Here is a 55,904-nt window from a genome sequence, read left to right as displayed (position 1 = left end):
CCCAGATCCCAACGCACAGGTCAGCGCGATCACCTACTACAACGCGCTGTTCGAAGGCTTCAAGGAATACTCCGACGAGTTCGCCAAAGTACCCACCGGCGACCTCGCAGCGGTCAAGAAGTTCATCGACACTCACGAAATCAGCGGCTTGAAAGCCTTGGATGACAAGACATTACAGCTGACACTGACTCAACCGGCCAGTGACATCCTCGATATCCTCACCCTCAACTTCGTCACCCCGCTGCCTGAAGAGGTCGTGTCGAAGTACTTCGCCGACAGCCTGGAGTTCCGTAAGAACTATGTCTCCAGCGGTCCCTATTACATCGAGTCCCTGGACCCCGGCAAACAACTGACATTGGCGAAGGTCCCCAACTACGATTCCGGCGGGGATCCGCGAAAGGCGTACGCCGACAAGATCGTCTTCGACACCACGGTCAGTTCCGCCGACGCCGTCTCCCAGCAGTTGCAGACGGGCACCGCCGATATCGGGCTGTACGTCCGGGCCTTCCCGGCCAACGTCATCGCGCAGTACAAGAAGGCGAACCCGGAGCAGCTGCATACCTCTGCCAGCGGTTCGGCGATCTTCATCAGCTGGAACAACTCCGCGGAACCGAAGACACCTGCCCAGACGGCCTTCAAGGATCTCCGGGTACGGCAGGCATTCAACTACTCCCTCAACCGGGCCGACGTCGTGCGCGGCCTCGGCGGACCGGATTCGGCGATTCCCAGCACCGAGATCCTGACGTCGACCATCGTCGGCCACACCGGGAAGAATCCGTACCCCACACCGGAGGACAAAGGTGATCCCGACAAGGCGAAGTCACTGCTGGCAGAGGCGGGCAAGCCGGGCCTGACCGTCAATGTCGCCTACCGCAACACGCCGGAGTTCGAGAAGATCGCCACCTCCGTGCAGACTTCAGCAGCGCGGGCGGGCATCAACGTCAAGCTGACGCCCGTCGCCGGCGACAGCTGGGGCGCGTTCGATGCCTTCCTCAGCGACAAATCGAAACTCGACCAGTGGGATCTGGCCATCACGAACTGGACTCCGGACTGGCAGGGCAACAGCGCAAGGATGACGCTCGGGGGCTGGTTGGACTCCGACTTCGCACCGGGCGGAACCTGGAACGGCGTCACCTACCGCAATCCCAAACTCAACGAAGCCGTCAACCGGGCGTTCGCTGCGCAGGACCCGACAAGCGACTGGCAGGACGCCAACTCGATCGCGACGCAGGACCTGGCCTGGTTCCCACTGATCGAGCGGGTCAAGACAGTGCCGACCTCCAGCCGGGTGACCAACTGGACCTGGCAGTCGCTCGGGAACAACGCTGACATCACCAATATCGCGGTCAACGGGTAGCGCAGCCACCCATCCCGACTATCAAGAGGCCTGGCTGTTCGCGACTTTTGCGACCAGCCAGGCCTCGCCGTCGCCCTCGCCCGCCGCGATCACCTCGAGATCGGCGAACGAGGCGGTCAGCTCTCCGGGCCGCGCGCGGAACGGACCCGGTACGCCGCCGACCTCGCTGAGCACGCTGATGGCGAGCAGCCCGCCGGGGGCCAAGCGGTCGACGAGTGCGCGGTCGAGTCTGGCATCGCGGAACCGATGGCAGAGGATGACGTCGAGGGGCGGGCCCGCGGGCAGGCCGTCGTCGAGGTCGACCACGTCGAATCGACACCGGTCGGCAACACCGAGTTGCAGCGCCCAGGCGCGGGCCGTCGCGATCGCCACCGGTGACACATCGACTCCGAGGACGTCGAGACCGTGCTGCGCCAGCCAGATCGACCCTGCACCCTGCCCGCAGGCGATGTCGAGCGCGGCGCCGGCCACCGGGAATTCGGCGACGTGGGAGGCGAAGACGGGCGGCGGACCGCTCTCGGGGCCCGACGGCGACGCGGCGTACCTGGCATCCCAGCGCACCCGGTCCTGCTCGCTCACCCGCGATACCTTACGAAGTGGGCCGGACCGGGAATAGTGGCGCCACCCGCGGAGGTTTGCCTTCTCATGCGAGCCATCGTCTACGACCCGCAGGCCCCGGCAAAGCTTCGATTCGACGACGTGACCGAGCCGGCGGTCGCCGACTCGCAGGCGCTGATCGACGTGTACGCCATCGCGTTGAATTTCGGGGAACTGCACTTCATCGAACAGATGCGCCGACCCGGTGAAGTACCTGGTTGGGATACCGCGGGCGTCGTGACCCGAGCCGCCTCGGACGGATCAGGTCCCCCGGAAGGCACTCGCGTGGTCGGATTCAGCGGCGAGGCCGGCTGGGCCGAACGCCGAGCCGTAACGACGCACAATCTCGCGGAGCTTCCGGAGTTCGTGGAGTTCGACGAGGCGGCGGCGCTGCCCGTGGCCGGGGTGACGGCGCTGCAGGCGCTGCGGGCCCTCGGCCCCGTGGTGGGCCGACGCGTACTCATCACGGGCGCGTCCGGCGGTGTCGGCCGTTTCGCGGTCCAGTTGGCGGCGCGGGCAGGTGCGCACGTGATCGCCGCGGTGGGCAACCCGTCCCGCGGTGAGGGCCTCACCGAATTGGGCGCGGACGAGGTGGTCGTCGGTTTGGACCCGGTGACCGAACCGGTGTTCGGGGTGCTGGACAACGTCGGTGGAAAGTTGCTCGCTCAGGCCTTCAGCCTGGTCGACGACGGTGGCTCGGTGCAGTCCATCGGCATGGCCTCCAACGAGCCCACCACCATCAACTTTGAGCAGGAACGCCGCCGCGGCAACCGGAAACGCTTGGAGCCGTTCACTGTTCGCGCGCCGTTTCAGGCCGACCTGCAGTACCTGCTGACGCTGCTGGCCGACGGCGAGCTCGACCCGCAGATCGGCTTGCGCGACTCGTGGGACAACATCTCGGCGGCCGCCCAGGCCCTGCTGGGCCGACGGGTCCCCGGCAAGGCGGTGCTGCGGGTGCAGGTCTGAGTCAGTTGCCCTGCCCGCCGCGGCCCAGAGAGGCCAGGTCGGACACCGGGTCGGTGCCGTTGACGAACCAGTCACCGAGGATCCGCGCTTTGTAGACCACCGGGTTGTGGGATGCGAGCGTGCGCGCGTTGCGCCAGTGCCTATCCAGGCCGAGCTGTTCGGAAACCCCTGAGGCGCCGAGCGCGTCGAACACCCGCGTGGTGGCCCGCTGCGCGGCGGCGACGATGACCAGTTGGGCCTGGGTGACGGCCACTTCGGCGTCGATCAACAGGTCCCGGGCATGGTCGTCACTGCCGGCCAACCGACCGGCGACGATCCGGTCCAACGAGCGCGCGCTCTGCCCCAGGGCGGCCTCGGCGGCGAACGCCTCGGCCGACAGTTCACCGATCACCTGCAACAGCTGCGGATCCGCAGCAGGCAACTCCGCCAGGCCCTGCGGGTAGTTGCGGCTGCGTCGTTTGAGAGCAGCCGTGCCGTCGCGCAGTACCGCGCGCGTGATTCCGGTGAGTACCGCAAGCATCGCGATCTGATAGAAGTGCGCCTGGTAGGTGAACCGCTCGGCGGCGGGAAAGACATTGCCACGCTCGGCGCGGGCCCCGTCGTACCGCGCCGACCCGCTGGCGGTGGTGCGCTGGCCGAACCCGCGCCAGTCGTCGACGAGCGTGACCCCCGGGTCGTCGGCGCGGACGAGTGCCGTCCACAGTTGCCCGTCGTCACCGCGGCCGAGGACGTCGAGCCAGTCCGCGTACAAGCTGCCCGTCGCATAGTATTTCGCGCCGTTGACCACCCAGTGCCCGTTTTCCGGGGTGACCGTGGTGAGCAGGTTCGCCAACGTCACATTGTTGGCCTCGGTCCAACCGCCGCCGACGAATTCACCTGCCAGGAAACGCTTGAGCCAGGCCCCGTTGTCCTCGGACACCGGCGCGTTGAGCCGATCCTCGACGAATGCGAGGTGGTTGCGCCAGATGTGCGCGACGTTGGCGTCGGCCTCTCCCAGTTCGGCGAGCAGCAGGAACGTCTGCTCCAGTGACGCGCCGAAACCGCCCTGCTCGGCCGGGATTCGCAGCGTGCCGAACCCTGCCTCGCCGAGCCAGCGCACCTGCTCATGGGGAAATTCCCGGTTGGCCTCGCGCTGCGGGTTGCCTTCGGCGATCCGGTCGAAGATCGGTCGGAACACCGATCTGAGCTCGGCGTCGTACCCTGTCGGGCGTTTGAGATACGTTGTGGCTCTGGTCATCATGCCCTCCCCTTGGCATCGATTCGATAGGCGTAGGAATCCTGCACCGCCACGTAGCCCAACCTGCGATACAACAGGTGGGCCTTGCTGGCGTTGTTGATGTCGGTGCCGAGCGACGCCGCGGTCAAGCCGCGTCGCAGTGCCGCCAGCCAGATCTTGCGCAGCAGCAGCTCACCGGTGCCCCGCAGCCGCCGCTCCCGCCGCACCCCGATGTAATCGGTGTGGGCGCTGCGCTCTTCGTCGGCGCCGACCCCGACGGTGTAGGTCGACCCGAGCACGTAACCGACCACCTCACCACCGTCGTCGACCGCGGCGATGCTGAAATCAGGTGCGAAAGAGCGGCTTTCGAGATGGTGCTGCCAGCGCTGCGGTGTCTTCGACATGTTGCCGAAATGCTCACTGAAGGTGTCGTACTGCAGCTGCCTGACCTGCTCGGCGAAACCCCCGTCGATCACCTCCGGCCACGACAGTACGGTCAAGCCCTCGATGTGCGCCGCATCGAGTTCTGCGGGGTCTTCGTCGAGCAGGGACTTGCGGGTGCTGATGAACTGCCGCTCCACCCGGGCGCCCCGCTCGGCCAGCGCGGCGATCGCCGCGGGCTGGTCGGCGCCGATGAAGGTCCGCAGATACGCGTCAGCCACGGCGACCCGGTGGAAGCGATCGACGATGTCGGCGACAACGCCGTCGACCGCTTCTCGCGCCACGCCCGGATGGAAGACGAAGTCGCCGAGTACTTCTGGTTCCACCCCGTCGGGCCGGTGCAGCACCGCGTATCCCAGTACCGCGCCGGTCTCGCTCCGCAAGACCAGCGCAGCGCCCGGGTACGCGCCGTCGAGTTGTTCTGCCACGTCGCGGGAATCGGCAGCGAACTTGCGTCCGGCCAACCCGGGTGTGGTGGCAAGGAAGTCGGCGATCAGCGGCAGGTCCGCCGAGGTGATCTCGGCGGCCGACACGCTCTGCGGCGGGCGGTGGTCGGTGATCGTCACGGTGCCACCGGATCCTGCTGCCGATCGGAGTCGTCGTCACCGCGCTGCTCCTGCAGCACTCCGAGGATGCCTTCATCGGTGAGCCGCTGCTGTTCGGCCTCCGAGAGGGTTTGAATGGTGCCGACCCGCTGGGCCACCTCGGGCCTGGTCTTCTTGAGGTACCAGTACCAGGCCAGACCGGCCAGCAGGATGGCGCCGAACACGAAAGGCAGGATGTTGAACGGGAACTCGGGCACCGGGTAGAAGTTGCTGAAGATCACGTAGCCGATGCCGACGGTCGCGGCCACCGAAACCCCGAGCCGCAGCGGTGTCAAGGCGTTGATCTTGCGCAGCCAGATCGGGGTGGCGATCACCACCAGCAGGTAACTGATCAGGAAGCCCCAGTTGGCGACGTAACCGCCGTAAACATCGAACACCAGCCGGCCCGCCGAACTGAACGTCGCGACCGCCGAGAAGATCAGCGCCAGGATACCGACGAACACCACCCCGGTCCACGGTGTCTTGTGCGACGGGTGCACCTTCGCGAACACCTTCGGCAGCGCACCTTCGTGGGCGAACGTGAACAGCGATCGTGCCGCGGCGGTCGTGACGGCCGTGACGAACACGATGAAGGCCACCGATACCGTCGCGCTCACAACCTGATTCACCCACCCCACGCCGACGGTGCCGGCGAGTTGCGGCAGCACCGCCTTGTCGCCGTCGATCTCACCGAAATGCAGGATCTGCGGATAGGTCGCGAAGATGTAGAGCACACCGAGCAGCAGCACGACCCTCAGCAGCGAACGCGCGATGCTGCGGTGCGCGTCCTTGGCCTCGGCGCCCAGCGAGGCGACGCTCTCGAACCCGGCATAGGAGCCAACCGCGGTGACGGCGGCGATGAAGGTTGCACTCGAGCCCAGGTGCGACGGGTTGAACTGATCCCAGTCCACGTGGAAGCCGTAACCGATGTAGGACGCGACGATGATCACCAGAATGGAGGCGATCGCGAGAAGTTCAAATGCCAGTTCGTATTTCGCGGCCAGCGACACGCCGCGGTAGGGCAGGTACACCGCGACGGCGACCACCGCGACCACCAGCAACAGCCGGAACCACGCGGCTTGCGACCCGAGCCCGATGGATTCGAGGAACGCGTCGAGGTAGAGCACACCGCCGAGCGTGCCCGTGGTGGCGAATCCGATGTAACCGAACAGCAGGCTGAACCCGGCCGCGTAGGCGAAACCCGGACCGAGACCGTTACCGGTATAGGTGCCCAGCGACCCTGACGAGACGGTTCGCTTGGCCTGGAAGCTGATCGTCGTGGCGACCAGGATGACGATCACCAGACCGACGACCGCCGCCCACGCCGCGCCCTTGCCTGCCGCGACGAACAAGGAGAACGGCACGGTGGCGAGTGCCACACTGGGCGCCGCCGCGGCCAAGCCCTGCGCGAAGACGCCCCAGGCCCCGAGTGCTTCGGATTCCAGCCCGGTCGATTCGGCGGCCGTCAGACTCCGGCCCCCGACGGTGACGGATGGCTCATCTTCGACTGTGGTCATGCTGCATACCTTTCTGCCGTAACTGACAGGGGCACAATGAATTAGATGGTCATGACGATGCCGCAACATCGGCGGCGGCGTCAGTTATCGAATCGGCGGGATTCTTTTGCCAGCCGGAAACCGGCGCCGGGATGGTCCGGCGGCAGCACCGCGGAGTCACCGCCGAACAGCCGCTGCCGCAGGGTGGTTGGACTGTCCGTAGTCCTGGCCCGGCCACGCCGACGCAGCTCGGGTATCAGATATTCGGCGACGTCGGCGAAACTGCCCGGAGTGACGTGGTAGGCGATGTTGAACCCGTCGACCCCGGTGCGCTCGGCGTAGGCCTCCAGTTCGTCGGCCACCGTGGCGGCCGCCCCGACGAACAGCTGCCCGCCGAAACCTCCGAGTCCCCCGACATAGTCGCGCAAGGTGATTCGACTGTCCCCCACCGCGGCGAGAATCGAGCGGCTGGCGTCGGTGTCGAACTGTTCGATGGGCCGGTCGACGCCGTAGGTGGACCAGTCGACGCCGCTGAGCGCCGAGAGCAGCACCAGTCCGGCATCCAGATCGTGGTAGCGGGACAGTTCGTCGGCCTTGGCCCTTGCCGCAGAATCGGTGGTGTCGGTGACGATTTCGATGGAGGTCAAGAACTTGATCGCATCGGGATTGCGGCCGTGGGCCACCGCGCGCCTGCGGACGTCGTCGATGTTGGCGCGCAGCACCTCGGGCCGCGGATCGCTGGCGAACACCAACTCGGCGTTGCGCGCTGCGAATTCCCGTCCGGCGGGGGACGTTCCGGCCTGGAACAACACCGGGGTCCGTTGCGGCGACGGCTCGACCAGATGCGCACCGGGAACGGTGAAATACCTGCCCTCGTGACCGATGCCGTGCACCTTCGCCGCATCGGTGTAGACGCCGGCTTCCCGGTCGCGGACCACTGCGCCGTCCTCCCAGGATCCTTCCCACAGCTTGTAGGTGACCTCTAGGAATTCCTGGGCCATGGCGTAACGCTCGTCGTGTGGGATCTGCCGGTCGCGGCCGATGATGTTGCGCGCGGCACTGTCCAGTAGCGACGTGACGATGTTCCAGCCGATGCGGCCACCGGTGAGATGATCGAGCGTGCTGAACTTGCGCGCCAGCAGATACGGGCTCTCGTAGGTGGTGGACACCGTGATACCGAAGCCGAGATGGGTTGTCGCGGCGGCCATCGCCGAGACCGCCAGCAGCGGATCGGTCACCGGCGTCTGCACCGCACGGGTCAGCGCCGCGGCCGCGTCGCCGCCGAACACATCGAGCTGGCCGACCGCGTCCGCGACGAACAGGGCGTCGAATCCGCCGGTATCGAGAAGTTTCGCCAGCTCCACCCAGTACCGGATGTCGGTGTAGTGGGAGGTCTGATCCTGTGGGTGGCGCCACAACCCGAAGTTGCCGTGCGACACCGTCGACATCGTGAAGGCGGCCAGCACGAACGGATCTCGCGAGGTCATCGGGCGGGCACCTCCAGGCCGAGATGCGAGCGCAACGTCGTCCCGGTGTATTCGTGGCGGAACAGGCCGCGTTTGCGCAGCACCGGTACCACCTGTTCGACGAACAACTTGGTCTGTCCGGGCAATCCGGTGTCACGCAGGACGAAGCCGTCGGCGGCCGCCGTACTGAACCACTCCTCGATCTCGTCGGCGATGCGTTCAGGGGTGCCGACGACCGAGGCGCCCCAACCGTTCACGGTGCGATACAGGAACTCTCGCACGGTGGGGTTGCCGTCGGCGGCGAGCGCGCGGTAACCGGCCAGCGCGGTCTGATGCGTCTCGGTGTGCTTCGGGAACGCCGACGCAGGCACGGGGCCGTCGAGGTCCGCGCCGGTGACGTCGACGTCGACCTCCAGCAACCACCCCGCCTGATACTCCGGGCTGAAGTACTGGTATTCCTCGCGTTCGGCGCGCTTGGCTTCGTCCTCGGTGGACCCGACCACGTACCGCAGCGACGGTGTGATCAGGGGCGGCCGCGCCCGGCCCACGCTCGCGGCGTGGATCTGGCGGTAGAACTCCTGCGCACGGGCCCGGTTGCCGTGGCTGGTGAATATGACCTCGGCATGGCGGGCCGCGAAGGCGCGCCCGGTCTCCGACGAGCCGGCCTGGAACAGCACAGGCTGGCCCTGCGCCGACCGGGAAGCGCCGAGCGGACCGGTGACGTCGAAGTACCGTCCGTGGTGGTTGGCGGGACGAATCCTGGTGACGTCGTGGAAGATCCCGGCTTCGCGGTCTTCGACGACGGTGTCCTCGCCCCACCCGTCCCACAGCTTGCGCACCACGTCGAGGGCCTCTTCGGCGATGCGATACCGCTCGTCGTGGTCGACGACGCCGTTGGCGCTGAAGTTGTCGGCGGCGGCCTGCGCGAAGCTGGTGACCAGGTTCCAGCCGGCTCGGCCACCACTGAGGTGATCGAGTGAGAGCAGTTGGCGGGCAAGGTGATACGGATGTTGCAAGGTTGCCGACCCGGTGACGACCAGGCCGATGTGCTCGGTCACCGAGGACAGCGCCGCCGTCGCGGTCAGCGGTTCGAAGTCCTCCGGCGTTTTGTAGGCCCACGTCGCGGGCGGTCCGTAGTTGAGTCCGTCGGCGAAGAACAGCGCGTCGAAAGTTCCCGCCTCGGCGGTTCGGGCGTGCTCGATCAGGCGCCGCCGTACCCCGGCGGTGCTGTTGTCGATGCCGGGATGCCGCCAGGGGCCTGCGGAGCGGGTGTTGCCGAAAGCGAGCAGATGTAGTTCTTTGGGCACTGAGCCGACGCTACGGTCGCCGCCGCTCCGGTTACAGAGTTGCGCTCAGCCAGAAGCCAACTGACATTCCATGCGCGAGCAGTCGCAAAGGTCCGCGAAAACCGGCGTGTCGCGGACTTACGTGTCTGCTCGCGCGTGTCTCCTCGCGCGTGTCTCCTCGCGGGAAGAAGGTCAGGTGAGTTCCTCGACGCGGTCCATCATCGCGCGCGCGATGTCGATGGCGACGCTGTCGACATTCGACGGCTTGCCCGATGTGACCGCATCGCTGTAGAACGCGACCTCGATCTCGACGAGGCAGTTGGCCCGCACGCCGATGGCGCGGGCCACCGGGCTGGTCGACTGGTCTGTGGTGTGGCCGAATTCGACGGTGGCCGCGATCACCGAACCGGTCTCCCGCACGTCGGTGATCGCGTCGGTGTAGTAGCCACCGCGAACCGACTCCCTCACGAGCGTCACCGTCTGGCCCTGACAGTCTTTCCACTGCTTGGCGAACCCGGCGAACAGTGCATTGGCATCGGCCACGCTACCGAGGGCAACCACACCGACGTCGACGGCCAGCACCGCACCGTCGGACTGGTCGCCTTTCCACTGTGTGCTGGCAGCGCCTGTGACGTCAGCGGATTCGTAGGTGCTGCGCTGCATGGGACTCGAGACCGTGACGCAGTCGTGCGGTGTCGCATCCTGTTCGGTGGCCAAACCGTTGGGCAGGTCGTCGAGACCACCCGAGATCGGCGGTACGTAGGTGTCCTCGGCGAGGGTTTCACCGACGAGCTTCTCCACTTGTCCGATGTCGGGCAGTGCCTTTTCGACGGATTGACCGCTCAGCGGGCGCGGCGCCAAACCGTGGGCAGCCGCCACATTGCCGTCGACGACCTTGGTACACCCCGCCGTCAGTAAGACGGCGGACACCAGCAATCCGAGCGCGCCAACCGTTCTCATCGCCTACTCCCACCGACAGCAATCATCTCGACCCTACTACGGCAGCGCCCCGATTCACCGGGCGATGACGTCACCGATGAACGCCTTGCAGGTCTCCTGCATCGCTTCCAAGGACATGCTCTGCGAGCCGAGGAGCACCTGCACCGCGAGCCCGTCGAGCATGCCGATGAGCATGTTGGCCAGCACAACTGGGTCACCCGATCGGGCCAGTTCCTGGTGTTGCGCCGACCGGATCACCCCGGCCACCACGTCACGCCACTGACCGTAGAGCCGGTCGTTGATCTCCTGCAGCACCGGGTCGCGGCTGCCTTCTGCCCACAGCGCCAGCCACACCTTCCAGGCCCGCCGAGAACGTTCGTCGGTGGGCAGGTAGGACTGCACGAGATCGTGCAGGATGGCCAGACTGTCCTTCTCCGAGCTCAGCAATTCCTGCCGACGCGCCAGCGAATCGGCGAGGTTGAACTCGAACGCCGCGGTGATGACGTCGCGCTTGGTCTCGAAGTAGTAGTGGACAGTGCCGGAGCTGACGCCGGCCTCCTTGGCCACGTCCGACAGCCGCAGCGCCGGGATGCCTATCTGCGCGATCACCTCGCAGGCCGCAGACAAGATCTGCGGCCGCCGCTCGGCCTCAACGCTGGGACGTGGCATCGGCTCTCCGGATCAGCTCGGCATTGCTGGGCCGATCGTACAAGTCCGATAACTGTACGTTCAATCAACAATGCCCGGCCGGGTCAGCCGAGGTTGCGGGAGATCACCAGCTTCATGATGTCCGAGGTGCCCTCCTCGATCTCCTCCAGTTTGACGTCACGCATCCACTGCTCCACCGGGTACTCACGCGAATATCCCCAGCCGCCAAGGGTTTGGACCGCCGCGTGGGTCACGAACATGGCCGTCTCGGACGCCGTGAGCTTGGCCATCGCTGCCAGCCCACGCGCCGGCGCGCCGCTGTCGATCACCCGGGCGGCGTGCAGCACCAGCAGGCGGGCCGATTCGATGCGGGTCGCCATCTCGGCGAGCCGGAACGCCACCGCCTGGTGTTCGATGATCGCCACCCCGAACTGCTTTCGCGTCTTGGCGTAGTCCAGCGCGTACTCGTAGGCAGCCCGCGCCGCACCGACGGCGGCCGCACCGAGCACCACCCGCGAGATGTCGAAAGTGCCCATCAGGCCGTAGAAGCCCTGTCCCTCTTCGCCGAGTCGGTCCTGCTCGGGGACGAACACGTCGTCGAGGAAGATCTCGCGGCACACGATGGCGCGCTGCCCCATCTTCTTCATCGGTTCGCCGAAGGTCATTCCGGGGGCGTCGCGGTGGACCAGGAATGCGGTCACGCCGCCCGACCGCTTGGTGGGGTCGGTCTTGGCGAAGATGACGTAGAACTCGGCGGCGCCGGCGTTGGAGATCCACGCCTTCTGACCGTTGATGCGGTAGCCGCCCTCGACTCGGGTCGCGGTGGTGACGATCGACGCGGCGTCCGAGCCGGATTCCGGCTCGGTGGTGGCCAGCGAGGTCATCGGCGATTTCGGCCCGGTCAGCGGGGTCAGCCAGCGCTTCTTCTGATCCTCGGTACCCAGCACCATGATCGGATCGGAGAAGAAGCCGTTCGAGCACACGAGGTTGCCGATACCGGGATCGCCCCAGCACAGTTCTTCCTGCACCAGGCACTGCGTGAAGACATCGGTGAAGCCGCCGCCGCCGAACTCCTCGGGAATCATGAAGTCGGTGATGCCGACCTCGGCGGCCTTGTGGAAGATGTCGACCGGCGTGACGGTGTCGGCCTCGTCGACCTCGCGGCCGCGGGGCCGGATCTCCTTGGCGGCGAAGTCGCGGCACAGCTCGACGATCTGGCGCTGCTCATCGCTGAGCGGCCAGGCCGGGATATTGGTGGTCTGCATGTCTGGTCTCCTCTTCGGTGGTGAAAGTTGTTGGGCTCGTGCGGTTTCAGGTACGAGCAAGCGGGTCGGTGTAGATCGCCTTGCCCAGCCACTGGGCGCCGTCGGCGACCAGCACATCGCCGGTGACGAACGCGGCGCGGTCGCTGAGCAGGAATGCGGCGGACTCGGCGATCTCCTCGGGGCTCGCGAACCTGCCTGCGGGCACGCTGGCCAGCACGTCGGCACGGGCCTCGGCGGTGGGCCACAACGCCGCTCCAGCGCCCTGGGTTTCGGTGGGGCCGGGGGCGATGCAGTTCACCCGGACGTTGCGGGCTCCCCATTCCACCGCAAGGGTGCGGGTCATGGCGACCACGCCGCCCTTGGCCGCGGCGCTGTGCACCGTGCCCGGGTGGCCGTGCCAGGCATAGCTGGCGATGACGTTGAGGATGGTGCCCCCGCCCTGGGCCAGCATGTGCCGTCCGACCGCGTGCGTGCAGTAGAAGGTGCCGTTGAGGACGATGTCGGTGACCGCTTTCCAGCCGTTGGGCGAGAGGTCCTCCGACGGCACGACGAAGTTGCCTGCCGCGTTGTTGACCAACGCGTCGATGCGGCCGTGCCGGGTGACGACGTCGTCGACGGCGTCCGCGACGGCGACGTGATCACGCACGTCGCACACGACCGCTTCGGCGGTCACGCCATGGGCCTCGGCCAGGCGCACGGTCTCCTCGAGGGCTTCTTTGCGGCGCCCCAGCACCGCGACGGTGCCGCCGGCCGCGGCCCACCGCACCGCGATGGCCTGACCGATCCCGCTGCCACCGCCGGTCACCAGTGCGACCCGGCCGGTGAATTCGGTCGAAGTGTCCGGTGTTGTCACGTGTCGTCTCCCAATTCCGTTGATTCGCAATGTTCTTGCCCTGCCACGGGGATCACCAGCGCGTCCACCGCGATGGCCCCGTGCGGTGTGGCCCGCACCGGGTTGAGCTCGACCTCGGCGATGTCGCGGCGGTGGGCGATCAATTCGGAGACCGCCACCACGAGATCGGCCAGGCCGTCGATGTCGACCGGGGGCCGTCCGCGCCAGCCCCGCAGCAGCGGGGCCATGCGCAAGTCGTCGAGCATGTGCCGGGCGGCCGCGTGTGACACCGGCGCACGTTCGACGCGGACGTCCTGATGCACCTCGGTTTCCGTGCCGCCCGCACCGACGACCACGAAGGCGCCGAGTTGCGGGTCACGCCGCGCGCTGACCAGAACCTCCACGGCGCCGTCGCGCACGTCCTGCTCTTCGACGACATAATCGCCGTCACCGAGCCGGCCGTGCATGTCCTCGAACGCCGCGTGCAGCTCGGCAGCGTCGGCGAGACCGATTCGGACGCCACCGACTTCGCTCTTGTGCTCCAGCCATCCGGCCTTGAGCACGTACGGCGCTTGCAGCGCGCCCAGCGTCGCCAGGTCGGCACCGGTGTTGACCACCGCACCAGCGGGGAAGGCAACTCCCTTCTGCGCCAGCAGTTCCCGCGCCGCCCAGTAGCCGGGGTTCACCGCGGTGTCGGGTGTCGCCTCCGTTGCGGCCGAGTCGACGGCGGGGCGTGCGCACAGTTCGGCGGCGTGGGCCAACGCGCCCGCTGCGGCCTCGATCGAGCCGAACGCAGGTACCCCACAACTCCAGAGTGCTTGCGCCGTCGTCGATTCCGGGCCCATGGTGTGCACCACGACGGGGATGCCGGTGGCATCGACGAGCCTACCGAGCCGCTGGGCGACCGCGACCTCGGCGGCCGCCAGCGCCGGGATGTCCTGCGAGTAGCACCCGAAATATCCGGTCATCACCACGGCGTCGATGCCGGGCGTCGCCGCGACCTGCTCGACAACCGTTGCGTAGCTCTCGATGTCCTTCTCCCCCGCCCCGGCGAGGTCGACCGGATTGGCGCATGCCGCACCCGCGGGCAGCATCCCGGCGAGGGACTCGCGCAGCGATTCGGGGAACGGCGCGACCGTGAGCCCCCGCTCCGAGGCCACGTCCGCGGCGATCGCACTCTGCCCGCCGCTGTCCCCGACGATCGCGATGCGCCGCCCGTTGGGCACGGGCGCGGCCAGCAGCGTGCGCGCGGCGTCGATGACCTCTGCAGGCGTCTTGACCCGCACCACACCCGCGGCGCGGCATGCCGCGTCGACCAGGTCGAGCGACGACGTCAGCGATCCGGTGTGCGAGCGCGCCATCCGGGAGCTCGCGGCGCTGGAGCCCACGGTCAGCAGCACCGTCGGCTTGCCCGTCGCGCGCAGCGCGGCGAGGGTGTCGAACAGGGCCTCTCCATCGGTGAAGCTCTCCAGGTAGACGACCACCACCCGGGTGGCGTCGTGACCGGCCAGGTCGGCGAGCAATTCGACTGCGGTGACATCTGATTGGTTGCCGATCGACACGAACCGGGACACCCCCAGGCCGTGGCGCAGCCCCATCGCGGCGAGTTCGGAACCGAGCTGCCCGCTCTGCGAGACGATGGCCAGCGGCCCGGGCGTGAGGCTGCCCCACATCAGCTGCAGGTCGCTGCTGGCGTCGTAGATTCCGAGGCTGTTGGTGCCGATCAGCCGGGCTCCGTGGGCGGCGATCCGCGCCGCCAGGGCCCGCTCGTCGGCGACGCCTGCGGTGATCCCGAGGAAACCGCGCGCGCCGCGCTGCAGGCCTTCGTCGACCACGGTGTCGATGTGGGCGGCCGGAACGCACAGCGCGACCAGATCGGGAGCCTCCGGGAGATCGAGCAGGCTCGCCGCGCACGGTTGGCCGAGCACCTGCGGTGTCCGGCTGTTGACCAGGTGCACCGCGCGACGACCGGCACCCGTCAGGGCACCCGAGGCCAGCCAATAGCCCCACTTCGCGGGGTCCTCGGAGGCACCGACAACGGCGACCGAGCGCGGGTCGCTGAACACGCTGAGGTCTGCGCCGGCGCGGCCGAGCACAGAAGTTTGCGCCACGTGATTGTTCCTATCTGTGGTGACGGTGAAGACGATTACGGCGTTGCGGCAGCGATGATCTCGTCAGCAGCACGCTGCCCGGACGCGATCGCGCCGTCGATGTAGCCGTTCCAGACGCTCGCCGTTTCCGAACCCGCCCAATGGATCCGCCCGCACGGGGCGCGCCATCCCGTGGCACCGTGTTCGACCCACACTCCGGGCGCGGGATTGGCCGCATACCCGCCGTGCGCCCAGGGATCTTCGGGCCAGCTTTTCTCGGTGTACTGCACGGGGTTTGCCGCCTCGTCCCCGAAGATGGCACCTAGCGTGGCGAGGATGTCGGCACGGCGCTCGGCCGGTGGCAACGCTGCCCAGCGACGCTGGCGGTCACCGTAGGTGAACGACACCAGCACCCCGGCCTCGCCTGCCTCGGGCGAGTTGTCGAACACGACGCCGACGTTGCGGTCGCCGTACACCGTGGCCTGCCCGGACAGTCCGCGCTCGCGCCAGAACGGCCGGTCGTAGACGGTGTGGATCTTGGAGACCTCGCCCATCGGACTGCGTTCCATCCAGCGGTTGCGCGACGGCGGCAGAGTCGGCGTGAACCGGATCCGGACCGCCGCCCCCGGGGACGCCGCCACCACCACGTGCGAGGCGTACACCGGCCCGCGGTCGGTGTCGATGCGCACGCCGTCCGCGCTGTGCTCGACGTGCGTGACCGGTGTGTTGAGCCGGACCTTCTCGCCCAAATGCTCGGCCATGGCCAAGGCCACCGACTGTGCGCCGCCAACGAAGCGTCGCTCCTGTGCGCATCCGGAGGTCTCCATGAGCTGGTCGAATCCACCGGCGGACGCGACGTAGAAGAGCAGGTGGAACAGGGAGATGTCCCTTGGCTCCACGGTCCAGACGCCCTGCACCGCCAGTGCGAGACGCCGGCGCGCGTCGGCATCGGCAACTGTGCGATCGAAGTACGACTGCACGGTTTCGCTGTCCCACTCGGCGATCCGCTCGGTGGCACTCGGGTTGTCGAGGTCGACCGAGACGGCGAGCTTGTCGATGGCCTCGGTCGCCTCGACGTACTGCTCGACGCCGGGTCCGTCGACCGGCCCGGCACCCCGGAAGGGGCGGCAGCTGCCGTCGGCCCACAGTTCGAGGTGATCACCGGTGTCGTAGGTCGGGAAGGTCGCGCACCCGAACCGTTCGGCCGCGGCGAGCAGCCGGTGCTGGGTGGGCCCCACCCACTGCCCGCCGTGGTCGACCACCACGCCGCCGCCGAGCCGCTGGGAGTGCACGCGGCCTCCGACGCGGTCCGACGCTTCCAGGACCAGCACGTCGGTGCCGTTGTCCGCCAACGACAATGCTGCGGCAAGTCCGGCATAGCCGGCCCCGATCACCACGGTGTGGACGGAGTCCCCGGACAGCGAGGTTGTTGTCATAGGTTCGATTCTTATTGTTAATTGGCCCGCCAGTCAAGAATCAATGTGAGTCCGTCAACCGGGTTGACAAGTTGTGAGCGTCGCCACAGACTCTCTTAAACTGGCCCGCCAATCAGAAATGGAGCCCGGTGGACGAGACGACATTCGACCAAGAACTCGAGGAACGCCTGAGCATGCTGGAGTCCCCCGACGGCACCGCCATGCAGGTGTCCGACCTACCGACGACCGATCTGCTGGTCGCCATCGCCGCCCTCGCCCTGGCCACCGTCGCGCTCCTGTGGTGGGCGTACTGATGTCCGACGCACTGCGCCAGAGCGGCGCCGAGGGCAGCCTGGATGCCACGCTGACCGATCTCCCCCTGCGTCCGGCCGAACGGATCTGGGGCTTCTGGCAGCACTCCGCAGTCAACGTGGGTCTCGCGGTGGCCACCTGGGCGTTCCTGCAGGGCGCCGCAGTCGCCTACTACGTGGGTGTCACACAGGCCATCGCGTCGATCGTCATCGGCTACGGCATCAGCGTCCTGCTCGTCGCCCTGGCCCCCTGCATGCCCTCGGTCAAGTACGGCATCGAACAGTTCGTCGGCCTGCGCAGCATCTTCGGCGAGAACGGCGCCCGGATCGTGATGGTCTCGGTGTCCACCGTGCTCGCCGCGGCCTGGTCGGCCGTGCTGGCCATCATGTTCGGCCACGGCCTGGTCACCGTCGTCAACCAGATTGCCGGAACACACCTTTCGGAATCCGGCGCGGCCGCCAGCCTGCTGGGCCTGGTCGCCATCGTGGTGTCCTGGATCGTGTTGGCGCGCGGCCCCGTGTCGGTCGAGGCGGTGTGCCGCTTCATCGCACCGCTGCTGGTGCTCATCATCGTCGGCGTCATCGTGATCGTGTTCTCCGGCCACAGCTGGTCTGATCTCACCGCACTGGTCCCGCTCGGCGGTGCCGGCGACGACCCGCATCTGAGCTTCATGCTGGCCGTCGAACTGAACCTGGCAGGCGGCTTCGCCTGGTGGCCGAACCTCGGCAATCTGGCTCGGCTGACCCGCAGCTCGCGAGCCGCCTTCTGGCCCAACTGGATCGGTGTCTTCGGCGCCTCGGTGTGCGCCGCGGTGGTCGGCGTCCTGGCCGCCCTGTCGCTGCAGATCGAGGATCCGACCCAGTGGATGATCCCGCTCGCAGGCGCTGGTCTCGGCGTGGTGGCGTTGGTCATCATCTGCCTGGCCAACATCACCGCGATCCTGTCGCAGGGCTACGCGTCGATGGTCGCCCTCAAGGGCGGCGGCGGAGCGTTCTTCCGCAAGGCGGCATGGCCTCTCATGCTCGCAGTGATCCTCGGCCCGGCCGCCGTTCTGGTGTTCTTCCCGTCGGCCGTGTACGACAATTACGGGCGGTTCGTGTCCTGGGGTGCCATCGTGTTGGCGCCGTTGTGCGCGGTCCAGATCGTCGACTACTTCGTCCTGCGGCGTCGCCACCTCAACGTCCGCGACCTGTTCCGACCCGTCGGCGAATCCGCATACAGCTACTGGAACGGGTTCAACATCGCGGCGTTCGTCGCCGTCGCCGCAGGCGCGGTCACCTACGCACTGCTGCTCAACCCGGTGACCTACGAACCGACCGGCGTGTTCCGGTACACCACGGCCTCGCTGCCCGCCTTCGCGGTCGCCGGGCTGGTGCACTACCTGCTGACCCGGCTGGTGGTGCAACGCACGGGAGCCGGTGGCTACCCGCGCTGAGCGCCGACTTCGACGGGCGCGCCGGGGCTACTTCTTCGCCTTGTCCCCGGCTGCGTCCGTCGACAGCGCAGCGACGAAGGCTTCCTGCGGAACCTCCACGCGCCCAATGGTCTTCATGCGCTTCTTGCCCTCTTTCTGCTTCTCCAGCAGCTTGCGCTTACGGGTGATGTCACCGCCGTAGCACTTGGAGAGCACGTCCTTGCGGATCGCCCGAATGTTCTCGCGGGCAATGATTCTCGAGCCGATCGCGGCCTGCACCGGGACCTCGAACTGCTGGCGCGGGATGAGCTCCTTGAGCTTGGTGGTCATCTTGTTGCCGTAGGCCGCCGCCGAATCCTTGTGCACGATGGCGCTGAACGCGTCGACGGCTTCGCCCTGCAGCAGGATGTCGACCTTGACCAGATCGGCCTGCTGCTCGCCGGCCTCTTCGTAGTCGAGGCTGGCATAGCCACGGGTCCGCGACTTCAGCGAGTCGAAGAAGTCGAAGATGATCTCGCCGAGCGGCATCGTGTAACGCAGTTCGACGCGTTCGGGTGACAGGTAGTCCATGCCGCCGAGTTCACCGCGGCGCGACTGGCACAGCTCCATGATGGTGCCGATGAACTCGCTGGGCGCGATCACCGTCGTCTTCACCACCGGCTCGTACACCTCGCGGACCTTGCCCTCGGGCCAGTCCGACGGGTTGGTCACCACGATCTCCGATCCATCGTCCTTGATGACGCGGTACACGACGTTGGGTGAGGTGGAGATCAGGTCGAGATCGAACTCGCGCTCCAGGCGCTCGCGGGTGATCTCCATGTGCAACAACCCGAGGAAGCCGCAGCGGAACCCGAAGCCGAGCGCCACCGAGGTCTCCGGCTCGTAGGTCAGCGCTGCGTCGTTGAGCTGCAGCTTGTCCAGTGCATCGCGCAGGTCCGGATAGTCCGAACCATCCACCGGGTACAGGCCCGAATAGACCATCGGCTTCGGTTCGCGGTACCCGGTCAGTGCTTCCTTGGCGCCGCCCCTGGCCGTGGTCACGGTATCGCCGACCTTGGACTGCCGGACGTCCTTCACCCCGGTGATGAGGTAGCCGACCTCCCCAACCCCGAGGCCCGCACTGGCCTTGGGTTCGGGCGAGACGATGCCGACCTCGAGCAGTTCGTGGGTGGCCCCGGTGGACATCATCGCGATCTTCTCGCGCGGGACGATCTTGCCGTCGACCACGCGGACATAGGTCACCACGCCGCGGTAGATGTCATAGACCGAGTCGAAGATCATCGCGCGCGTCGGCGCGTCGGCGTCACCGGTCGGCGCAGGCACCTGCCGCACCACCTCGTCGAGCAACTCCGCCACGCCCTCACCGGTCTTGCCGGAGACACGGAGCACATCGGACGGCTCGCAGCCGATGATGTGGGCGAGCTCACCGGCATAGCGCTCGGGATCCGCGGCGGGCAGATCGATCTTGTTGAGCACCGGGATGATGGTCAGGTCGCGGTCGAGCGCCAGGTACAGGTTGGCCAGCGTCTGCGCTTCGATGCCCTGTGCGGCGTCCACCAGCAGCACCGCGCCCTCGCAGGCCTCAAGCGCACGGGACACCTCGTAGGTGAAGTCGACGTGGCCGGGCGTATCGATGAGGTGCAACACGTGATCCTCGCCGTTGACCTGCCACGGCAGCCGCACGTTCTGAGCCTTGATGGTGATGCCGCGTTCGCGCTCGATGTCCATGCGGTCGAGGTACTGCGCACGCATCGACCGGTCATCGACGACGCCGGTGAGCTGCAGCATCCGGTCGGCCAACGTCGACTTGCCGTGGTCGATGTGGGCGATGATGCAGAAGTTCCGAATCTGCGCCGGCGCAGTGAACGTCTTGTCGGCGAAACTGCTGATGGGAATCTCCTGGTGAGCGTGGGTGTCGAGCACGTGCTGTGCCCATCCAGGGTATCGAGCACCCACCCCCGCGACACAATCGCGGCCGCCGATCCTGCCCTATGCTCGACACCATGGCGTCGCAGTGGAAGGCGTTTCAGCGCTTTGCGGAGAACCTCGTGTTCAACGAGGCGCCGAAATTCATCCGCCAGCTGCAGAATCCCGAGACCGTGCCGCGCACGGTCCAACAGGGGATCCAGCAGGGCATCAAGCTCGGCCTCGAGGTGCTCGCCGGCAGCCAGGCTGACCGCGCCCCGGCCATCACCGCGGGCCGGCCGGTCTCACAGCACACCGTTCCGACCGCTCATCGGGCCCGCCGGCTCATCTACGCACCCGATCTCGACGGTCGGGCCGATCCCGGCGAGATCGTCTGGACCTGGGTGGTCTACGAAGACGACCCGACCAGAGGCAAAGACCGCCCGGTCCTGGTCGTGGGCCGCGATCAGCGGACCCTGCTCGGCCTGATGCTGTCCAGCCAGGAACACCACCGCAACGAACCCCACTGGGTCGGCATCGGTACCGGCAGCTGGGACTACGACGGCCGGGCCAGCTGGGTCCGGTTGGATCGCGTGCTCGACGTGCCCGAAGAGAGCATCCGCCGCGAAGGCGCGATCCTCGACCGTGACCGGTTCGAGGTGGTCGCCGCCCGCCTGCGCGCCGAGTACTCCTGGAGCTGACCCAGGCTCTACCGTGGCTGCCGCCACCCAGGCTCTACCGTGGCTGCCGCCACATCGGGGTCAGGGAGGGGCCACCGTCAGGTAACCGGATCTCGCCGGTGACCTCGAATCCGAACCGCAGGTAGTACGGAATGTTGTCCGGATTGCTCGACTCCAGATAGGCCGGCGCATGCTCGGCGTCGACGCGATCCAGCCGCGACCGCATCAACGCATGACCCAAACCGCCGCCGCGGACGGTGGGGTCACTCCCGATCACTGCGAGGTACCAATGCGGCTCCTCGGGATGGTGTTCCTTCATCAGTGCCTCGATCTGCTGACCACGGGTGCCCCGCCGCCCGAACGCCCGCAGAAACGCCGGCATCATCAGCAGCTGCTGGCGCCAGGAATGTCGCCACTGACCCGGCGCATCCCACAGCGCCGCAGCCCCGATCCGTCCGTTGCGGGCGGCCACCTCGCTGCCGCCGCCGGCCAGGAAGTGGTGACGCGTCATGGTCGCGAACAGCGGTACCAGCCCCCGCCGCCGACGCGAATCCTCGGGCAGCAGCCACTTCATCACCGGGTCGTCGTGGAACGCGCGCGCCAGCACGGCAGCGAGCTGCCTGACGTCGGGCTTGTGCACGGGGCGGACATCGACGGCGACCACCTGCCCACGATCGCATATTCGATGAGCCGCCAGATGAGAAGGAGGAGTAGACGCGTAGGGAACGGGTAGTTCTAGGTCAGCTTTGTCCATCGTCGGACTTGAGAACCAAGCCCAGGATGCGACGATGCGTACCGATCACAAGGGGTTGCCATGACCTACACCGGTCCTAAACTCACCCGCATCTCAACTTGTGCACCCGCGCTCGGCGTGCGGCTGTGCAGTTATCCGCGTCCCCCGGCGGTGGTCATCGAAGTCGGCGGTGAGATCGATGCCCGCAGCGTCCGTCACGTCAGCCACTACCTGATCCGATTCGTGCACGTCGGCCGTCCGTTGGTCCTCGATTGCAGCGGTGTGGGCTTCATCAACTTCGCCGGTTTCAGGGCAATACTCCGTTTCGCGACGGAGTGCCGTCAAAGCGGGCGGGACTGGGTCTTGGTGGCAAGTGATGCCGTGAAGCTGCTGTTGCCCACCGCAACCGGGTTCGGACTGCCGGTCGCGGAGACGTTGGACGAGGCAGTGCTGCGGCTCGCGGAAACGCCTGATGCCACGTGGCGGCTTCGGTCGGTCACCACTCTGGAATGCAAGAAATTGGCAGGCGACTAGACGCCGCCGCACCGCCGAGGTCTCGGATGCGCAATGCCGGACAACCGATTCCGTTCTCCCGCGGCCGCCACCCAGGTGCGGCACGGACTCCAAGATGCGCCAGCCAACCGCGGTGAAAGTGAGATTAAGCAGCCGTGATTCGGGGAATACAAGGGTGTTTGGCGAGGATGGGTGAGGAGCTGTCCATCATGACTGGGATCGCTGTCATTGCGGAGAGCCGTCCGCAGTTTGCGCCGTCCTTGCGGTCACTGTGATCGGAAGGACACGCAAGATGATCAATTTGGTTTCCACGCTCGATAGCCAGATATTCAGTGCCTATCAGCAGGTCAAGAAGGCGCGAGCCGAGGCCGACTATGCCGCGATGATCCGATGGATGTCGCGCGTCGACCATCTTCTCGACCGGCGAGCCGCCACGTAGCAGCTCCGGGCCGGATGCGGGTCGAGGTCGTCGACCGCGCTGAGCGCCAACCGATTCCCGGTGACTGCTGGGAAATGGCGACGACGTGAGCCGTTATCAAATGCTGGCGCGGCCTGTCACGTAATGACCTGTGCCCCAGTCACTTGGCTGCGAGCCGCGCTGCATCGATGCGAATCCGGGTGCGCGGTAAGCAAACCTGACTCGGCACTTTCGATCAATTCGATTTCTACCCTGTGGCGCGCCCAGCGTTGCGCGTACATTGCGGGCTGTCGGAAGGTCTCCGGCCATCCCCCGCGCAGCGCTGCGCCGACGTGTCCGCATCAACCCAGAGAGCGTCCGTGATAGAGATCGAGAGCCTCACCAAACGTTTCGGGGACCGTACTGTCCTCGACGACATCTCGTTGTCGGTCGGCAGCGGTGAGATTCTGGCGGTCGTCGGGCCCAGTGGCGCAGGCAAGAGCACGTTGTCGCGCTGTGTGAGCTTTCTCGAGCGCCCGAGCAGCGGCACCGTGCGAGTCGACGGCAAGGACTTCGCGCGACTCGACGGGGCCGAACTGATCGCCGCCCGCCGCGACATCGGCGTCATCTTCCAGAGCGCGCCCCTGCTGCGGCGTCGCAGCGTCGCACAGAATGTCGCGTTGCCGCTGGAGTACCTGCGCGCCACCGACGATTCCATCGACCGGCGGGTCGGTGAGTTGCTCGACCGGGTGGGACTCGCGGATCGCAGCGGGTATTTTCCCGCGCAGCTCTCCGGAGGCCAGAAGCAGCGCGTCGGCATCGCCCGCGCGCTGGCGCTGCGACCGTCGGTGCTGTTGTCCGACGAGGCCACCGCGGGGCTCGACCCGACCACCACGAAGTCAATCCTCGCCCTGCTCAGCCACCTTCGCGACGAGTTCGGTCTGTCCGTCATCCTCATCACCCACGAGATGGAAGTGGTGCGCGAGATCGCCGACTCGGTGGCCCGCATCGACGGCGGCCGCATCGTCGAACACGGCTCGGTCACCGACATCATCCTGAATCCGGATTCGGCCCTGGCCCGCGAGTTGCTCCCCGAGCGCCCCGCCATGACCGCGGACGGCCCGGCCGACATCTGGGAAGTCTCCTACGCCTCGCGCCAAGTCCCGCTGGACTGGCTCACCGCCGTCCACAGCGTCCCCGGGGTCTCGGGTCTGCGGGTCGACGTGCTGTCCGCGAGCGTCGAGGCCATCCGCGGTATCGCGGTCGGGCGGGCGGTGCTGGCCATCTCCCCGTCGGCCCCAACGGGTTTCGTCGACCATCTGAGAGACCGCGGGTTGCACGTCCGCGCGGCCCGGCTCAGCTCCGACCGGGAGGCGGCGTGACCCCGTCGGCCACCGTCCTCGCCCAGGAGGACTTCAGCACTCCGTGGCAACACGTCCCCGATCTGCTGTTGCCGGCATACGGAGAGACGTGGCTGATGGTCGGCATCACGATGGTCCTGGTCGTCATCATCGGCACCCCACTCGGTGTCACCCTGCACAACACGTCCCCGCTGGGGCTGTATCCCAACCCGCGGGTGTTCACCACGCTCAACACGATCGTCAACGTCGGGCGGTCGCTGCCGTTCTTGATCCTGATGGCAGCGATCATCCCGGTGACGCGGTTCATCGTCGGTACGACTATCGGAATCCCGGCCGCCATCGTGCCGATGACCACCGCGGGTGTGCCGTTCTTCGCGCGACTGGTGCAGAACGCCTTGCGCGAGGTGCGGTCCGACGTCACCGACATGGGCCAGGCGTCCGGGGGCACCACCCTTCAAATCATCCGGACCGTCCAGCTCTCCGAGGCGCTGCCCGCCCTCGCAGGGGCTCTGACAGTCAACGTCATCGCCATGATCGAGTACTCGGCCATCGCCGGATCGATCGGCGCCGGAGGCGTTGGCAACCTGGCAATCACCTACGGCTACAACAGGTTCGACGACAACATCATGATCGCGACCGCGGTCACGCTGATCATCACGATCCAGGTCGTCCAGTTCGTCGGCGACCGCGTCGTCAAGGCACTCACACGCTGAAAACCCGCTACCCGAAGGAACGTCCGTGACCGAGCAGCAGACCACGTCGCCCACCGTCGGCGATATCGACATCGAGATCAAGAAGAAGCAGCGATGGCCCTGGATCGCGGCGGCAATCGGCGTCGTCATCGTCGTCGTGGGCGGCATCTTCTTCGCCAACAGCACCAACCAGGACAAGCCGTTCGGCACGACGCTCGACGTCGCGACGTGGAGCACCGACATCGCCGCGGAGAACCTGCTGGCCTACATCGCCCAGAACGTCGCGCCAGACCACGGGATCACCATCAAACCGGTGCGCATCGACAACCTCATCGAGATCAACCGTGCCGTCGATGCGGGTACGGTGGCAGGTAACTTCTTCGAACACCAGCCGTTCCTCAACGACGCCATCGCCGCCAACGGATTCCAATTGACTTTGGCCGCACCAACATTCACCTGGGACCAGGCGACGTACTCGAACAAGTACCGCAGCTGGGCGCAGCTGCCCGCGGGCGCCAAGATCGCGCTGCGCGACGACCCGGCCGGTCAGGCGATCGCTCTGCTCGACCTGGCCGAGGCCGGCCAGATCACCCTCAAGCCGGGCAAGGAGACCCTTGCGGGACTGCCGCAGCTGGGCGATATCGCGGCCAATCCCAAGAACTACCAGTTCGTTCAGGTTCCGATCGGCCAGCTGGCACGCAGCCTCGCCGATGTCGACGCCATCGTGGTCCACATCTCCGACGTGTACGCCGCGGGCCTGACAGAGAACCAGATCCTGGCCCGGCATCCGGCTCCGAAAGGCAGCGAAGGCGGATTGGTGGTCAGCAACAAGCATCTCAATGATCCCAACGTCCAGAAGCTCATCCAGACGTTCAAGGATCCCAAGGTCGCCGAATTCCTCAAGACCACCGACAACACCCTGATCCGCGACACGTTGGGACCGATCTCATGAGCCCGAGCAAGCGGCCGCTGTATTTCTCGGCGTTCGTGATGAACACCGCATCCCATGTGCTGCACGGTCTTTGGCGGGCGCCGGAGGCGCAGAACCACAAGTTCAACTCGCTTCGGCACTGGACGTCGCTGGCCACTGCGGTGGACCGCGCCGGCTACGATCTGCTGTTCTTCGCCGATGTGTTCGGGCTGCGGGCACGGTGGAACGGCAACTGGCGCAAGTCCGTCGAGGCCGGTATCCAGATCCCGGTCAACGATCCGTCGGTGCTCGCCTCGGCGCTGGCCGCCGCGACCGATCACCTCGGCATCGTGTTCACCAGCTCGATCATCCAGGACCACCCGTTCGACTTCGCGCGACGCATGTCGTCGTTGGACCACTACACCGACGGCCGGCTCGGCTGGAACATCGTGACGAGCTTCAACGAGAACATGTTTCGCAGCTTCGGCCATGACGGCACCCTCGCCCACGACGAGCGCTACGAGTGGGCCTACGAATACGTCGACGTGACCTACAAGTTGTGGGAAGGATCCTGGGACGAGGACGCGCTCGTGCAGGACAAGGACCGCGGCGTGCACTCCGACCCTGCCAAGATCCACAAGATCAACCACGTCGGCAAGCGGTATCGGGTGGAGGGTCCGCACTTCTCGTCGCCGTCACCGCAGCGCACACCGGTTCTGTTCCAGGCAGGTTCGTCACCGGCCGGACAGCTGTTCTCGGCCCGCAACGCCGAGGGTGTGTACATCAGCAGCCCGAATCCAGAAGCCGCGCACCAACTGACCGCCGAAACTCGTGCTCTGGCAGTCGAAAACGGACGCGTTCCGCACGACATCACGTTCGCCCAGGGCCTGTCGTTCGTGATCGGCGACACCCACGCCGACGCGGTCCGGCGCAACGATGAACTCAAGCGTTACCTGGACCTGGAAGGAATTGCCCTGCACGCGTTGGGCGATGCCGGAATCGACGCGGGCAGCCTGCCGCTGGACACCCCGATCAGCCAACTCGGCGAGTTCACCGGGATCAAGAGTTTCACCCGGTGGGCGACGGAAGCATCGGGCAATGCCGAGCCGACGATCCGGGACATGGCCTGGGTTCTGGAAGGTGCCAACCGCGTCGTCGGCACCGCCGACGAGATCGCCGACCGCCTCGAGGAATGGCGTGAGGCCGGCGTCGACGGCATCAACGTCTATCACGCCACGGTCCCCCAGTCGTTCCAGGAGGTGGCCGACCGGCTGTTCCCGACGCTGCGCGAGCGGGGGCTGATCGCCACCGACAAGTCCGGCACGCTGCGCCACAAGCTGTTGGGACGCGGCGACCGGCTGCCCGACCGCCATCCGGCCGCGGCCTACCGAGGCGCCTTCGCCGACAACGATCTTCTGGACGGTGTCGGCGAACGCGTCAGCGCTCCTGCGTGATGTAGGCCTGCAGCTGCTGTTGCTCGGCTTCGAGCTCTTCCATCCGGGTCTTGACGACGTCACCGATGCTGACGATGCCGGCCAGCCGGCCACCGTCGAGCACCGGCACGTGCCGCACGCGGTTCTGGGTCATCAGCACGCTGAGGTGGTCGACCGTGTCGCGCGGGGTGCACGTGGCGAGCACCGTCGTCATGATCTCCGAGACCGGCTGCGCCAACAGGCTGCTGCCGCGTTCGTGGAGTTTGCGCACCACGTCGCGCTCGGACACGATGCCTGCCAGCCCTTCGGGACCGACCACCACCATCGCGCCGATGTTCATCTCGTGCAGCCCGGCCAGCAGCTGAGACACCGTGGCTTCCGGAGATATCGTCGCCACGGCGGCGCCCTTGTTGCTGAGCACATCCGCGATCCGCATCGTCCGCCTCCGATCGTGATCCACCTCACACCAGGCTAGGTCGGCGACGGTCCATGCGAAAGGGGCTCGCCCAAGGCGCATGACCGGGTATACCTGGGCGCATGATCGAGGTCACTCTGCTCGGCACCGGCAGCCCCATCCCCGACCCGGACCGGGCCGGGCCTGCCACGCTGATCCGTGCCGGTGGCCAGACGTTTCTCATCGACTGTGGCCGCGGCGTGCAACAACGGTTGGCCGCAGTGGGTTCCGGCGCCAACGCGCTCAGCGCGTTGCTGCTCACGCACCTGCACAGCGATCACATCGCCGACCTGGGCGACGTCATCATCACCCGGTGGGTGACCACCTTCACCGAGCAGATTCCGCTGCAGATCATCGGGCCGCCGGGGACCAAACGAGTGGTCGAGGCGATGCTCGAAGCCTTCGGCCCCGACATCGGGTACCGGATCGCCCATCACGCCGATCTCACCGCACCGCCACCGGTCGAGGTGCACGAATACACCGAGGGGCTGGTATGGGACCGCGACGGCGTGCGAACCCTGGTGGGCCCCACCGACCACCGGCCCGTGGAGCCGACCATCGGGTTTCGCATCGAGCATCACGGCGCTTCTGTCGTGGTCGCCGGTGACACGGTGCCGTGTCCGGGGCTCGATGCCCTCGCCGCAGGCGCCGGTGCCCTGGTGCACACGGTGATCCGCAAGGATCTCGTCGAGCAGCTGCCCATGCAGCGGATCCGCGACATCTGTGACTACCACTCTTCGGTCGAGGAGGCCGCAGCCACCGCCGCGCGCGCCGGGGTCGGCATCCTCATCCTCACCCACTACGTGCCGGGGATCGCTGCGGGCCAGGAAGACGAGTGGCGTGCCAGGGCCGCAACGGAATTCGACCGGCAGATCGAGCTGGGCAACGATCTGCACCGGGTCGAAGTTCATCCCGGGGTGTGCGCCAGGTCGCGCAGCTGATCGGCCGCACCGGCGGCGACGTCGAGATCGGTGTCGGCCCAGGGACGTCCGCGCGTGATGAGCACGACGTGATCGATACCGAGGTCACCGAGCGCCAGACAGCGCCGTACCAGTCCGGCGACCGACTCCCCCGGTTCCAGCGCCGTGGTCACCGTGCGCTGGACCGCATCGGCGGGGCGCCCCACCTCAGCGCAATGACGGTCCAACACCCCGAGTTGACGACGGATGGCGCGCCCGCCGTCCGGGATGTCGAACAGGTTGCAGGCGTCTGCGTACTGCGCGACGAGGCGTAGCGTGCGGCGCTCGCCCGTGCCGCCGATCAGCACCGGAGGATGCGGCACGGTCACCGGCCGAGGGTTGCCGATGGGCTGCTGGGCCGTCAAGTGCGCACCTCGGAAGGCGGTCTGATCGCCCCGCCACATGCGTTCGGCCAACTGCAGCAGTTCGGTCATCCGCGCGAACCGCTCGGCGGTGTCAGGCAAGAACAGTCCCATCGCGGTGGCTTCGGCAGCGTTGTAGCCCGCACCGAGACCGAGCCAGGCCCGCCCGTTCGAGAGCACGTCGAGCGTCGTCACCGCTTTGACGAGCACGGCGGGCGCGCGGAAGGTCGCCGCTGTCACCATGGTGCCCAACCGAACCCGATGCGTCGCCGCCGCCAGGTAACCCAGCACGGTGTAGGCCTCGAGCATCGGCTCGTCAGTCTGACAGGACGGATCGGCCTGCAGCAGATGGTCGGCCACCCACAGCGTGTCGACCGCGGTGTCGTCGAGGCGTGCGGCCAGTGACATCAGCCGGGCGTGGATCGGTTCCGGCCACGAGTAGTTCGTGACGCTGACACTGAGCTTCATGCGCGCCTCCGATCGGTCCGACGCTTCGGCAAGAGCGCACCGACGACGATCAGCCAGACGAATCCGGTGAATCGGGCGATCGGCAACACCGCAGCGGTTTCGGGCCAGATGAGAACCAGCGTCGCGAGTTCGGCGAGCACGGCGATCACGAGACCGGCCCAGGCCAGCGTCCGCGGCACCAGCCCCAGCAGCAGGCTGGGCACCGCGATGCCTGCGACCAGCAGGCCGAGTGCGACGATGTGCCCCACCCCGCCGGTGAGGAACACCAGGTAGTACAGCGCGCGGATCAACCCGTCGTCGACCACCACCTCGGGCCGGGACATGGCCCAGCAGATCAGGCCGGAGAGCCCGAGTGATCCGGCCGCGAGAATCCCACCGGCCAGGGCGATGGTCGCACCGGGCGCCGTGACACCGAGTTGACGTAGCCGGGTGCTCACGGTGGCGGCGTAGATCGCCAGCGGCACCGAGGCCGCGAATGTGCCCACCGCACAAGCCCGCACGGCCCCATGGTGCTCGTGAACGTATCGAAGGATGTCGGCGGCGGCACCGTACGGCAACGGCATCACACCCCCGATTGCGACGCCGACGATGACCCCGGCCAGCAGCAGTCCCAGCGAAACCGCTGCCAGCGGGGCCAGCGGAGGCCCGCCCTGCCTGCCGGTCGGGGCGGACCGAGTTCGATCAGCCGGTGAATCATTCATAGTTTGAACGATATGCCCACGGCGCAGCGGCGGCAAGCGCCGCCGACTGACCTGCTGAATGTTTTCAGTTGTGAATCATTTGCCGGTGATACCGTTTCAGCATGGAAAGTGGCCCGGACACTGCGGCATTCCTGCTGGCGCAACTCGGCCACCGGGCAGCGACCCTGTTCGCCGAGCAGATGGCGAGCGTCGAGCTCACCCCGCCGCACGCGGGCATCCTGCGCGCCATCGGCGCGCAACCCGGCCTCAGCCAGCAGTCACTGAGCACCCAGCTCGGCCTGTTACCCAGCCGGGTGGTCAGCTATGTCGACGATCTGGAGGACCGCGGCTACGTCGAACGGCGCCGCAACCCCGACGACCGCAGGTTGCACGCGCTGTACCTCAGCACCGCAGGCAAGAAGATCCTGCGGCGCATCGGAGAGCTGGCGCGCCGCCACGACGAGCGGATGACCGCGGGTCTCGATGCCGCACAACGAGCGACGCTGCGGGAACTGCTGCAGACGCTCGCCGATCAGCATGAGCTGACGCCGCACGTGCATCCGGGCTTCCGCAACCTGGGCGGCGCAGGCTCGGTCAAGCCAGCCGAGTGATCTCCACGACCACGTCCAAGTCTGTGGATCCCTCGCCGGAGTAGATGCCCTTGAGCGGTGTGACGTCGGAGTAGTTGCGGCCCACACCGACGCTCACGTACCGCTCGTTGATCTCGGCATCGTTGGTCGGGTCATAGTGCCACCACCCGCCCGTCCAGGCCTGGATCCAGGCGTGGCTCTGTCCGTCGATGGTGTCGCCGACCGCAGCCCGGCTGTCGGGATGTAGATACCCCGACACATAGCGCGAGGGAATTCCCATGGAGCGCAACATGATCAGCGAAAGATGCGCGAAATCCTGACAGACGCCCTTGCCTTCTCGCAGGGCGTCGAGACCTGATGAATGCACGCCGGTGGTGCCGGGGACATAGTCGAGTTCACTGCGAACCCATTGCGCGGCGGCGATGACCGCGTCGTGGGGTTCGTACTCCTTGGCGATCCGCTCGCCCACCCGCTGGATCCGCTTGCTCATGGGCGTGTAACGCGTGGGGCTGAGCACCTCGTCGAACCGGTCGATCACTGCTTCGGACGCGAGGTCATCCCAGCTGACGACGTCCTCCGGCCGCTCGCCGATCTCGGTTTCGACCACCGACGACGACGTCACCTCCAGTTCGGTGTGCGGCGCGTGCAGGTCGAACGCCGTCACCGCGGTGCCCCAGTAATCCACATAGCGGTACGACCGTGTGGCCGGCACGGTCTCGACCCGGTTGAGGATCACGTTCTGCCGGGAATCCGACCGGGGTGTCAGCCGGGCCTCGTTGAAGGACGCGGTCACCGGCGACTTGTATGCGTAGCCGGTCGAGTGCACCACCCGCATGCGCCACATCATGTTCTCCTCTTCAGACGAGCGCTCATCAGTCAGACTTCGCCTTCCTCGATCACCAGCGCGCCGCCCCGGCCCGCGTCGGTCCAGCCCACCCACGGCGCGGAATGGAAGTACTGCAGCGCCAACGCTTCTCCGACGTCCCGGCAGGTTCTCTGCAGCCCCGCCAGCCGCACCTCCAGCGACTCCAGCAGCGCACCGGGTTGCAGGAACTCCAGCTCGCTGCGCGCCCGGCCCAGCAACCGCTGGGCCTCGGCCGTCGCCCCCACCCGGCTGTGCGGACTGTTCTGCAACTCGTCGAGACTGTGCTCGGCCAGCCGCAGCGAATAAAATATCGACCGCGGAAACAGCCTGTCCAGCAACATGAATTCGACCACCCGACCGGCGTCGAGGGCGCCACGGTAGGTGCGAAGGTAGGTGTCGTGCGCGCCGGCGGAGCGCAGCAGCGTGACCCATGCCGGCGACGATCCACTGTCCCCGACGCGCGAGAGCAGCAGTCGCACGATCATGTCGACGCGTTCGATCGCGCGGCCCAGCACCATGAACCGGTAGCCGTCGTCGCGGCTCAGCGTCGAATCCGCCAGTCCGGCGAACATCGCCGCGCGGCCCTCGACGTAGGACAGAAACTGGTGCGGGCCGAGTCGTCTGGCTACCCGCTCCCGTTCGGCCAACCCGTTGTAGGTGGTGTTGAGGCACTCCCAGATCTCGGTCGAGGTGACCTCGCGGGCGCCGCGGGCGTTCTCCCGGGCCGCGGAAATGGCTCCGACGATCGAGGTCCCGCCGTAGGTGTCTCGGCTGAACGCCACGACGTCGGTCAGCGACCACATGTCGAGTCGCTCGGCGGGCGGCTCGATTCCGAGGACGCGCAACAGTGTCCGCGAGGCCTGGTCCGGGTCGACACTGGAATCCTCCAGCAGCTGATGGACCGTGACGTCGAGGATCCGCGCGGTATCGTCGGCCCGCTCCACGTACCGCCCGATCCAGTACAGGGATTCGGCATTTCGCGCCAGCATTTCAGCCCCCTACTGCTGCTGTTGGGACGACGAACCAACCGGTGCGCCATCGCTTTTCGGATCGTTCGCGGCTCTGGGCAGTGACCGGACCACCTCGGCGGCCGCGAGTTCGCGGTCGGCTGCCGACGTGCGCGACGCGAGCACCCAGGTGTCCTTCGATCCGCCGCCCTGGCTGGAGTTGACCACCAGTGAGCCCTCGGGCAGCGCCACCCGGGTGAGCCCGCCCGGCAGTACCCATACGTCGTTGCCGTCGTTGACCGCGAACGGCCGCAGGTCCACGTGCCGCGGCGCCAACTTGCTGCCGACCTGAGTCGGCACGGTGGACAGCTGCATGACCGGCTGCGCGATCCAGCCCCTGGGATTACTGCGGATCTTCTTGGTGATCGTCGCGAGTTCCTTGGCCGACGCGTCCGGCCCGAACACGATGCCGTAACCGCCCGAACCCTCGACCGGCTTGATGACCAGCTCGTCCACCCGGTCGAGCACCTCCTCACGTTCGTCGTCGAGCCAGCACCGGTAGCTGTCGACATTGGCGAGAAGGGGTTTTTCGCCCAGGTAGTACTCGATGATCGTGGGCACGTAGGTATAGACGAGTTTGTCGTCGCCGACGCCGTTGCCGACCGCGCTGGAGATCACGACGTTGCCGGCGCGGGCGGCGTTGAGGATGCCGGCGACACCGAGCATCGAGTCCGGCTTGAACTGCATGGGGTCGAGATATTCGTCATCGATGCGGCGGTAGATCACGTCGACCTGCCGCTCCCCTTCGGTGGTGCGCATGTAGACGACGTTGTCGCGACAGAACAGGTCGCGGCCCTCGACCAGTTCGGCACCCATCTGCCGAGCCAGCAGCGAGTGTTCGAAGTACGCCGAGTTGTACACACCGGGGGTGAGCACGGCGACCGTGGGGTCGGCGACGTTGGTCGGTGCGGCATTGCGCAGCGCGCGCAGCAGGTGGGACGCGTAATCACCCACGGCCCGCACCCGGTTGGTGGCGAACAGTTTCGGAAAGACCCGCGCCATGGCGCGCCGGTTCTCCATCACATAGGACACGCCCGACGGCGACCGCAGATTGTCCTCGAGCACCCGGAAGTCGCCCTTGTCGTCGCGGATCAGATCGATACCTGCGACGTGGATGCGTACACCGTTGGGCGGGATGATGCCCGCGGCCTCGCGGTGGAAATGCTCACACGAGGTGACCAGCCGACGCGGGATCACTCCGTCGCGCAGGATCTCCTGCTCGCCGTACACATCGTCGAGGTACATCTCCAGCGCCTTGACGCGCTGGGTGATACCGCGTTCGAGCCGCGACCACTCTGCCGCCGAGATCACTCGCGGCACCAGGTCCATCGGGATGTGTCGCTCCTGGCCCGACAGCGAGAACGTGATGCCCTGATCGATGAACGCCCGACCCAAGGCCTCCGAGCGGGCCTGCAGCTCGGAGGCATCTGACGGAGCGAGCTCGGCATAGATGCCCTTGTACGGGCCACGCACGTTGCCGGAGGCATCGAACATCTCGTCGAACGCCGCGGCGTAGCGCCCGAGCCGGTTGTAACCGTCAAAGACGCCTTGATGTCTGACACGCGCCGTCGGAGCGGACTCTGCTCCCCGGGCTCGGGCTGCTGTGCGAAGGCTCATCTCGAACATGCTGCACCACCTGTCGCATTTTCGCCGTCCAACGACGTAGCCCGTTTCGGCAGGCCAAAGGCAGGTTGACGTGGTAAAACAATGGCGGCAGGTCGGGGCCCGGCGGCCGCCGCTTTGGGAGTTGGGGTACCGCGCTGGTACCCTGAACAGTCGCTGCCCGCTGTGCGGGTACCGCAGAGACTTAGGTAACCCCAGCTAGAGAATTACGAAGGAACTACTACGTGGCCAACATCAAGTCGCAGGAAAAGCGCATCCTCACCAACGAGCGTCGCCGGCTGCGCAACCAGTCGGTGAAGTCGTCGCTGCGCACCGCCATTCGCGGCTTCCGTGAGGCCGTCGAGGCAGGCGAGAAGGAAAAGGCCGCCGAGCTGCTGGTGTCGACCAGCCGCAAGCTCGACAAGGCCGCCAGCAAGGGCGTCATCCACGCCAACCAGGCCGCGAACAAGAAGTCCGCGCTGGCCCTGGCTCTCAACAAGCTCTGAGCTTCACGCTTCACCCGGCCGCGAGTTGCGCCACCCGGCGCACCGCGGCCTCAAGGGCGTAGTCGGCATCTGCCGCTGCGCCCTTTACGTCTGCATTGAGCGTGGCCACCACCCGCATCGCCTCGGCGACGGAATCCCGCGACCATCGCCGCGCCTGCTTCTGCGCCTTCTGCACCCGCCACGGCGGCATGCCGAGTTCTCCGGCCAACTTGTAGGGGTCCCCGGACAGCGGCCCCACCCGGGCGATGGTGTGCACCGCCTCGGCCAGCGCATCGGCCAGCACCACCTGCGGCTCACCCGCGAGCATCGCCCACCGCAACGCCTCGGCGGCGCCTGCCACGTCACCGACGACGGCCTTGTCGGCGATGTCGAAGCCCTTCACCTCGGCCTTACCGCTGTGATAGCGGCGGACGGCGGCAACATCGACCTGGCCGTCCGTGTCGGCCACCAGCTGCGAGCACACCGCCGCCAGCTCGCGGATGTTCGACCCGACCGCGTCGAGGACCGCGTTGACGGTGTCATCAGACACCTTGACCCGAAGCTCCCGGAATTCGCGGCGCACGAAGTCGGCCCGCTCCCCCGCCTTGGTGATACGCGCGCACGGATACACCTGCGCACCAAGCTTTTTCAATTGATCAGCCAGGGCCTTGGCCCGGCCACCGCCGGAGTGCACAACCACCAGCGACGTTCCGGGCGGCAGATCGGCAGCGGCACCGGCGATGAGCGACACCGCGTCCTTACCGGCCTCGGCCGCGGATTCGAGCACCACGAGGCGCTGTTCGGCGAACAACGACGGGCTGAGCAACTCGGCCAGCTCGCTCGTGCTCACCTCACCGGCGCGCATCCGGTCCACCGGCACGTCGTCGGTCCCCGCCTGCGCGCGCACGGCGCGCAGCACGGCGGCGACGGCACGCTCGACCAGCAGTTCCTCGTCACCCAGCACCAGGTGTAGCCCTTCGGCCTGTTGGCTCACGCCGATGATGGTGTCACGCCGGGCCGACAGGGCTGACAGTCAGGCTTGCAGTGCGTCCGACAGCGTCCAGGCCAGCGCGCACACGGCCAGGCCGGCCGTGGTCCGGCGCACCCAGCGCCACCGCCACGCGACCACCAACGCCACTCCGCCGACGGCCACCACCGCCACCCCCAACCACCCTGACGGCGTGGGCACCGCTGCGCCGGGCACCGCCGACGCCCACCGCGCCACCGACAGCAACCACCACAGCTCGGGCCCGGTGAACCGGATCAGCAGCTGAGCCGCTGCGGGCCAGACCGTCGCGATCACCGCGGCCGCGGTGCCCAGCACGGTGATGGGCGGGATCACCGCCGCGACCGCCAGGTTCGCCGCGACCGCCACCAGACTGAACGTGCCCGAGATCCCGGCCACCAGCGGTGCGGTGACCAACTGGGCGACGGCGGCGACGCTCACCGCCGCGGCCAGCGGACGGGGCCAGCCGCGCGCCACCAGCCGGCGGGTCCACAGCGGCGCAAGCACCACGATGCCCGCCGTCGCGGCGACCGACAGGGCAAACCCGGCATCTACGGCCAGTTCGGGTGCGGCCACCATGAGCACGACGACGCTGGCCGCGAGAGCCGGGATGGCCCGGCGGCGGCGATGGATCAACACCGCGAACAGCGTCACCGCACCCATCACGGCGGCACGCAGAACGCTGGCCGACGGTTGCACGACAACGACGAATCCGATCAGGCCGAGCGCCGCAATGCCGACGGCCACCCGTGGCCCGACCAGTCCCGCGGTCAGCAGCAGAGCACCGCACACGATGGTGACGTTGGCCCCCGACACCGCCGTCAGATGCGTCAGACCCGCAATCCGAAACTGGGCGGTCGTCTGTCCGTCCACCGTCGAGGTGTCCCCCAGTGCCAAGGCCGGCAGCATCGCGGCCTGGTCTGCGGGCAGGGCGGCCCGGGCCGACTCGGCGAAGCCGGCCCTGACCCGCTGGGCTGCCCGCTGCACCACCGAGGCCTGGCCCAGCGCCGGTCGTCCGCTCGCGGTGAGCACCGCCACGGTGAGATCGCGGCGCGTCGGCCTACCGATCGCGGCCCGGAAGCGCGCGGGACGCCCGACGGTCATCTCGGTGTAGCCCCCGGCCGGGGCGAAGACCAGCACCCGACCCGCGACGGGACGGCCGTCCAGTTCGGCAAGAGCACCACGGAACATCAGCCGGCCGCCCGCAATGACCCGCGGTGTCTCGGTGGCGGCGACGACCACGCTCGCCGCGCCACCGTAGCGGGCCGTGATCGGGTGGTGCTGCTGCTGGTGCACCCGCAAACCGACGGCCACGGCGAATCCGGCACCGGCAGCCGCGACGGCCAGGACGGCGGCGACGCCCAGTCGCAGGCCGCCGAACCGGGTCAGCACTGCGAGAACGCCCGTCGCGGCGCCCACGGCGAGCACCGAACCTCCGATACCCCACACGATGCCCGCGGCCGTCACGGCCCATGCCGCCAGGGCCGCGGGAACCAGCCTCAGGTCGAGCCGGTCGATCTCGGCCTCGGGTTCATCGGCGGTCACACGCGGACCAGCGGCCGTAGTTTCTCCAGGCGTGCGGGGCCGATCCCGTCGACCTCACCGAGCTGGTCCACGCTGCCGAACCGGCCATGAGTGTCGCGCCACGCGACGATGGCGGCCGCGGTCACGGGTCCGACGCCGGGCAGAGCGTCGAGCTGCTCGGCTGTCGCGGTGTTGAGGTCCACCGGCCCGGCCTGCCCCTGGCCTGCCGACGGCGTCGCGGGTGCGGTGGACGCCGCGGAGCTGCCGCCGGTCACCGAGCTGCCCATCGTGGTCGGCTTGCCGGGCGGCGCGGCGATTCCGACCACGACCTGTTCGCCATCGGTGACTCGGCGCGCCATGTTCAGCCCGACCAGATCGGCACCGTCGAGCGGACCGCCGGCTGCTGCGAGGGCGTCGGCGATGCGCGCGCCGGCATCCAAGGTGACCAGCCCCGGTTTGTGAACCAGGCCGACGACGCTGACGACAACCGGACCGGCGGTGGCGCTCGGTGTCGCGCTTGCTGACGAAACCATCTGCACGGGAGGAAGATTCGCCGCCGTCACCGGCGGCGGCTTGTCCCGGATGACGGTGAAGACGGTGACCAGGACGGCCAGCACACCGACCACGGCCAGTCCCACCACCCCGGCTCGCCCCGGGTCGGCCCGGGCGGCCGCCAGCCACCCCGACGGCCCGTCGGATGTGGCCTCGGGCAGCCAGCGGGTCAGCGCACTGTCCGGCGGAGCACCGGGCTCCCGCTCGGCCTCTGATTCCTCGGCAACCGAGTCGGCCGGTGTAAGCCGGCGGCGCAGCCGCTGCTCGGGTAGTTCGGTGGGCATGCCACGACGGTAGGTACGCGCACGGACGAATCGGCCCGCCGCGGCCCCGAAAGTGCGCCGGCTGTGGATGAACTCAGCTTTGTGGATAACTACCGGGCGTGCCGCCCCTTGGTGTCGGTCGTCGATTCGGACTTGTTGAGGTGCAATGTCTTCGCGTGCGAGTCGACAACGGATTTCACCACGCGATCCACCCGGTCGGTCACGGAGCGTGCCGTCAGCGGCTTGTCCGGCTTCACGACGTCGCCGGTCTTGACCTCGGCGACGGACGCGTGCGTGGCCGGTGGCGCGACCGGGAGCCGGGCCGAATGCGCCGCGGGGAGCTCCTGTTTGGCCGCGGCGCGGATGTTGGCCACCGCGGTGTCGACGGAATCCTTGACGATGGTCGAGGCCACATGAACCACATCGGCGGCCTGGGTCGCGGCCGCCTCGACCGCGGCGACGGGATTGCCGGTGTCGGCCAGCTCCTGGGCGCCGGCGTTCGCGGTCTGCACGACGCCGAGCAGCACCAGCTCACCGGCCTGGAAGGCGACCGCGGCACTGACCTTGATGGCCTCCACCGCCACCACCTGCGGCAGCGTGTGGGCGCCGGTCTGGGTCGGATCGGGTGGCGGCAACGGTTGATGCAGCGCCGTGAGGATCGTCTGCCGGGCGGTGTCGATCGCACCTGGCAGTTGGCCCGGCGTGAGCAGCGCCGCCCCGACGTCCGACAGCTGCACCACGGTGACTTCCAGGTTGTTGAAGGCCTTGGGCACCACATGGAAGACGTCGTTGAGGATGATGCCCTCAGCCGCGGCGTTGGCCGGTCCGGTCACCGCCGCGGCCGCTGCCCCGATCGCGCGGGTCAGAGAACCGTTGGCGCCCAGGGAATTCAGAAACGCGCCCGGCGCCTGCACCACACCGAGCGGCACCGTCACCGCGCCCTGGACCACAAACGGGCAGATCAGGCTGCAATACGTCGCCTGGTTCTGCAGGAACGCGATGGGGATGGCACCGAACGCAGGGGCGGCCGCGAGCCGGACCTGCTCACCGACGACGCGGGGCGCCACCACCTGCGCAGGTGGGGTAACCGGGGCGATGACGACCGCGCCGATCGATGCGGCGGTGACGGTGGACAGAACGGCTGAGTGGACACGTGCATACACTTCGGCTCCCAAGAGTTGTGGTCCGGACACTCCTTCCAGACACGGCAGCCGAAGGTCAATGGTTCAACACTCAAGTACCGGGTGCGGAGACGCGGTTCGGCACAGGCTCTTCGAGCGCGATGCCGCGTGCGTCGTCGGGCACCCTGGGCGGCTGCGGCGTCGCCCGCTCCAGGAACCGCAGGAGTTCGACCGGGAACGGCAGCACCACGGTGGAGTTCTTCTCCGCGGCCACTTCGACGACGGTTTCCAAGAGCCGCAGTTGCAGCGCGGCGGGCTCGGCGGCCATCACATCGGCTGCCGCAGCGAGCTTTTCGGAGGCCTGTAGTTCTCCGTCGGCGGTGATCACGCGGGCTCGCCGCTCACGCTCGGCCTCGGCTTGCCGGGCGATCGAGCGCTTCATCGAGTCCGGCAGCACCACGTCCTTGATCTCAACCCGGTCGATGTGGATGCCCCAGCCCAACGCGGGACTGTCGATGAGCAGTTCCAGACCCTGGTTGAGGTGTTCGCGGTTGGACAGCAGATCGTCCAGATTGCTCTTGCCGATGATCGACCGCAGCGACGTCTGCGCGACCTGACCGATCGCCGACATGTAATCCTGCACATCGACCACGGCGCGCACCGGATCGACGACGTTGAAGTAGATCACCGCGTCGACCCGCACCGTCACGTTGTCGCGGGTGATGCCGTCCTGCGCCGGGACCGGCATGGTGATGATCTGCGTGTTGACCTTCTGCAGCCGATCGGCGACGGGGATCAGCATCGTCAGGCCCGGCGCGCGGACCTGGTCCTGAACCCGGCCGAACCGGAACACCACCCCGCGCTCGTACTGCTTGACCACGCGGATATTGCTGACGCCGATCCAGAGCAGAATCAGAACGACGGCGCCGGCCGCCCCGAGGGAATAGAGCATGTCCATGATCAGACCTCGATCCGTCACTGTGGACCCATATCCGATTGTGCGACGCGGGCGCACGACCCGCCAGGGCGTTCTTGCCGGAGACGGCGACGAGTGAACACAGCCGTCGATAGTGTCTACTGCACCAGTGCAGGCTCATCGAGGAGACGATTCATGACCGCAACGCCCCGACCGCTCCGCGTCATCCAGTGGACCACCGGCAACATCGGCAGGCGCTCGCTGCACGCGATCATCGGCCGTGACGACATGGAGCTGGTCGGGGTATACGCCTACGGGGCCGACAAGGTCGGCGTCGACGCCGCCGCGCTCGCCGGATGGCGGGAACCCACCGGCATCTTGGCCACCAACTCGATCGACGAGCTGATCGCACTCAAGCCGGACGCCTGCTGCTACAACCCGATCTGGCCCAGCATCGACGACCTGGTCCGACTGCTGGAATCGGGGATCAACGTGTGCTCCAGCGCAGCCTGGATCACCGGCGGAAAACAAGCGCCGGAGGACCTGGCTCGCATCCAGAAGGCCTGCGAGGCAGGCAATTCCACGATCTTCGGCAGTGGCGCACATCCGGGTCTGACCAACATGGTCGGCATGGTGCTCAGCAGCGCGTGCGAGCGCGTCGACGAGATCCGCATCACCGAGTCGGTCGACTGCGGCGTCTACGAGTCCGCGGGAACGATGGCCGCGATGGGCTTCGGCAAGGACCCTGAGACGCCTGGCCTGACCGAGAGTGTGCGGCTCGAGAGCGAGGTGTTCGCCGAGTCGGCTGCGATGATGGCCGATGCCATCGGCGCAGACCTGGACCGGATCACCTTCGACGTGCAGTTCACCGCCGCCACGGACGACACCGATCTGGGGTTCATGCAGATCCCCAAGGGCACCGTGGCCAGCGTGTACGGCTATCACCGCGGCTGGGTCGGCGACAAGAACGTGGTCAGCGTCGGCTTCAACTGGATCATGGGCGACCACGTCACACCGCCGAAGCCGGTGGCGCACGGTCACGTCATCCAGGTGTTCGGCGTGCCCAACATGCGCACCGTCGTGTACTGCCTGCCGTCGAAGGACTGGAGCGAGGTCAGTCTCAACGGGCTGGGCATGATCTACACGGCGCTGCCCGTGACCAATGCGGTGCCTGCCGTGGTCGCTGCCGCACCGGGCATCCTCACCCTCAAGGACCTGCCGCCGGTGACAGGACGCTTCGCGGGCTGACCTGCAGCGAAACTTATTGCGCCGCAATCTCCTCGGCGCGACCGACGAAACGGTCGAGGATTCCGGTCCAACCATCGGGCGATTCGAAGGCCGACCGCATCTGTCCGGCACGCTCGCCATAGCGGTCCAGGTTGCGGTGCGTCAGATCGAGTCGGGTGCGTCCCGGTTCCACTTCTGTGAACGTCACCTCGACTTCGGTTTCGAAGTCGGGATTGAACTTCCAGTCGGCATCGAGTTGCCACAGCAGGACCACGCGGCTCGGCGGCTCCCACGCCACGACTCGGCCCCAGTCACATTCGCTGCCGTCTTCGCCACGCTCGAACCACCGGCCACCGGCGTGCGGTTCGAGTGTCACGTCGACTTGGGGCGCAGTGCCGATCGAGTGCTCGCGCGGCCAGTACTCGCCGATCCGGGCGGTGAACAGTTCGAACGTTCGCTCGCGGCTCAACGGCACGGTCACCGACCGCACGACCTCCAGCTCAGCAGCTGATTGGGTGTCCATCATGTCTCCTCACGACGCTTCTCGGCTTCGGCTTCCGCCAGCAATGCGAAGTTGTCGAGCGTGGTCTCCCAGAACCGGTCGAGGTAGTGGCGCACCACGTTCAACCCGGCCCGGTCGATGCGATACAGCCGACGGGTGCCGACCACCGACTCCACGACCAACTCGGCATCCTTGAGCACCCGCAGGTGCTGGGAGACCGCGGGGCGAGATACCGGCAACTGCTCGGCCAGCGCCCCGACCGCCGTCGGCCCCTCCAGGAGGATCTCCAGAATCGACCTGCGGGTGCGATCCCCGAGTGCATCGAGCACAGCGGCAGCGGATGCCATATCGGTAAGTCTAGACTTACCGATATGGCATGGTCAACCGTAAGTGGCGACTAACGGTTCACTCGGCGGGATCGAGCGATACGCACACCCCGATCGCGCCCGCACCGACGTGCACACCGAGTACCGGCCCCATATCGGTCACCGTCGGCGACGCCAGCTGCGGCAGCCGCTCACTGAGCGTGGCGCCGACGGCGTCGGCTCCGGCGGCGTTGTCGACGTGGTGCACCGCGATGCCGGCCGGACGGTCCCCGATCACCTCGACCACCTGATCGACAAGCGCCGCATGGGCTTTCGACACTGTGCGGATACGCTGCGATAGCACCAGGCGCCCGTCGACATCCATTCGCAGCAGCGGATTGAGCGACAGCGCGGTACCCAACCAGGATGCCGCGGTACCGAGGCGGCCGCTGCGACGCAGATTGTCCAGCCGATGCACCACGATGAACGCGTGCCCACGCGGCACCGCGGCGCGAGCCGCCGCTTCGACCTCGTCGAGTGCGGCGCCCCTGCCGGCCGAGCGGGCAGCGGCGAGCGCGACGAAGCCCACCCCCATGGCCGCCGATCGCGAATTCACCACCCGCACCGCGTGGCCGAATTCCCGCGCCGCCAACGCCGCCGAGCTGTAGGTGCTCGACAGCGCCGCCGAAATATGTACGGCGACAACGCCGTCGCCGTCACTGTCGGCCAACGCCTGCCGGTAGACGGCCGCGAGCTCCGCTGGGGAAGCGCCGGCCGTGGTCACCCGGGCCCGGTCGTGAATGTCGTACGGGAGCGGGTCGACGCCGTCCCGCAGATCGGTGCCGTCGTCGAGGATGTGCAGCGGGACCTGTCGGATCGCCAAGTCGTCGCGCAGTTCGGACCGCAGCCGCGACGACGAGTCTGTCACCACCACGACAGCCATCGTCAGTCGGCGGAATTCTGTTGTGGGACACCAGCAGTCGCGAGAGCCTTGATCATCAACTCGGCCACCGCGCGATGCGCCTCGAAGTTCCAGTGAATGCCATCGGGGTTGCCGCGCCCGCTGAGAACCTCGTCTGCGACAGCCGCTTTCAGATCCACCAACGGCACATCGTGCTCCTCGGCCCATGCCGTGATGGCCTGCACGGTCGGCTCACGGCCGTGATGGGCCTTCCCGTAGGTCTCGGCGATGTGCACCGAGGGCAGAGAGGCCACCACGGGAATACCCGGACGATTGAAATCGATGGCGTTACGCGTCATTTCGAGATACTCGACCGTGACGTTGGGCGGAAGGGCGGAGCGGGCGATCGGAGACAACCGCGGCTGCAGCCAGCCGTAGCCGTCGCGTGCCCACCGTCGCAGCCATGCCGGCCGCACGTAGCGGATGAGTTCCCGCAGCGCCGTCGGCAGCGGTGATGGCAGCGAATCCATGCCGCCGGTCGCGAAGATCACCGCACCGGCACGCGGCAGCGCCGCCCAGGCCCGTGGGTCCTGCGTGGCCGCCCACCACACGTCGCGACTGGTCCAGCCGATGCGGCCGATGAGCTCCAGATCCCAACCGAGTTGGTCGGCAACGATATTGGGCCAGATCCTGGGATCGTCCGATGGCAGCCCACCCGTCGGACCGAAATAGGACAGCGAGTCGGCGAACACCAACAGCGTCGGCCTGCGCCCGTGGGGCGGACCGGCCGTGGGCTCAGAGGACATCGTTGGCCACCTGCGCGGACGCGTTCCACACGTCCAGTCGCCACCGGATGTCGTCGAAGGGCGCGTCGTCGGCGGAATGCCCGGACAGCTGCACCCAGCTGGCATTGCCCATCCCGCCGAGCACCGGCCAGTTGTCGACCGGCAGCCCCAGCAACCCCGCGGTCAGTGCCGCGATGAGTCCACCGTGGGCCACCAACACCACGGGTCGCTCCGGCTCGTCGAGTCCCCACTCATGTTGTGCGGCAACAATTTCAGACACCAGCGGGACGCTGCGCCGCGCGACGTCGACGCGGCTCTCACCGCCGTGCGGCGCCCACCGGGCGTCATCACGCCAGATCGCCCGGGCCCCCGGCGCCGCGGCGTCGACCTCGAGGTGGGTCAGCCCCTGCCAATCCCCCAGGTGCGTCTCGCGGAGCCGCTCATCGATCTGTACGGGAAGCCCCGCGCGGTCCCCGAGCGTCATGGCGGTGTCCAGCGCCCGTTTGAGATCCGACGAGACGATCAGCAGCGGTTGCCGTTTCGCCAGCACTTCGGCCGCGGCGGCAGCCTGGTCGCGCCCCAGATCAGACAAGTCGGTGTCGAGCTGGCCCTGCATACGGCTGCCTGCGTTGTACTCGGTCTGGCCGTGCCGCAGCAGCAGGAGCCGACGGAACCTCATTCGGCGGAGTCCTGGTGATCCAGGTCGACAGGAATCTGCGGGCAGTCCCGCCACAGGCGGTCCAGCGCGTAGAAGTTGCGTTCGTCCTGATGCTGGATATGCACCACGATGTCGATGTAGTCCAGCAGTGTCCAGCGCCCCTCTCGGGTGCCCTCCCGGCGGGCGGGCTTGTACCCCGCGAGCCGCATCTTCTCCTCAACCTCGTCGACGATGGCGTTGACCTGACGTTCGTTGGACGCCGACGCGATCACGAAACAATCGGTGATGACCAGCTGACCGGACACATCGATCACCACGACGTCGTCGGCGAGCTTGCCCGCCGCCGCGCGGGCGGCCACTTCGGCCATCGCGATGGCGTCAGTCGTGGCGGTCATCGGGGTCCCCCTCCGTTGTGGCCGCTGTTGGCGCTTGGGTCGTTTTTGCTCCTGACGTCCGCGCTGTACAGGCCGCGCTTGGCCACGTACTGCACCACCCCGTCGGGCACCAGGTACCAGATGGGCCGGGAGGCCTGGGCGCGCTGGCGGCAGTCGCTCGACGAGATCGCCAGCGCGGGCACCTCCACGAGTTGCAGCGAGTCGGGTGGGAGCTCCTGGCGGGCCGCCGAGATGTGCTTACCGTCGAGCTCGTAGCCCGGTCGGCTGACGCCGACGAACTTCGCCATCGAAAAAAGGTCCTCCCAGTTCTGCCAGGACAGGATCGACGCCAGGGCATCGGCGCCGGTGATGAAGAACAGATCGCTGGTGGCGTTGAGTTTCTTCAGGTCGCGCAGCGTGTCGGTGGTGTAGGTGGGACCGCCGCGGTCGATGTCGACCCGGCTGACCGAAAAGCGCGGGTTGGACGCCGTGGCGATCACCGTCATGAGGTACCGGTCCTCGGCGGCGCTGACCTGCCGGTCGTGCTTCTGCCAGGGCTCACCGGTCGGCACGAACACCACTTCGTCCAGCTCGAACAGATCGGCCACCTCGCTGGCGGCGACGAGGTGCCCGTTGTGGATGGGATCAAATGTCCCACCCATCACACCGAGCCTGCGCCGTGTAGCCACGAGGAGCCAGCTTACGGCAGGGGTGGTTCGACCACTTGAATGGCGGTTTTCGGTGACACGGGCGCGATGCTGCTCAGACCGGCAACAGTCCGTCGACCACGGAGGCCAGCTGCTTGGCCGAACGGCACTCGTGCATGGTGATCACCTCGCCGTATTTGGGCGCCGCCGAGTCCCCGCTGCCCCACAGGTGCTTCGGTTCGGGGTTGAGCCAGTGCGCGTGCCTGCTCGCCGAGACCATGTGCGCCAGCAGCTCGGCTTGCGGATTGCGGTAGTTGTTGCGCCCGTCTCCGAGCACCAGCAGCGAACTGCGCGGTGAGAGCACACTCGGGAACCGCTCCAAGAACGATACGAAGGCGTGCCCGTAATCGGAGTGCCCGTCGCGGGTGTACACGCCGGCCTCCCGGGTGATGCGCTGCACCGCGACCGCCAGGTCGGCTTCCGGGCCGAAGAGCTCGGTGACCTCATCGGTGGTGTCGATGAACGCGAAGACGCGGACGCGGGAGAACTGCTGACGCAGGGCCGCCACCAGCATCAGCGTGAAGTGGCTGAAACCGGCGACCGAGCCGGACACGTCGCACAGCACCACCAGCTCGGGCCGGGCGGGGTGAGGCTTGCGGAGCACCACGTCGATCGGCACACCACCGGTCGACATCGACTTGCGCAGCGTCTTCCGCAGATCGATCTCGCCGGCTCGGGAACGACGCCGCCGCGCGGCCAGCCGGGTCGCCAGGGTCCGGGCCAGCGGCGCGACGGTCTTGCGCATCTGGCGCAGCTGTTCGCCTGAGGCGCGTAGGAATTCGACGTTCTCCGACAGCTGCGGCACGCCGTACATCTGCACGTGCTCACGGCCAAGCTGTTCGGCGGTGCGGCGCTTGGTCTCTGCTTCGACCATCTTGCGCAGCTGCGAGATCCGTTGCGCAGCCATCGCTTTGGCGATCTCTTCCTGGGTGGGCGTTGGCTCGTCGCCGTACGGGGCCAGCAGCCCTGCCAGCAGCCGGCCCTCCAGATCGTCCAGGCTCATGGCCTTGAGCGCCTGATACGACGAGTACGACGGCCCGCGGCTCGAGGTGTACCGGCCGTAGGCTTCGACGATCTGGGCGATCATCGCTGCCAACCGGTCGTCCAGACTGGCCAGATCCTCGTTGTCGGAGAGCATTTGCACCAACGCGGCCCGCATGGCCTCGACATCCTCCGGCGGCAACTGCTGGGTTTGGTCGTCGGGCGCGTCGTCGTCGGGCAGCACGGTCCGCGCGCCCAGCGCAGCCGGGAAGAACAGGTCGAACATCGCGTCGTAGGTGTCGCGGTGGTCGGGGCGGCGCAGCACCGCGCATGCGATGCCCTCCCGCAGCGCCTCACGGTCCCCCAGGCCCAGCACTGTCATCACCCGACCGGCATCCACGGTCTCCGACGGTCCGACCGAAATGCCTTGCTTGCGAAGCGCTTCGACGAACTCGACGAGATGCCCCGGCAGGCCGTGCGGGGCCAGCGGCTGGGGCGGTCGAACCCGACGAGAGGCCATCAGTTGAGCCTCAGCTCCCCGGCAGCCCGCTGCTGATCGGACTGGTGCTTGAGCACCACGCCGAGGGTGGCGGCGATCATCGCGTCGTCGATGGTATCGAGCCCCAGGGCCAGCACGGTGCGGCCCCAGTCGATCGTCTCGGCGACCGACGGGAGTTTCTTGAGCTGCATGCCCCGCAGCACCCCGATGATCCGCACGAGCTCGGACGCGATGTGCTCGGGCAGTTCGGGCACCCGCGACAGCAGGATGCGCCGCTCCAGGTCCGGATCGGGAAAGTCGATGTGCAGGAACAGGCACCGCCGCTTGAGCGCCTCGGACAGTTCCCGGGTGGCGTTGGACGTCAGCAGCACGAACGGCGGCCGCTCGGCGGTGATGGTGCCCAGCTCCGGCACGGTGACCGCGAAGTCGGACAACACCTCCAGCAGTAGGCCCTCGATCTCGATGTCGGCCTTGTCGGTCTCGTCGATGAGCAGCACGGTCGGGTCGGTGCGCCGGATCGCGGTCAGCAGCGGGCGGCTCAGCAGAAATTCCTCGCTGAACACGTCCATCTTGGTCTGGTCCCAATCGCCGCTCCCTGCCTGGATGCGCAGGATCTGCTTGGCGTGGTTCCACTCATAGAGCGCGCGGGCCTCGTCGACGCCCTCGTAGCACTGCAGCCGCACCAGTTCGCTGCCGGTGGTCTGCGCGACCGCGCGGGCCAGTTCGGTCTTGCCCACCCCTGCCGGACCTTCCACCAGCAGCGGCTTGCCGAGCCGGTCTGCGAGGAAAACCGCGGTGGCCGTGGCGGTATCGGGCAGGTATCCGGTTTCGGCCAGCCGCCGCGCGACATCGTCGATGTCGGCGAACAGCGGTGCCGGGCGCGCGGGCACGCTCACGTGGTTCTCCCTTGGTTGTCTAGGCCGGGCGGGTCTGGCCGTCGCCCCACACGATCCATTTCGTGGAGGTGAGCTCGGGCAGCCCCATCGGGCCGCGGGCATGCAGCTTCTGGGTGGAGATGCCGATTTCGGCGCCGAAACCGAACTGCTCGCCGTCGGTGAACGCGGTGGACGCGTTGACCATCACCGCGGCGGCGTCCACCCGCTCGGTGAACCGTTGCGCCGCAGCAAGATCGGTCGTCACGATGGCCTCGGTGTGCCCGGTGCCGTACTCGTTGACGTGAGCGATCGCCGCGTCGATGCCGTCCACAACCGCCAGCGCGATGTCCATCGACAGGAACTCCGCGCGCAGTTCGTCCTCGGAAGGATCGGCGTGCACGGTCACACCGGCATCCTGCAGTGCCGTTACCAGCCGCGGCACCGCGACATCGGCGATGGCGGCATCGACCAACAGCGACTCGGCCGAATTGCACACGCTGGGCCGCCGGGTCTTGGAGTTCAGCAGGATCTTCTCGGCCAGGTCGAGGTCTGCCGATTCATGAACGTAGACATGGCAATTGCCGACACCAGTCTCGATGGTCGGCACTTGTGCGTCGCGCACCACGGCGTCGATCAGACCGGCCCCGCCACGCGGGATCACGACGTCGACCAGACCGCGGGCCTGGATCAGATGCGTCACGCTGGCCCGGTCGTGGCTCGGCAGCAACTGCACGGCGTCGACGGGCAGCCCCTCTGCCACCAGAGCGGTGCGCAGGGCATGCACCAGTGCCTCGTTGGAGCGCACCGCCGAGGAACTGCCGCGCAGCAGCGCCGCATTGCCGGATTTGAGCGTCAGCCCGAACGCGTCGACCGTGACGTTGGGCCTGCCCTCGTAGACCATGCCCACCACGCCGAGCGGCACGCGCTGCTGACGCAGCTGCAGGCCGTTGGGCAGCGTGCGCCCGCGCAACACCTCACCGATGGGATCGGGCAGCCCGGCCACCTGGCGCAGGCCCGCGGCGATGCCGTCGATGCGTTGTTTGTTGAGCGCCAACCGGTCCAGCATCGCGTCGGGCGTGCCCGCGTCCCGGGCCGCCTGGAGGTCGCCTGCGTTGGCCGCGAGCACGGCGTCGGCGCCGGCCAGCACACTGTCGGCCGCCGCGTGCAGCGCACGGTTCTTGGTTGCCGTGTTCAGTGTGGCCAGGGTGCGTGCCGCGACCCGGGCACGCCGGGCAGCCTCGTGCACCTGCTCCCGCAAATCCTGCGTCGGCGCACTCACGGCGGGTGTCTGCACACTCATCGTCCCAGGGTATCGGAGGTGTTCACGAGAGCTCGACACGTGTCAGCGCCCGACTGGTTTAGCGTTGTCGACTATGGCGTCCTCACGGGTGTGCGTGGTCGGAAGCGTCAATGCGGACCTCACGTTTACCGTGCCGGCTCTGCCCAAACCCGGTCAGACCGTGCTGGCGTCGTCGCTGTCGTCGGCATCGGGCGGCAAGGGCGGTAATCAGGCGGTCGCCGCGGCACGCGCGGGCGCCTCGGTGAGTCTCGTCGCCGCACTCGGCGAGGATCCGGTCGCGGACACCCTGCGCACCCACCTCGAGGCCAACGGCGTCGACCTGGACGCGGTCGCGACCGTGCCCGGGCCCAGCGGGTCGGCGGCCATCGTCGTCGAAACCGGCGGCGAGAACAGCATCGTGGTGGCCCCCGGCGCCAACGCGCACGTCGAGGTCAAGTCCGCGGCCGCCCGCACGGCCATCACCTCCGCCGAGGTGGTGTTGTTGCAACTGGAGATCCCGCCGGCAACTGCGATCGCCGCGGCCCGGCTCGCGCGGACGGCGGGTGCGGTCGTCATGCTCAACGCGTCACCGACGGGGACCCGAGCCCATGACCTCTTGGCGTTGTCCGCGGTGGTCGACGTGGTCGTCGTCAACGAATCCGAAGCCTCCGAATGGCATTGGCCGGTAAACCATCTGGTGATCACGCGCGGTTCGCGTGGGGCGAGCTACATCGGCGCCGACGAGCGGTTCGATGTGCACGCGCCGGCCGTCCGGGCGGTGGACACCACCGGGGCAGGCGACGTCTTCGCCGGCGTGCTGGCCGCCGACTGGCGCTCGGGATTCGAGGACGCGCTGCGCCGCGCGTGTGCGGCAGGCGCCCTGGCGACGCTGGTGCGCGGCGCAGGTGACTGCGCGCCGACCGGGGCTGACATCGACGCGATACTGGCCCGCTGAGGCGACGAACTGAAGCCGATACCGTTGCCGTTATAGTCGGCACTCATGACATCGGGACACACCCCGCGACCTCCCGAAGGCGACTGGCTCGGCACGCCCTATCTGAAGTTCGAGCGGCAGGGGCCGTTCGGCGTCGTCACCCTCGATCGTCCCGCGGCGCGCAACGCGATGACCCCGGCGATGTACTTCGGCATCCGGTATGCGGTCACCCACGTCGAGGCCGATCCCGACCTGGCCGGCCTGCTCATCACGGGTACCGGCGACGTGTTCGCGCCGGGCGGTGACCTCGGCGGCGGCGACGGCGTCGACGACTGGATGAGCTTCGGCGCAGCGCTGTCCATGGACGTCACACCGTTCGAGACGCTGCGCCAGTCGGTCAAGCCGGTGGTGAGTGCGGTCAACGGGCTGTGTCAGGGCGGTGGGCTGCAGATCGCGATCTGCAGCGACATGGCCGTGGTGAGTGATCGTGCCACGTTCCGGGTGCCCGAGCTCTACCGCGGCATCGCCGACACCTACTACAGCCAGATGCTGGCCCGGCTGATCGGGCCGGTGCGCACCCGCGATCTGATGTTCACCGGGCGCACGTTGTCGGCCGCCGAGGCCGTGGACTGGGGCATGGTCGCGCGCGTCGTTCCGCACGAGGAACTGGCGGACGCGGCCCGTGAGGTGTTGGGCCAGTGCTGCCGGACGGCGCCGCGGGCCCGCGGAGTGGTGAAGTCGAGCCTCGACAACTACCTGGGGCTCTACGACCGGATCGGCATGAAGGCCAGCTACAGCGGGGCCGAGGCCGCCGAGGGGTTCCGGGCGTTCAAGGAACGCCGTTCACCGGAGTGGGTCCACCCGCAGCTGCGTGCCGAGGGCCGGCTCTAGTCGCGTCGGCTCACGTCGTGCGCGACGGTGAAGTTCTCCCCCGGCTGGCTGATCAGCACACGGCTACGGTTGGGCGACAATGTGATCGAGAGATAGTGGTGGGCGTGGCCGTCCGCATGTGCGACGCGGTTCACGCGCAGTAAGGCGGATCCGATGGCCGTGTCGAGCAGCCGCGCCGCACGTGGCCCGGCGACCTCCGCGGTGAATTCGTGGTCCATCCGCTCGATCACCACCCCGGCATCGGCCAGCAGGTCGTAGAGCGCGGCGCCGGCCAGCGCCTCGGCCGTGACAACGCCTGCCAGGTCGGCGGGCAGCCACGCGTCGGTCACCATCAACGGTTCGCGGGTCCGCCGTTCGCGTCGCACGCGCAGCACATGCAGCATGTCGCCGTCGCGGCCGAGCCGGGCACCGATCGCCGGCGGCACCGCTTCGACGCCCAGTTCGACGACGTCGACATCGGTCTCGAACTGGACCTGGCGCAGCTCGTCGAGGTAGGTCCCGCCCGAGGCCGCCTCACGGCCCGGATCATGTTGGCGGACAAATGATCCGACGCCATGCCGACGCTCGATGTAGCCCTGCTCGGCGAGGTCGGCAAGCGCTCGCCGCACCGTGATGCGTGATACGCCGAACTGTTCGCCGAGCGACTGTTCGGTGGGCAGCGGGTCGCCGGGAAGCAGTGCGCCGCGGGCGATCTCATCGTGTAGGACCAGGAACAACTGGCGGTGCAGCGGAACCCCCGCCGTCGCAGTCACCGGCCCGCTTCGGTCGCTCACCTCGCCCACGTGCCCCATGCTCGCACACCCGCGCTTGCGGTGGTCGGCCTTTAGTTGTTATATGTTCATAACAACAGTACGACAGTGTCAGGGAGCAGCGATGACCGACCCGACCGACCCGTTCGGACCTACCGGCGCATTGGCCCGATGGGTGGCCCGCCTGTCCCTTGACCAGGTGCCCGAACCCGTCCGGCAGCGCGCGAAGTACCTGCTACTCGACGGCATCGGGTGCGCCCTGGTCGGTGCGCAGCTGCCGTGGTCGCGGCTGGCGACCGACGCGGTGATGGCGATGGAGGCGACCGGCGACGCGGTCGTCATCGGCACCGGCAGAACCACCAGCCCCACCGCCGCCACGGTGCTCAACAGCACGTTCATCCAGGGCTTCGAACTCGACGACTTCCATCCGATCGCGCCGCTGCACAGCTGCTCGCTGGTGATCCCGGCGTTGTTGTCGACGGATGCGCTGGTCGGCGGTGCCTGCGGCGCCGACGTGCTGACGGCGGCCATCGCCGGGTTCGAGGTTGGCCCGCGCGTGGGCTACACCCTGCACGGAACCGAGATGCTCGACCGCGGTTGGCATTCCGGTCCGGTGTTCGGCACCCACACCGCTGCGATGGCATCCGGCCGGCTGCGGGGCCTGTCCGCAGCCCAACTCGAAGACGCGCTCGGCCTGGCCGCCACCCAGTCCGGTGGGCTGATGGCAGCCCAGTACGAGGCCATGGGCAAGCGCATGCAGCACGGGTTCGCCGCCCGCAACGGCTTCTATGCCGCGGGCCTGGCCGCAGCTGGGTACACCGGCATCAAGCGCGTCTTCGAACGCGAATACGGCGGATTCCTTGCGGTTTTCGGCGAAGGACACGCCCCTGAGCCCGCTGCGCTCACCCGTGGGCTGGGCGAGCACTGGGAGACAGGGATCATCATGGTCAAGTCGTACGCGGCCATGGGTGGACTGCACGCGGCCATCGAAGCCGCCCGCGCGCTGCGGCCTGCGGTGCCCGCAGCGGATATCGCCCGGGTGGACATCACCGTGGGCGAGACGGTCCACAAGCACGGGTGGTGGCCGCCGCAGCGCCCACTCACAGCCATCGGCGCGCAGATGCACATCGGCTATGCCACCGCGGCGGCCCTGCTCGACGGGACGGTTCTGCCCGAGCAATTCACCGCGCAGCGCCTCGACGCCGACGACATCTGGCGGCTGATCGGCGTCACGTCGGTACATCTCGACCCGACGCTCACCGAGGCCCCGATCACCGAGCGCTTCGGCACCACCGTGGCCGTGACCACGTCCGACGGTGCCGTGCACACGGCCACCGTGCACCGGCCGCACGGCACCCCGGACGATCCCGTGAGCAACGCCGAACTGCTCGCCAAGTTCCACGCCCTGGCCGACCGGGTGACCGATCCGGCACGAGCCACGGCGATCGCCGACGCCGTCATCGGCCTCGACGAACTCGACGACATCACCACTTTGACCGACCTGCTGGCCGCCCCGGTGTCCGGCGCACTCGACTGAAAGGCCAACCATGACCACATCCGCACGCGGGGCGTTGCGCGCCGCACTCGACTCCAGGCGGCTCGTCGTCGCCCCGGGCGTATTCGACGGCCTGTCGGCCCATCTGGCCAAGCGCACCGGGCAGGTCGCCGCGTACATGACCGGAGCAGGTGTCGCTGCATCGGGTTTCGGCCTTCCTGATCTCGGGCTGGTCTGCCAGACCGAGATGGCCGAACGTGCCCGAATGCTCACCGAGGTGCTCGGCGATGTGCCGCTGATCGCCGATGCCGACACCGGGTACGGGGCACCGATCAACGTGGTGCGCACCGTCCGGCTCTACGAGTCCGCCGGAGTGGCCGCAATCCAATTGGAGGACCAGGCTTTCCCGAAACGGTGCGGGCATCTGCCGGACAAGGAGGTGGTGGACGCCGCGGTGTTCGAGCAGACCCTTGCCGCCGCGCTGGATGCCCGCATCGACGACGATCTGCTGATCGTGGCACGCACCGACGCCCGGGCACCGCTGGGACTCGACGCCGCCATCGAGCGGGCCCATCGCTACGCCGCAGCAGGCGCGGACATCATTTTCATCGAAGCTCCGCAAGGCACCGATGAGATCGAACGGATCGCGCGCGATGTCGAAGCACCGCTGCTGCTGAACCTCGTCGCGGGCGGGCTGACACCGCTGCAGTCGGCAGCGCGGCTGCAGGAGCTCGGTTATGCCGTGGCGATCCATCCCGGTGATGCGTTGGTGCGGGCGGCTTTTGCGATGCTGGAGGCGTACTGCGAACTCAACGGGGCCAGCGCCGCGGACTTCATGCCGAGCACTCCGGCAGACTTCTTCAATCTGGTTGGGATCGCCGAATGGGCCGCCGTGGACCAGCGTGTCGCCGGCTTGGGGGCATCGACATGGGCATGACCATCATCGAGAAGATCCTCGCACGCAAGGCGATGCTGGCCGCGGTGTCGGTGGGCGACACCGTCGTCGTGGACGTCGACATGACGGTCCTGATCGACCTGCAGTTCGCCACGATGTGGATTCCGCCCAGCCGCATCCACGACCCGAACAAGCTGGCGATCGTGATGGACCATGCGGTGCCCGCACCGACCCTCAAGGACGCCGCGGGCGGCCCGCACGCTCGAAAGTTCGCCGCGGACTTCGGCATCGAGCGTTTCTACGACGTGGGCCGGCACGGCATCTGCCATCAGGTGATCGCCGAGAACGGATTGGCCCGCCCGGGAGAAGTCTTGGCCTGCACGGACTCCCACACCTGTGCTGCGGGCGCGTTCAACACCGCGGCGCGTGGCCTTGGCCCCGCCGAGGTCTACTCGATCATGTGCACGGGGTCCACGTGGTACCAAGTGGCGCCGACGATTCGCTACGAACTCGCCGGGATCAAACCCGCCGAGGTCAGCGGCAAGGATGTCTTCCTGCACATCGCGGACGTCTACGGCGACGCGGCCAACATGAACCTGGAATTCGGTGGCAGCGGACTGGCCTCGGTGCCGATGCATGACCGCCGCACCATCGCCACCCAAGGCGCCGAGGTGTCGGCCGACTTCACCACGTTCGAGGCGGACGACGTGCTCACCGGCTACCTCGATGAGCGTGGCGTCACGGGCTACCGTGCAGCTCAGCCGGATTCGGATGCACAGTACGCCCAGGTGCGACGCGTCGACCTGGCTGGCCTGGAGCCGTATGTGGCCCGGCCGGGAACTGTCAGCCACAACGGCGTCCCGGTCTCCGGAATCGAGCGGCAGCGTATCGACCAGGCGTTCATCGGGTCCTGCGCCAACGGTCAGCTGGAGGATCTGCAGATCGCCGCGAACGTGTTGCGCGGCAACACCGTCGCGCCCGGCGTGCGGCTGCTGGTCACCCCTGCCTCGCAGGAGGTGTACCGCGAGGCCATGCGCCGCGGTTATCTGCAGGTCATCGCCGACGCGGGCGGGGTGGTCACCAACTCGACCTGTGGCGCGTGCTTCGGCTACCACATGGGGGTGGTCGGCCCGGGCGAGGTGTGCCTGACGTCGAGCACCCGAAACTTCGCCGGCCGCATGGGCAGTGCGGAGGCCCAGATCTTCATGGCCTCGCCCGCCACCGTCGCGGCATCGGCGATCACCGGCTACATCACCGACCCGAGAGGGGTTACCGCATGAAGTTCACAGGCCGAGTCTGGGTGTTCGGCGACAATCTGAACACCGACGCGATGTATCCGGCGTTCGCGATGAAACTCGACCCCGCCGAGGCGGCCCGGCACATCTTCTACGAGGTGCGGCCCGGCTGGACCGACCAGGTGACACCCGGTGACGTCGTGGTGGCGGGACGCAACTTCGGTGTGGGCTCGTCGCGCCCGGTGGCAGCGTTGTTCACCGAGCTCGGTGTGGCCGGGCTGGTCGCCGAAGAGTTCAACTCGTTGTTCTTCCGCAACGCAGTCAACGCCGGGCTGCCCGCCATGACGGTACCCGGCGCCACCGCTGTCTTCCATGACGGCGACACCGCGGAGTTCGATCTGGGCGACGGCAGCTGGCGCAACGTGACAACCGGCGAATCCGGCTCGGAGCCGCGGCTTCCGGATCTCATCCTGGAAATTCTGGCCAGCGGCGGGGTGATGCCGAGGCTGGCTGAACAAGGTTACCTCCCAAGCGAACTCGCCGACGCGCTGCGGTCCTCGACCGTGGCGATGCGTGGCGCGGGCAGCGGCGCATGATCGGCACCCTGCTGCGGTCGGTGCGCGCCGACCCCGGCCGCAGCCCGCTGGCCCGCCCCGAGTTCCGTGCGCCGCACACGCTGACGGTCACGAGTCCGGTCTTCGACGACCACGGCCCGATTCCCCGGCGCCATGCCGGCCGAGGCGTCGGCGACAACATCTCCCCGCAGCTGAACTGGACCGCGGTACCGCCCGAAACAGCCTCGCTGGTGGT

General features: G+C 67.7%; 58 protein-coding genes (2 of these 58 cut by a window edge). 22 read left to right on the top strand and 36 right to left on the bottom strand.

Features of this window, described 5'->3' with window-relative positions; translation table 11 throughout:
- On the top strand, positions 1-1,357 hold the 3' portion of the coding sequence (locus tag BST13_RS00745) for an ABC transporter substrate-binding protein (RefSeq protein ID WP_083159606.1). It extends 410 nt beyond the left edge of the window; 1,357 of the gene's 1,767 nt are visible here — the last part of the coding sequence; the start codon falls outside the window, past its left edge; it ends in the stop codon at positions 1,355-1,357.
- Positions 1,358-1,378: 21 nt separating this feature from the next.
- Here the strand turns inward: BST13_RS00745 and BST13_RS00740 are convergent, their stop codons facing one another.
- A complete protein-coding gene (locus BST13_RS00740) occupies positions 1,379-1,936 on the bottom strand; it encodes a class I SAM-dependent methyltransferase (protein WP_083159604.1) in 558 nt (185 codons plus the stop codon).
- 66 nt (positions 1,937-2,002) lie between these two features.
- Here BST13_RS00740 and BST13_RS00735 point away from each other — a divergent pair, with 66 nt between their 5' ends.
- Positions 2,003-2,920 (top strand): zinc-binding dehydrogenase, encoded by a 918-nt coding sequence (locus BST13_RS00735; RefSeq protein WP_083159602.1) that lies wholly within the window; start codon positions 2,003-2,005, stop codon positions 2,918-2,920.
- A 1-nt stretch (position 2,921) separates the two neighbouring features.
- Here the strand turns inward: BST13_RS00735 and BST13_RS00730 are convergent, their stop codons facing one another.
- The 11 genes from BST13_RS00730 to BST13_RS00680 form a co-directional block, all read right to left on the bottom strand.
- The gene (locus tag BST13_RS00730; RefSeq protein ID WP_083159600.1) at positions 2,922-4,157 is read right to left on the bottom strand and encodes an acyl-CoA dehydrogenase family protein; all 1,236 of its coding nucleotides are present in this window, start codon (positions 4,155-4,157) and stop codon (positions 2,922-2,924) included.
- Entirely contained in the window at positions 4,157-5,143 is a 987-nt protein-coding gene (locus BST13_RS00725; RefSeq protein WP_245839228.1) for a GNAT family N-acetyltransferase, read from the bottom strand. The genes BST13_RS00730 and BST13_RS00725 overlap by 1 nt, the downstream gene beginning before the upstream one ends.
- Positions 5,140-6,678 (bottom strand): APC family permease, encoded by a 1,539-nt coding sequence (locus BST13_RS00720; RefSeq protein ID WP_083159598.1) that lies wholly within the window; start codon positions 6,676-6,678, stop codon positions 5,140-5,142. The genes BST13_RS00725 and BST13_RS00720 overlap by 4 nt, the downstream gene beginning before the upstream one ends.
- An 80-nt stretch (positions 6,679-6,758) precedes the next feature.
- Positions 6,759-8,144 carry an LLM class flavin-dependent oxidoreductase gene (locus tag BST13_RS00715; RefSeq protein ID WP_083159596.1) on the bottom strand — a complete coding sequence of 462 codons (1,386 nt, stop codon included), beginning with the start codon at positions 8,142-8,144 and terminating at the stop codon, positions 6,759-6,761.
- Positions 8,141-9,430 (bottom strand): NtaA/DmoA family FMN-dependent monooxygenase, encoded by a 1,290-nt coding sequence (locus BST13_RS00710; RefSeq protein WP_083159594.1) that lies wholly within the window; start codon positions 9,428-9,430, stop codon positions 8,141-8,143. Before BST13_RS00710 ends, BST13_RS00715 begins: the two co-directional genes overlap by 4 nt.
- A gap of 171 nt (positions 9,431-9,601) precedes the next feature.
- Complete coding sequence (locus BST13_RS00705) at positions 9,602-10,369, bottom strand: sensor domain-containing protein (RefSeq protein ID WP_245839226.1); 768 nt, start codon at positions 10,367-10,369, stop codon at positions 9,602-9,604.
- Positions 10,370-10,423: 54 nt separating this feature from the next.
- Entirely contained in the window at positions 10,424-11,017 is a 594-nt protein-coding gene (locus BST13_RS00700; RefSeq protein WP_083159592.1) for a TetR/AcrR family transcriptional regulator, read from the bottom strand.
- An 83-nt stretch (positions 11,018-11,100) separates the two neighbouring features.
- Complete coding sequence (locus BST13_RS00695) at positions 11,101-12,261, bottom strand: acyl-CoA dehydrogenase family protein (RefSeq protein WP_083159590.1); 1,161 nt, start codon at positions 12,259-12,261, stop codon at positions 11,101-11,103.
- Between the two features lie 46 nt (positions 12,262-12,307).
- Positions 12,308-13,114, bottom strand: coding sequence for an SDR family oxidoreductase (locus tag BST13_RS00690; RefSeq protein WP_083159588.1), 807 nt, complete (start codon positions 13,112-13,114; stop codon positions 12,308-12,310).
- On the bottom strand, positions 13,111-15,204 hold the full coding sequence (locus BST13_RS00685; RefSeq protein WP_245839225.1) for an acetate--CoA ligase family protein: 2,094 nt from the start codon (positions 15,202-15,204) through the stop codon (positions 13,111-13,113). The genes BST13_RS00690 and BST13_RS00685 overlap by 4 nt, the downstream gene beginning before the upstream one ends.
- Positions 15,205-15,239: 35 nt before the next feature.
- Entirely contained in the window at positions 15,240-16,619 is a 1,380-nt protein-coding gene (locus BST13_RS00680; RefSeq protein WP_083159586.1) for a flavin monoamine oxidase family protein, read from the bottom strand.
- Positions 16,620-16,747: 128 nt separating this feature from the next.
- On the opposite strand from BST13_RS00680, the gene BST13_RS38930 reads away from it, so the two are divergent.
- A complete protein-coding gene (locus BST13_RS38930) occupies positions 16,748-16,912 on the top strand; it encodes a hypothetical protein (protein WP_158087069.1) in 165 nt (54 codons plus the stop codon).
- The gene (locus BST13_RS00675; protein ID WP_083159584.1) at positions 16,912-18,345 is read left to right on the top strand and encodes a cytosine permease; all 1,434 of its coding nucleotides are present in this window, start codon (positions 16,912-16,914) and stop codon (positions 18,343-18,345) included. The genes BST13_RS38930 and BST13_RS00675 overlap by 1 nt, the downstream gene beginning before the upstream one ends.
- 27 nt (positions 18,346-18,372) lie before the next feature.
- Here BST13_RS00675 and lepA read toward each other — a convergent pair whose 3' ends face one another.
- Positions 18,373-20,280 carry a translation elongation factor 4 gene (gene lepA, locus BST13_RS00670; RefSeq protein WP_234791950.1) on the bottom strand — a complete coding sequence of 636 codons (1,908 nt, stop codon included), beginning with the start codon at positions 20,278-20,280 and terminating at the stop codon, positions 18,373-18,375.
- A gap of 35 nt (positions 20,281-20,315) precedes the next feature.
- Between lepA and BST13_RS00665 the strand changes: the two genes are divergently transcribed.
- Positions 20,316-20,930: a type II toxin-antitoxin system PemK/MazF family toxin gene (locus BST13_RS00665; RefSeq protein ID WP_083159582.1), complete on the top strand. Its 615-nt coding sequence runs from the start codon at positions 20,316-20,318 to the stop codon at positions 20,928-20,930.
- A 34-nt stretch (positions 20,931-20,964) separates the two neighbouring features.
- Here the strand turns inward: BST13_RS00665 and BST13_RS00660 are convergent, their stop codons facing one another.
- Positions 20,965-21,573, bottom strand: coding sequence for a GNAT family N-acetyltransferase (locus BST13_RS00660; RefSeq protein WP_170064244.1), 609 nt, complete (start codon positions 21,571-21,573; stop codon positions 20,965-20,967).
- Positions 21,574-21,723: 150 nt separating this feature from the next.
- Between BST13_RS00660 and BST13_RS00655 the strand changes: the two genes are divergently transcribed.
- The 6 genes from BST13_RS00655 (at position 21,724) to BST13_RS00635 (ending at position 26,969) form a co-directional block, all read left to right on the top strand.
- Positions 21,724-22,176, top strand: coding sequence for an STAS domain-containing protein (locus BST13_RS00655; protein WP_083159581.1), 453 nt, complete (start codon positions 21,724-21,726; stop codon positions 22,174-22,176).
- Between the two features lie 271 nt (positions 22,177-22,447).
- A complete protein-coding gene (locus tag BST13_RS38925) occupies positions 22,448-22,594 on the top strand; it encodes a hypothetical protein (RefSeq protein ID WP_158087068.1) in 147 nt (48 codons plus the stop codon).
- A 338-nt stretch (positions 22,595-22,932) separates the two neighbouring features.
- Entirely contained in the window at positions 22,933-23,934 is a 1,002-nt protein-coding gene (locus BST13_RS00650; protein WP_083159579.1) for a methionine ABC transporter ATP-binding protein, read from the top strand.
- Positions 23,931-24,626: a methionine ABC transporter permease gene (locus BST13_RS00645; protein ID WP_083159577.1), complete on the top strand. Its 696-nt coding sequence runs from the start codon at positions 23,931-23,933 to the stop codon at positions 24,624-24,626. The genes BST13_RS00650 and BST13_RS00645 overlap by 4 nt, the downstream gene beginning before the upstream one ends.
- A gap of 25 nt (positions 24,627-24,651) precedes the next feature.
- Positions 24,652-25,557 carry a MetQ/NlpA family ABC transporter substrate-binding protein gene (locus BST13_RS00640; protein WP_083159575.1) on the top strand — a complete coding sequence of 302 codons (906 nt, stop codon included), beginning with the start codon at positions 24,652-24,654 and terminating at the stop codon, positions 25,555-25,557.
- Positions 25,554-26,969, top strand: coding sequence for an NtaA/DmoA family FMN-dependent monooxygenase (locus BST13_RS00635; protein ID WP_083159573.1), 1,416 nt, complete (start codon positions 25,554-25,556; stop codon positions 26,967-26,969). Before BST13_RS00640 ends, BST13_RS00635 begins: the two co-directional genes overlap by 4 nt.
- Here BST13_RS00635 and BST13_RS00630 read toward each other — a convergent pair.
- Complete coding sequence (locus BST13_RS00630) at positions 26,953-27,384, bottom strand: CBS domain-containing protein (RefSeq protein WP_083159571.1); 432 nt, start codon at positions 27,382-27,384, stop codon at positions 26,953-26,955. The two genes, BST13_RS00635 and BST13_RS00630, sit on opposite strands and share 17 nt — an antisense overlap.
- 101 nt (positions 27,385-27,485) lie before the next feature.
- Here BST13_RS00630 and BST13_RS00625 point away from each other — a divergent pair, with 101 nt between their 5' ends.
- Positions 27,486-28,343, top strand: coding sequence for a ribonuclease Z (locus BST13_RS00625; protein WP_083159569.1), 858 nt, complete (start codon positions 27,486-27,488; stop codon positions 28,341-28,343).
- Here the strand turns inward: BST13_RS00625 and BST13_RS00620 are convergent.
- Together BST13_RS00620 and BST13_RS00615 are read right to left on the bottom strand one after the other, a co-directional pair.
- Entirely contained in the window at positions 28,310-29,191 is an 882-nt protein-coding gene (locus BST13_RS00620; RefSeq protein WP_083159567.1) for a TIGR03560 family F420-dependent LLM class oxidoreductase, read from the bottom strand. The two genes, BST13_RS00625 and BST13_RS00620, sit on opposite strands and share 34 nt — an antisense overlap.
- Entirely contained in the window at positions 29,188-29,892 is a 705-nt protein-coding gene (locus BST13_RS00615; RefSeq protein WP_211295974.1) for a hypothetical protein, read from the bottom strand. Before BST13_RS00615 ends, BST13_RS00620 begins: the two co-directional genes overlap by 4 nt.
- Before the next feature lie 101 nt (positions 29,893-29,993).
- Here BST13_RS00615 and BST13_RS00610 point away from each other — a divergent pair, with 101 nt between their 5' ends.
- Positions 29,994-30,482: a MarR family winged helix-turn-helix transcriptional regulator gene (locus BST13_RS00610; RefSeq protein WP_083159565.1), complete on the top strand. Its 489-nt coding sequence runs from the start codon at positions 29,994-29,996 to the stop codon at positions 30,480-30,482.
- Here the strand turns inward: BST13_RS00610 and BST13_RS00605 are convergent.
- From BST13_RS00605 to BST13_RS00595, 3 genes are read right to left on the bottom strand one after another with little or no spacing between them, the layout of a single operon-like run.
- Positions 30,466-31,305: a transglutaminase family protein gene (locus BST13_RS00605; protein ID WP_083160028.1), complete on the bottom strand. Its 840-nt coding sequence runs from the start codon at positions 31,303-31,305 to the stop codon at positions 30,466-30,468. The two genes, BST13_RS00610 and BST13_RS00605, sit on opposite strands and share 17 nt — an antisense overlap.
- Positions 31,306-31,337: 32 nt before the next feature.
- A complete protein-coding gene (locus BST13_RS00600) occupies positions 31,338-32,315 on the bottom strand; it encodes an alpha-E domain-containing protein (RefSeq protein ID WP_083159563.1) in 978 nt (325 codons plus the stop codon).
- Between the two features lie 9 nt (positions 32,316-32,324).
- The gene (locus tag BST13_RS00595) at positions 32,325-33,950 is read right to left on the bottom strand and encodes a circularly permuted type 2 ATP-grasp protein (RefSeq protein ID WP_083160026.1); all 1,626 of its coding nucleotides are present in this window, start codon (positions 33,948-33,950) and stop codon (positions 32,325-32,327) included.
- Positions 33,951-34,180: 230 nt separating this feature from the next.
- Here BST13_RS00595 and rpsT point away from each other — a divergent pair, with 230 nt between their 5' ends.
- Complete coding sequence (gene rpsT / locus BST13_RS00590) at positions 34,181-34,441, top strand: 30S ribosomal protein S20 (protein WP_083159561.1); 261 nt, start codon at positions 34,181-34,183, stop codon at positions 34,439-34,441.
- A 10-nt stretch (positions 34,442-34,451) separates the two neighbouring features.
- Here the strand turns inward: rpsT and holA are convergent, their stop codons facing one another.
- The 5 genes from holA to BST13_RS00565 form a co-directional block, all read right to left on the bottom strand.
- Positions 34,452-35,414 (bottom strand): DNA polymerase III subunit delta, encoded by a 963-nt coding sequence (gene holA, locus BST13_RS00585; RefSeq protein WP_170064243.1) that lies wholly within the window; start codon positions 35,412-35,414, stop codon positions 34,452-34,454.
- A gap of 39 nt (positions 35,415-35,453) precedes the next feature.
- Positions 35,454-36,971 carry a ComEC/Rec2 family competence protein gene (locus BST13_RS00580; RefSeq protein WP_083159557.1) on the bottom strand — a complete coding sequence of 506 codons (1,518 nt, stop codon included), beginning with the start codon at positions 36,969-36,971 and terminating at the stop codon, positions 35,454-35,456.
- Positions 36,968-37,786: a ComEA family DNA-binding protein gene (locus BST13_RS00575; protein WP_083159555.1), complete on the bottom strand. Its 819-nt coding sequence runs from the start codon at positions 37,784-37,786 to the stop codon at positions 36,968-36,970. The genes BST13_RS00580 and BST13_RS00575 overlap by 4 nt, the downstream gene beginning before the upstream one ends.
- 89 nt (positions 37,787-37,875) lie before the next feature.
- Positions 37,876-38,928: a hypothetical protein gene (locus BST13_RS00570; protein ID WP_142282698.1), complete on the bottom strand. Its 1,053-nt coding sequence runs from the start codon at positions 38,926-38,928 to the stop codon at positions 37,876-37,878.
- Positions 38,929-38,998: 70 nt separating this feature from the next.
- Entirely contained in the window at positions 38,999-39,844 is an 846-nt protein-coding gene (locus BST13_RS00565) for an SPFH domain-containing protein (protein WP_083159551.1), read from the bottom strand.
- 153 nt (positions 39,845-39,997) lie between these two features.
- Between BST13_RS00565 and BST13_RS00560 the strand changes: the two genes are divergently transcribed.
- Positions 39,998-41,050 (top strand): NAD(P)H-dependent amine dehydrogenase family protein, encoded by a 1,053-nt coding sequence (locus tag BST13_RS00560; protein WP_083159549.1) that lies wholly within the window; start codon positions 39,998-40,000, stop codon positions 41,048-41,050.
- Positions 41,051-41,063: 13 nt separating this feature from the next.
- Here the strand turns inward: BST13_RS00560 and BST13_RS00555 are convergent, their stop codons facing one another.
- From BST13_RS00555 to BST13_RS00510, 10 genes are all read right to left on the bottom strand, one after another.
- On the bottom strand, positions 41,064-41,552 hold the full coding sequence (locus BST13_RS00555; RefSeq protein ID WP_083159547.1) for an SRPBCC family protein: 489 nt from the start codon (positions 41,550-41,552) through the stop codon (positions 41,064-41,066).
- Positions 41,552-41,878, bottom strand: coding sequence for an ArsR/SmtB family transcription factor (locus tag BST13_RS00550; protein WP_083159545.1), 327 nt, complete (start codon positions 41,876-41,878; stop codon positions 41,552-41,554). The genes BST13_RS00555 and BST13_RS00550 overlap by 1 nt, the downstream gene beginning before the upstream one ends.
- A gap of 58 nt (positions 41,879-41,936) precedes the next feature.
- Positions 41,937-42,779: a DegV family protein gene (locus BST13_RS00545; RefSeq protein WP_083159543.1), complete on the bottom strand. Its 843-nt coding sequence runs from the start codon at positions 42,777-42,779 to the stop codon at positions 41,937-41,939.
- A 2-nt stretch (positions 42,780-42,781) separates the two neighbouring features.
- A complete protein-coding gene (gene octT, locus BST13_RS00540) occupies positions 42,782-43,543 on the bottom strand; it encodes a diglucosylglycerate octanoyltransferase (protein ID WP_083159541.1) in 762 nt (253 codons plus the stop codon).
- The gene (gene gpgP / locus BST13_RS00535; protein WP_083159539.1) at positions 43,533-44,201 is read right to left on the bottom strand and encodes a glucosyl-3-phosphoglycerate phosphatase; all 669 of its coding nucleotides are present in this window, start codon (positions 44,199-44,201) and stop codon (positions 43,533-43,535) included. Before gpgP ends, octT begins: the two co-directional genes overlap by 11 nt.
- Positions 44,198-44,575: a ribosome silencing factor gene (gene rsfS / locus BST13_RS00530; protein ID WP_083159537.1), complete on the bottom strand. Its 378-nt coding sequence runs from the start codon at positions 44,573-44,575 to the stop codon at positions 44,198-44,200. The genes gpgP and rsfS overlap by 4 nt, the downstream gene beginning before the upstream one ends.
- A complete protein-coding gene (gene nadD, locus BST13_RS00525; protein WP_281254699.1) occupies positions 44,572-45,243 on the bottom strand; it encodes a nicotinate-nucleotide adenylyltransferase in 672 nt (223 codons plus the stop codon). Before nadD ends, rsfS begins: the two co-directional genes overlap by 4 nt.
- A gap of 73 nt (positions 45,244-45,316) precedes the next feature.
- Complete coding sequence (locus BST13_RS00520) at positions 45,317-46,762, bottom strand: vWA domain-containing protein (protein ID WP_083159533.1); 1,446 nt, start codon at positions 46,760-46,762, stop codon at positions 45,317-45,319.
- Positions 46,762-47,637 carry an AAA family ATPase gene (locus BST13_RS00515; protein WP_083159531.1) on the bottom strand — a complete coding sequence of 292 codons (876 nt, stop codon included), beginning with the start codon at positions 47,635-47,637 and terminating at the stop codon, positions 46,762-46,764. Before BST13_RS00515 ends, BST13_RS00520 begins: the two co-directional genes overlap by 1 nt.
- A 19-nt stretch (positions 47,638-47,656) precedes the next feature.
- A complete protein-coding gene (locus tag BST13_RS00510; protein ID WP_083159529.1) occupies positions 47,657-48,916 on the bottom strand; it encodes a glutamate-5-semialdehyde dehydrogenase in 1,260 nt (419 codons plus the stop codon).
- 73 nt (positions 48,917-48,989) lie between these two features.
- Here BST13_RS00510 and BST13_RS00505 point away from each other — a divergent pair, with 73 nt between their 5' ends.
- Both BST13_RS00505 and BST13_RS00500 read left to right on the top strand, forming a co-directional pair.
- Positions 48,990-49,850 (top strand): PfkB family carbohydrate kinase, encoded by an 861-nt coding sequence (locus BST13_RS00505; RefSeq protein ID WP_083159527.1) that lies wholly within the window; start codon positions 48,990-48,992, stop codon positions 49,848-49,850.
- 45 nt (positions 49,851-49,895) lie between these two features.
- Positions 49,896-50,720 (top strand): enoyl-CoA hydratase/isomerase family protein, encoded by an 825-nt coding sequence (locus BST13_RS00500; protein ID WP_083159525.1) that lies wholly within the window; start codon positions 49,896-49,898, stop codon positions 50,718-50,720.
- On the opposite strand, the gene BST13_RS00495 is transcribed toward BST13_RS00500, so the two are convergent.
- Positions 50,717-51,511, bottom strand: coding sequence for a GntR family transcriptional regulator (locus tag BST13_RS00495; RefSeq protein WP_083159523.1), 795 nt, complete (start codon positions 51,509-51,511; stop codon positions 50,717-50,719). The two genes, BST13_RS00500 and BST13_RS00495, sit on opposite strands and share 4 nt — an antisense overlap.
- A gap of 82 nt (positions 51,512-51,593) precedes the next feature.
- Here BST13_RS00495 and BST13_RS00490 point away from each other — a divergent pair, with 82 nt between their 5' ends.
- The 5 genes in view from BST13_RS00490 to BST13_RS00470 are tightly spaced (at most 10 nt apart) and all read left to right on the top strand, a layout consistent with a single transcriptional unit that may run on beyond the window.
- Positions 51,594-53,006, top strand: coding sequence for an MmgE/PrpD family protein (locus BST13_RS00490; protein ID WP_083159521.1), 1,413 nt, complete (start codon positions 51,594-51,596; stop codon positions 53,004-53,006).
- 10 nt (positions 53,007-53,016) lie between these two features.
- Positions 53,017-53,901, top strand: coding sequence for an isocitrate lyase/PEP mutase family protein (locus BST13_RS00485; RefSeq protein ID WP_083159519.1), 885 nt, complete (start codon positions 53,017-53,019; stop codon positions 53,899-53,901).
- Positions 53,892-55,139: a 3-isopropylmalate dehydratase large subunit gene (locus BST13_RS00480; RefSeq protein ID WP_083159517.1), complete on the top strand. Its 1,248-nt coding sequence runs from the start codon at positions 53,892-53,894 to the stop codon at positions 55,137-55,139. Before BST13_RS00485 ends, BST13_RS00480 begins: the two co-directional genes overlap by 10 nt.
- On the top strand, positions 55,136-55,690 hold the full coding sequence (locus tag BST13_RS00475) for a LeuD/DmdB family oxidoreductase small subunit (RefSeq protein WP_083159515.1): 555 nt from the start codon (positions 55,136-55,138) through the stop codon (positions 55,688-55,690). Before BST13_RS00480 ends, BST13_RS00475 begins: the two co-directional genes overlap by 4 nt.
- A protein-coding gene (locus tag BST13_RS00470) for a YbhB/YbcL family Raf kinase inhibitor-like protein (protein WP_083159513.1) crosses the window boundary here: on the top strand, positions 55,687-55,904 show its start. 319 nt of this gene lie beyond the right edge of the window; 218 of the gene's 537 nt are visible here — the first part of the coding sequence; its start codon is at positions 55,687-55,689; its stop codon lies off the right edge, out of view. Before BST13_RS00475 ends, BST13_RS00470 begins: the two co-directional genes overlap by 4 nt.

The sequence above is a fragment of the Mycobacterium aquaticum genome (assembly GCF_002086485.1).
GTDB classification, from domain to species: Bacteria; Actinomycetota; Actinomycetes; order Mycobacteriales; family Mycobacteriaceae; genus Mycobacterium; species Mycobacterium aquaticum.
The sequence above is the reverse complement of the archived record's forward strand: the minus strand, read 5'-3'. Positions and strand labels throughout refer to the sequence as shown.

Bases quoted from the DNA above. Each gene is read 5' to 3' on its own strand.
- BST13_RS00735 (WP_083159602.1), top strand. From the start codon at position 2,003: ATGCGAGCCATCGTCTACGACCCGCAGGCCCCGGCAAAGCTTCGATTC.
- BST13_RS00730 (WP_083159600.1), bottom strand. From the start codon at position 4,157: ATGACCAGAGCCACAACGTATCTCAAACGCCCGACAGGGTACGACGCC.
- BST13_RS00720 (WP_083159598.1), bottom strand. From the start codon at position 6,678: ATGACCACAGTCGAAGATGAGCCATCCGTCACCGTCGGGGGCCGGAGT.
- BST13_RS00715 (WP_083159596.1), bottom strand. From the start codon at position 8,144: ATGACCTCGCGAGATCCGTTCGTGCTGGCCGCCTTCACGATGTCGACG.
- BST13_RS00705 (WP_245839226.1), bottom strand. From the start codon at position 10,369: ATGAGAACGGTTGGCGCGCTCGGATTGCTGGTGTCCGCCGTCTTACTG.
- BST13_RS00700 (WP_083159592.1), bottom strand. From the start codon at position 11,017: ATGCCACGTCCCAGCGTTGAGGCCGAGCGGCGGCCGCAGATCTTGTCT.
- BST13_RS00695 (WP_083159590.1), bottom strand. From the start codon at position 12,261: ATGCAGACCACCAATATCCCGGCCTGGCCGCTCAGCGATGAGCAGCGC.
- BST13_RS00680 (WP_083159586.1), bottom strand. From the start codon at position 16,619: ATGACAACAACCTCGCTGTCCGGGGACTCCGTCCACACCGTGGTGATC.
- BST13_RS00675 (WP_083159584.1), top strand. From the start codon at position 16,912: ATGTCCGACGCACTGCGCCAGAGCGGCGCCGAGGGCAGCCTGGATGCC.
- BST13_RS00665 (WP_083159582.1), top strand. From the start codon at position 20,316: ATGCTCGACACCATGGCGTCGCAGTGGAAGGCGTTTCAGCGCTTTGCG.
- BST13_RS00655 (WP_083159581.1), top strand. From the start codon at position 21,724: ATGACCTACACCGGTCCTAAACTCACCCGCATCTCAACTTGTGCACCC.
- BST13_RS38925 (WP_158087068.1), top strand. From the start codon at position 22,448: ATGATCAATTTGGTTTCCACGCTCGATAGCCAGATATTCAGTGCCTAT.
- BST13_RS00635 (WP_083159573.1), top strand. From the start codon at position 25,554: ATGAGCCCGAGCAAGCGGCCGCTGTATTTCTCGGCGTTCGTGATGAAC.
- BST13_RS00630 (WP_083159571.1), bottom strand. From the start codon at position 27,384: ATGCGGATCGCGGATGTGCTCAGCAACAAGGGCGCCGCCGTGGCGACG.
- BST13_RS00625 (WP_083159569.1), top strand. From the start codon at position 27,486: ATGATCGAGGTCACTCTGCTCGGCACCGGCAGCCCCATCCCCGACCCG.
- BST13_RS00620 (WP_083159567.1), bottom strand. From the start codon at position 29,191: ATGAAGCTCAGTGTCAGCGTCACGAACTACTCGTGGCCGGAACCGATC.
- BST13_RS00615 (WP_211295974.1), bottom strand. From the start codon at position 29,892: ATGAATGATTCACCGGCTGATCGAACTCGGTCCGCCCCGACCGGCAGG.
- BST13_RS00610 (WP_083159565.1), top strand. From the start codon at position 29,994: ATGGAAAGTGGCCCGGACACTGCGGCATTCCTGCTGGCGCAACTCGGC.
- BST13_RS00605 (WP_083160028.1), bottom strand. From the start codon at position 31,305: ATGTGGCGCATGCGGGTGGTGCACTCGACCGGCTACGCATACAAGTCG.
- BST13_RS00600 (WP_083159563.1), bottom strand. From the start codon at position 32,315: ATGCTGGCGCGAAATGCCGAATCCCTGTACTGGATCGGGCGGTACGTG.
- BST13_RS00595 (WP_083160026.1), bottom strand. From the start codon at position 33,950: ATGAGCCTTCGCACAGCAGCCCGAGCCCGGGGAGCAGAGTCCGCTCCG.
- BST13_RS00575 (WP_083159555.1), bottom strand. From the start codon at position 37,786: ATGCCCACCGAACTACCCGAGCAGCGGCTGCGCCGCCGGCTTACACCG.
- BST13_RS00565 (WP_083159551.1), bottom strand. From the start codon at position 39,844: ATGGACATGCTCTATTCCCTCGGGGCGGCCGGCGCCGTCGTTCTGATT.
- BST13_RS00560 (WP_083159549.1), top strand. From the start codon at position 39,998: ATGACCGCAACGCCCCGACCGCTCCGCGTCATCCAGTGGACCACCGGC.
- BST13_RS00555 (WP_083159547.1), bottom strand. From the start codon at position 41,552: ATGGACACCCAATCAGCTGCTGAGCTGGAGGTCGTGCGGTCGGTGACC.
- BST13_RS00550 (WP_083159545.1), bottom strand. From the start codon at position 41,878: ATGGCATCCGCTGCCGCTGTGCTCGATGCACTCGGGGATCGCACCCGC.
- BST13_RS00545 (WP_083159543.1), bottom strand. From the start codon at position 42,779: ATGGCTGTCGTGGTGGTGACAGACTCGTCGTCGCGGCTGCGGTCCGAA.
- octT (WP_083159541.1), bottom strand. From the start codon at position 43,543: ATGTCCTCTGAGCCCACGGCCGGTCCGCCCCACGGGCGCAGGCCGACG.
- gpgP (WP_083159539.1), bottom strand. From the start codon at position 44,201: ATGAGGTTCCGTCGGCTCCTGCTGCTGCGGCACGGCCAGACCGAGTAC.
- rsfS (WP_083159537.1), bottom strand. From the start codon at position 44,575: ATGACCGCCACGACTGACGCCATCGCGATGGCCGAAGTGGCCGCCCGC.
- BST13_RS00520 (WP_083159533.1), bottom strand. From the start codon at position 46,762: ATGGCCTCTCGTCGGGTTCGACCGCCCCAGCCGCTGGCCCCGCACGGC.
- BST13_RS00510 (WP_083159529.1), bottom strand. From the start codon at position 48,916: ATGAGTGTGCAGACACCCGCCGTGAGTGCGCCGACGCAGGATTTGCGG.
- BST13_RS00505 (WP_083159527.1), top strand. From the start codon at position 48,990: ATGGCGTCCTCACGGGTGTGCGTGGTCGGAAGCGTCAATGCGGACCTC.
- BST13_RS00500 (WP_083159525.1), top strand. From the start codon at position 49,896: ATGACATCGGGACACACCCCGCGACCTCCCGAAGGCGACTGGCTCGGC.
- BST13_RS00495 (WP_083159523.1), bottom strand. From the start codon at position 51,511: ATGGGGCACGTGGGCGAGGTGAGCGACCGAAGCGGGCCGGTGACTGCG.
- BST13_RS00490 (WP_083159521.1), top strand. From the start codon at position 51,594: ATGACCGACCCGACCGACCCGTTCGGACCTACCGGCGCATTGGCCCGA.
- BST13_RS00485 (WP_083159519.1), top strand. From the start codon at position 53,017: ATGACCACATCCGCACGCGGGGCGTTGCGCGCCGCACTCGACTCCAGG.
- BST13_RS00480 (WP_083159517.1), top strand. From the start codon at position 53,892: ATGGGCATGACCATCATCGAGAAGATCCTCGCACGCAAGGCGATGCTG.
- BST13_RS00475 (WP_083159515.1), top strand. From the start codon at position 55,136: ATGAAGTTCACAGGCCGAGTCTGGGTGTTCGGCGACAATCTGAACACC.